This window comes from Flaviflexus sp. (assembly GCF_052087705.1).
Taxonomy (GTDB): Bacteria; Actinomycetota; Actinomycetes; order Actinomycetales; family Actinomycetaceae; genus Flaviflexus; species Flaviflexus ciconiae.
The window spans coordinates 1-57,671 of record NZ_JBQCYC010000012.1 but is presented as its reverse complement, the minus strand read 5'-3'; the positions used below and the strand labels follow the sequence as shown (position 1 = coordinate 57,671).

The following is a 57,671-nucleotide window of genomic DNA, read 5'->3' as shown; positions in this document are numbered from 1 at the left end:
CAGAGGTCAGAGCACAAAGGAGTGTGACAATTGTGGTAAAGAAGCAACTTGGCGAGCTGGTCGCCGATTTTCCCGAGCCCGTTAGCGTCTCGGCAGATGATGTTGTAGCGGCAAGAGCGCGCGAGAATGACACGGTCGTCTACGTTGTTCTCGACGATGATCCGACCGGAACGCAGTCGGTTGCGGATCTGCCCGTACTGATGACATGGGAGAAGGACGACTTCCTGTGGGCCTTCGAAACCGGCAAGCCCGCCGTCTACGTCATGATCAACTCCCGTTCGCTGGCACCCGCCGATGCTGAGCGTGTCAACCGCGAAGCGGTGACCGCCGCGCTCGCGGCAGCGAAGCAAGCCGGGATCGAGGTAGCGTTTGTGTCCCGTTCCGACTCAACCCTGCGTGGGCACTTCCCCCTAGAACCGAACACCATCGGTGACGAGATTCAGAAGGCCACAGGTAAGCCCGTCGACGGCATTGTGATCGTTCCCGCCTTCGGGGATGCTGGGCGAATCACCGTTGGTGGCATGCACTACGCCGGGTCGGAATCCGACGGCTTCATTCCCGTTGGGGAGTCGGAGTTTGCTAAGGATGCGACGTTCGGTTACGAATCCTCCTACATACCCGACTGGGTCGAAGAAAAGACCCATGGCGATATTCCGGCCAAGGATGTCCTCGTCCTTGACCTCGATATCCTTCGCGGTGACCGCCAGGCCGCCGTTGAACTTCTAGGCTCCGCCAAGAGCAGCACTCCCATTACCGTCGACATTGTCTCCGAAGAGGACCTGCGGCTCCTGGCCATGGCTCTTATTGAAGCCGAGAAGGCGGGATCCACGTTTATCTACCGGGTTGGCCCTCCATTCGTTCGCGCAAGGATCGGCCAGGCCGTCCATGCTCCGCTCACCGTTGACGAGATCAATGACTCCCGCGGGGACCGTGACATCGCCGCAGGCGGTCTCGTTGTCGTTGGCTCCCACGTTGGACTGACCACCCGGCAGTTGAATGAACTACGGGAACGCAGGGCGCCTTACGAGCTGGAACTCGACGTTGCTCGCCTCATCGATTCCGAAAGGGGGAGCGGACTACATCGCAGGTATTGCCAGCGATGCTGCGGAGGCGCTGAACTCCGGCAATGTCGTTATCCGCACCTCCCGCAAGCTTGTCACCGGAACGGATGCTGACTCCTCACTCGACATTTCCCGCCGCGTCTCCGCGGGCGTTGTCAGTGCCGTTAGCCAGATTCTTGCCAAGAATCCGCCCCGCTTCGTTGTCGCGAAGGGCGGCATCACCTCCTCCGACGTGGCATCAAAGGGACTCGAGATCGGCCGTGCCATCGTCGTTGGTTCGATGCTTCCCGGAATCGTCTCCCTCTGGTCCGGTCAAGATGGTCCGGCCGCAGGGATCCCCTACGTCGTCTTTGCCGGCAATGTCGGAAGCGACTCCTCGCTCGCCGATGTCGTCGACAAGCTATCCGCCTAAGGCCCAAATACGCTGTGTGAACCCGTGATGATGCTGGTTCACACTCCAGATCATCGTTTCTTCTGCGCCGAACGATTCGGTTGTCCTTCGCGTTTCACCCGGCACCTGCCCTGCTGGATGTCAGTGATTCGTTCCTAACCAAAGTCCTGCTTGGCCCAGCGTCCTGCTGGATGCTTAGGGGGAGCCCACCACCATTTAATTACTACCAATACTTCACCCAACTCAAAGGAGAGATTATGTCCCGCAGAATTGCCGTACTCGGTCTGGGAGCCATGGGTCTGCAGATGGCGAGCTGGCTCGCCAAGTCATTCGACGTCGTCGGATACGACATTGCCGCTGAGCGCGTTGCGCTCGCGGACAAGGAGGGAGTAGCTAGCGCTACTTCCGCAAAGGAAGCAGCTGACGGAGCGGACCTCGTTCTCGTTGCCGTCCGCAACCGAACGCAGCTCGATGAGCTTCTCTACGGGGCCGATGGTATTGCGGAGGTCATGAAGAAGGGCTCCGCCATCATCCTCACCTCCACCATCGGTATCGCACCGGTTGAAGAAGTTGCCGCACAGCTTGCAGAGCAGGGCATTGGCCTGGTCGATGCTCCCGTTTCGGGCGGTCCCGCACGTGCCGCCAAGGGTGACCTGCTCGTCACCGTTGGCGCCTACGAAACAGAGTACGAGTTCGCGAAGCCCGTGCTGGACGTGATGGCTTCCACCCTTGTCTGGGTTGGTAAGGCTCCGGGCAAGGGCCAGTCCATGAAGACCGTGAATCAGCTTCTCTGCGGTATTCACATTGCTGCCGCCGGTGAGGCTCTTGCCCTTGCTGGCAAGCTCGGACTCGATCAGACCGTTGCCCTTGAGGCCCTGATGTCTGGTGCTGCCGCTTCGTTCATGCTGGGTGACCGCGGTCCGCGTGCCATCCAGGCTGACAACGGTGAAGAAGCCGAAGTAAAGTCCCGCCTCGACATTTTTGTTAAGGACATGGGAATCGTGACTGACGCTGCGAAGAGCGTTGGTATGGCGGTGCCGGTGGCTGCGGCCGCCGAGCAGGAATACCTCCTCGGTTTTGCACGCGGCCAGGCGGCCATGGACGACTCGTCCGTCATCCGCGTCGTTTCCCCGGAAGACCGCGCCTGATAGCGCCTAGATAACCGGACAGTGATCCACTCGGTTGCTGGCCGGTATTTTAAGGAACCCAAAATGAGTGCTGCAACGCTTTTAGGCATCGCTATTGGTGCCATTATTACCCTCCTCCTACTGGTCATCAAGGTTAAGATATCGGCCTTTGTTGCCATGCTCCTCGTCGCCTTCGGAACCGCCCTAGCCACGGGAGTTCCGGTTGAAGAGGTCGTTCCCGTTATGCAAACAGGTATGGGTAACACCCTGTCCTCGGTCATGATTGTCGTTGGCCTCGGTGCCATGCTGGGCCGCCTCATTGAGGTAGCCGGTGGCGCCGATGCTCTGGCGCAAAAATTCACGCAGGTTCTCGGTGAGAAGCGAGTGATTGGTGCCGTTACGGCAGCGGCCTTTGTTCTCGGTATTCCCGTTTTCTTCGACGTTGGTTTTATCATCCTGGCCCCGATCGTCTTTGGCTTTGCTCGCGTCGCCAAGATCAATCCCCTGAAGATTGGTTTGCCGGTCGGCGGTGTTCTCCTCACCGTCCATGTTGCCGTCCCACCTCACCCTGGCCCGGTTGCTGCCGCCGGTATCACCGGTGCCGACGTCGGCATGATGCTTCTTGTTGGCCTGCCGCTCTGTGCTATCACCGGTGTTATCGGCTACTTTGCCGCGAAGATGTTCAGGACCGATGGCATCACCCTCATGGACTCTCCGGCAACCGCCGCTCCCGCGGTCGTCGAGTCTGGTGCACCCGCCGATGAGATTGTCGGGGATGGCTCCGTAATAGGTGCAGTCAAGAATCGTGTTCGGACCATCGGTGCAGGCACGGTTATTCTCCTTATCCTCCTGCCAATCCTCCAGATCATGCTCGGCACCGTGGGCAACATGGTCCTCGAGGAGGGGACCGCCGCACAACGTTGGCTAGGTATGATCGGTTCCTCCACCATCGCTCTACTCACCGGCGTTATCGTTGCCTACCTGGTTATCGGTAACAAGATGGGATGGTCGCTGGAGAAGCGCGGATCGATCCTCGACTCCGCCCTCCCCGATGTTGCTGTCATCGTTTTTATGACGGGTGCCGGTGGCGTGTTCGCTAACGTCCTCGTCCAGTCTGGCATCGGCAACGCACTATCCGAGACACTGATCGAGTTGAATATGCCGATCATCCTCGCCGCCTTCCTTATCTCGGCCGCGCTACGCGCCTCCCAAGGCTCGGCAACCGTAGCGATCCTGACGTCGGCGGGCCTCATGGTCGAACCAATTGCGGCGGCGGGGTACTCCGGCCTGGAAACAGTGCTGGTTACCCTTGCTATCGGTTTCGGTGGCCTCGGCTTCTCCCACATCAACGACTCTGGATTCTGGATTGTCACAAAGTACCTTGGCCTGTCCGTCAAGGATGGCCTCAGGACCTGGACTGTCCTGACAACGATCTTCGGTGTTACGGGCTTCCTGCTCACCTGGGGTGTGTTTCTTCTCGTCTAAGGACCGGAGTAGTGCCCTCCCGATTCCCGAAGGAACATCAAATTAAAGCCAGAAAGCATTAAGAAACTGATTGAAGCTAGAAAATGGCTTTAGCCTCAATCCGCATGAATAGGAGGGGTCGGGAACTTGTCCGCACTGGCGGAGGCTCCCGGCTCCTTCTGTCTATGGATGTGGATGACAGTTGTTATGGCCGGCTTGTTACTCGGCGAAACTTGCCTCAACGACTGCCTGCTCCTCACCGAATGAGGCGGCTTCGTTCTGCACCCTGAGTTCGAGAACTGAACCATCATCAAGATTCGTGTAGGTGACAAAGACAGAGCCAGCCCCAGCGTCACTCGCCGTACGGTCCCAGTTTGGGCCACCTTCGTCACCCAGAGCATCAATAACCTCGGCCGTGGCAAGCAGCTCCATGACCTCCGTGTTGCCGTTGCCCCACGCGACCACGAAAGCATCCGCATATTCTAGTGCGTCTGTTGGCATGGTGATCTCGCCAGCGTCCGTGGTTGCCTCATCGCCTGTCTCGGTGTCAGCAGGATCGTTGGGTTCGACGGAAGGATCCTCAGAGCCGGTGGGCTGTTCGACCGGCGGCTCAGTGCTCTCCTGGGTTGGAATGGTCCCTCCGGTTGGGATATCGGTTGATTCGGTCGTGGTTTCTGAATCGCTTGCAGTATCCGACCCGTCACTATCCGTGCTGTCGGAGCATGCAACGAGAGTAGCGATGAGTGTAGCTGATACGAAAAGACCGGTGTACTTGCTGGTTGACATCATGGGATTCCTCCCCTCGAAGTGTTTGATAGTTCAGCCCATAGCTCGGCAGTTCGGGGGACTGGAGCCCAACCGCTTAGAAGAAGCGATTGATTGGCTGTCGCGACCCCGGGCCACCGTGCTATGACTGCGGGCTCTCGTACTGCCGGGGCGGGTGATGTTAGATCCAAACGTCTCGGGGCACGAATGCCCGGGAGTGATTCTTCCACTCCCCGTGCCCAGATACGACTACGGGACGGAATGCTCCAAGGCAGTGTTCAGACTCGATGAGCGAAGATTCGTCTTCCTGACTACCGGCATGGGACGGTATTCCTTGCAGGTAGCTAGAAGTGGCGGGAGGAGCTGATTGCGCGCGCCGTTGAGCGGAGCACAATGGCAACAGCGCGTGGTGAACCGGTTCAATACCCCGGCTGGTTTGCGCAACTAGCATTCATTGTGGACATCACACGCGACACCCTGATCTTCCAGGAAGGGCTTCTGGGCCCGTGCCGACGGTCTACAAGTGCTCTGATGAAAATGAAGTTGATTCGCCTGTTAACAATTTGAACTTCGGTTTTACTGGGTATATTTCTTCTGGTGACTTTGATTGGGCTCTCCGAGTATGTGAAGAGTTCTACACCGGTCTCGTGGTTAGCAACCGGCCGTCCACCGCATCGAAAATGTTGCTCCGTGGAGAGAACCGTTCAGGTTATGGCAAGGAAGTGGGGCTCATGGAATCAGGGAATTGACGCTCGCCACGTTGCTCTGCCACCCGCCGGTGGATCCCTCCGCCAATCCGATAGCTTTCAAAAGCTATCGCGCGGAAGGTTTGGGACTAGGGGCACGCTCCGCCTCTCATCCCAAGACAGGGGCCTAGTCTCCCACCTAGGCTCGATCAGCACAGTTGCATTGGTGGGACCCGTCCCAGGTTCCTGATCCGAAAGTGACTTCTTAGCCTGCAGCGCGGCGTTGTCGTCGCATGCCGGGATACTCTGAAGCATGACAAAGATAGCGCCGATCCTCGCTGTTTCTCTGCTACTTCTTTCTGCATGCCAGGATTCTGATCCTGATTCAAGCACTGGCTCGACTGATCCAACGGGGAGCACAACAACATCGTCTGAAGGGACCGTGGCAACCTGGATCTTAGTCAGCCAAGACCTCACGTCAGAGTCAACTACTTTTGATATCGGTGTCATGAGGGTCGAATGTGCAGGGGGAGAAACCGGCACTGTGCTCGACCCAGTTATCGACTATGAGGATGGCAGAATTCTGATCGAAGCCCGCGTAGAAACACTGACAGATGGAGAATACACCTGTCAGGGGAACAGCGTTGTTCCCCTGACGATTGAGCTCGATGAGCCAATTGGGGAACGCTCTCTGGTCGATGGTGTGTGCCATGTTCCCGGTGGTGGAATAGGCGGGGACTGCGAAGGTGATGGGGTGCGCTGGCCCATTCCTTAGTTCTTTATTGACCGGGGTGTGCGAACCGTGCTCTCCGTGATCGGCTTGACCAGGCCAAGATATGAGAGAAGAAGTGGCGAACGCGATCACCGTGGGATCCAGCGCGGCGTTGGCCGACAGAGGCTGTAACCCTGAAGTCAAGCTATCCGAGCAAACGCCTTCTTCGGCTGCAGACTGCTTAGGGTGAGTGCACGTCACTTGACCGGCTAGGTCCGATATGAGTGAGGATGCGCAAATGCGCGGGATTTGCGCGCGCTGTTTCGCAGGTGCGGACGGCCTCTCTTGAGTCATACAAATCGGTCAACCGATAGATGCTTTGTCCGTTTAATTACGAATCATCCTTGTTCTCTATATTCGTTAAACCCGTTGGGACTTTGGTGTCGAATCGGGACTTTCTTCACCCTATTTTCTGGAAGTTGGTTCGTAGCCTGGCCTCAGCGACGTAATGAAAGCTTAGAAATCAAGAGGAAAGAGGATGACTATGTCGATGACGGTCACGGAGGGCTTAAGCCGCCGGTCGTTTATGAAGTGGTCTGGTGTAGCTGGCGGAACGGCTGCACTCGTTGCCACTACCACTCAGCTGGGTATGCCGGGCGCGCGAAGCGAAAGTGGCGACGGTGCTGCTGATGTTGACGCGACGATCTGGTCTGCCTGCGTGGTGAACTGTGGTTCGCGATGCCCGCTGCGGTTGCAGGTAAAGGATGGCGTAGTCACCCGGGTTCTCCCCGATAACACCGGTGATGACACTCTCTGGAACCGTCAGATTCGCGCCTGCGTGCGCGGGCGCAACATGAGGGAGAGGATCTACAACCCGGATCGCATCAAGAAGCCCCTCAAGCGAGTTGGGGCCAAGCGGTCCGATGCTGAGTTTGAAGAGATCTCGTGGGATGAGGCTTTCGACATCATCACCGAGAAGCTTAAGTACACGTACGACAAGTACGGTCCGGAATCCGTGTACAAGCAGTACGGCTCCGGTGTGTGGAACGCACATGTTGCAAACTCGGGTGGCTGGCATAGGCTCTTCAACCTGCTCGGTGGTCACCTCGGCTACTACGGCAACTACTCATACCTTCAGATCTCCCAGTGCACCCGGTACTTCTACGGTAGCCCGGACGAGCAGATTTCGAACTCGATCGAAGATGCGATCGAGAACTCAAACCTTCTCGTCCTGTGGGGCAACAACCCGCTCGAGACCCGTATGTCCGGCGGTGGCAACACGTACACCGCCACCCTGGCCAAGAAGGCCGGTCTCAAGATCATTGTTGTGGACCCGCGCTATTCTGACTCGGCCTCGGTTCTTGCCGATGACTGGATTGCTCTTCGTCCGGGCACCGACGCTGCTCTCGTTGCGGGCATGGCGCACGTGATGATCACCGAGGACCTGCACGACCAGGAGTTCCTGGACAAGTACTGCGTGGGCTTCGATGAGGAGCACATGCGGGAGGGTGCTCCGGAGAACGCCTCCTACCGCTCCTACATTGAGGGCAAGGGCGAAGACGGTATTGAAAAGACTCCCGAGTGGGCTGCGGAGATTACCGGTGTTCCCGCGAATAAGATCCGTACTTTTGCTCGCGAGGTTGCACTGGCAAAGCCAGCCAACATTGCTCAGGGTTGGGGCCCTCAGCGTCACGCCAATGGCGAGAACAACGCGAACGCTATCTACCTGCTTGCGGCCCTTACCGGAAACGTCGGTATTCCCGGCGGCGGCACCGGTGGTCGGGAAGGTTACCTGTGGCCCTACACGCCGTGGCTGGATGATGGTGTGAACCCGGTCGAGGCTAGTATCTCCTGCTACAAGTGGACGGATGCCATTGACCGTGGTCCCGAGCTCACCGCCGTTCGGGATGGTGTGCGAGGCAAGGACAAGCTCGATGTGGGTATCAAGTTCATGCTCGTTTACGGATCGAACATGCTTGCAAGCCAGCACGGTGACATCAACCGGACACGAGAGATTCTTGATGATGATTCGAAGTGTGAGTTCATTCTTGGTATCGACAACCAGATGAATGCTTCGATGGAACTCTGCGACCTGGTTCTGCCGGATACGACCACCGCGGAGCGGTGGGATCTTGTCCCGTCCGAATACACGGGCGACATGGCTTACGAGATCATGATCCACCAGGCCATCGAACCGCTCTACGAATCACGTTCCTCGATTGAGATCACGGCCGAGATCGCTAACCGCATGGGTGTGGGTGAGGAGTTCTCGCAGGGCAAGGAAACCACCGAGGACTGGGCCCGCGAGCTTCACGAGCAGGCCCGGGAGAACCACCCGGACATCTTCCCGACCTTCGATGAACTCAAGGAACAGGGTGTTGTCCGGTACACGAGCCCGGATGGTCCCACAGTTGCGCTCAAGTCCTTCCGTGACGATCCCGAAGCAAATCCCTTGGGTACGCCTTCGGGCAAGATTGAGATCTACTCGAGCCAGCTTGCTGACATGGCGAAGGAATGGGAGTTCCCCGACCCGATCCCCGGCGATGAAATTACTCCTATCCCCGGCTACGTGGTCACCCGCGAAGGCCCGGAAGAGGCCCGAACCAACGACAAGTACCCGCTGCAGTGCATCGGTCACCACTTCAAGGGCCGCACCCACTCCACCTACGGCAACCTCGAAGCGCTCCGCGCAGCACACCACCAGCGCGTATGGATCAACGAAGCTGACGCCAAGGAACGCGGGATCGAATCCGATGACAAGGTTGTGGTCTACAACGACCGCGGCAGGATCTCCCTGCCAGCCATGGTCACCCCTCGTATCGTCCCCGGCGCAATCTCCGTCCCGCAGGGTGCATGGATCCAGATTGACGAGAACGGAGTCGACCAGGGCGGTGCGGTCAACATGCTGACAAGCCTCCACCCGACACCGCTCGCCAAGGGCAACGGACAGCACACCAACCTCGTCCAGGTAGAAAAGGCGTAGGAATACTTCTCTGATCAGCCGAACCACACCGGCACACTGCGCCTCAGGCATGGGACGAACAGACTTCAAAGTCTTATGATGATAGGCAGAGCGATCAGAGAAACGGTTGAGGAATCTCAGTAAGAGAATTCTCAGCCTAAGGAAGGTCCGGCTCCATGAGCCGGACCTTCTGCCGTTGTGTTGTTGCTTCCTTGCGATCCGGCAAGTTGTGGGAAAGGAGTCAGTAAGCTTGGGACATGTGGAATGGCGAACGTGAACTGACCGAACCAGTTTCTCTTGTCGGGCCCGATGGGTTGCTTAACCCGGATGCTGTGGGATGGTCACGTAGGCCGATTCATGACACCTCGGGCATTGGGATTGGTCATGGTGGGCTACCTAAGGTGTGGGGACGCAACAAGCGCTGGGAGTACTGGCTCGTTATGACTCCCACCCATCTTTTCTCGCTCACGATCAGCGACGTGGATTACGCCTCTTCCCACAGTATCTGGGTTTATGAGATCCTCACGGGCAAGCGCCTCGATGTCGCCGCCATCGTTCCGCTTGCTCGCGGAGCGGTACTCGAACCATCTCTCGGTGATGGCGTGGCGCGCGGTGGTTCAATGAGCTTGGGTGGCAAGTTGCTGCCAACGGGACCGGGCAGGATGAGAGCATTTATTGACCCGGTGACCGAGGGAACACGGCTCCGTGCAGAAGGTCAGGCACCTCGAGTGAATCCTTCCGGTATTTCATCCGTACGGTTTGATGTGACAGCACATCGCTCTCCCGAACACGAAGCGCTTGGCGTGGTCGTGCCTTGGTCGGAGAAACGCTTCCAGTACACCGTAAAGGAAACAGCACTGCCGGCAACCGGATACCTTGAACTCGATGGTGAAGTTATTGAACTGCCAACGGGGGAGGCCTGGGCGATCCTTGATCACGGGCGTGGCCGCTGGCCGTACAAGATGGATTGGAACTGGGGTGCTGCCAGTGGATACGGGCAATCGCCTTCAGGAACTGTCGCCGTAGGATTCCAGTCCGGGGCGAAGTGGACTGATGGCACGGGTGCTCGAGAGAATGCTATTACAGTTGACGGCAGGCTCTACCCAATTCACGAAGACATCACATGGGACTATGAGTTTGGGCAGTGGGATAAGCCCTGGCATCTGCATTCTGAATCAGTGGACCTCTGGCTGGAGCCGTTCTGGAACCACGATGCCATCACCGATCTCGGAGTCATTGCCATGAAAGCGAACCAGGTGTTCGGCTACTTCAGCGGAACCGTGACAGTTGATGGACAAAAGATCACCATCGACAACATGCGTGGCTTCGCCGAGGACGTACGTAACAAGTGGTGATTGCCCGACTGTACAAGGGCGGTCTCTTGATGGGGTCGCCCTTCTACTGGAGTGGCGTAGCTGTCGGTAATGCCGACTGAAGTCGTATCAGTCGGCAACGGGGGAAAGCTGACCCGTTACCTTGTTGACAGGTTCTGATTGGAGGGTGTTGATTGACCCCGGACAAAGGTCGGGAATGGATGCCTCTCAGTGAGCAAAGCAGGCACGTTGCAGGCGAATATTGGTGCTGTGACGTCGATGACTTGGCAAGGGAAAGTCCAGCTCCTTAATCGGCTCTGTAGATGCGTATGTTACGTGAACAACATATGACCAAAGGGCAACAAACGAGTGTCTTTGTCATGCCATAATTTTCATGGCCTAACAGGCCTGATGTGATGTCGGGCCGACCTTTTAATCGAAATTGGAGTGGCATGGAGAGTCGGGCGCCAAAGCCGAATTCCGCTGAATCGTTGGCCTTCAAGGATGCAACAGGGAGAAACACGGGCTGGAATATCGCCTTCGGTCTTCTCATGGCGATGTCCTTCTTCCTGTTTGCCAGGTGGGGACTCGACTACATTGGCTCGGACGCCAACATCCCGATCTTCTTCCTGGCCACGATCTTTGGTCTGTTCATGGCCTTCAACATTGGTGGCAACGATGTCGCCAACTCGTTTGGAACATCGGTGGGTGCTGGCACTCTCACGATCAAACAGGCGCTATTAATTGCGGCGGTCTTTGAGGTTAGTGGTGCAATCATTGCCGGCGGTGAAGTGACCGATACCGTTCGCTCCGGCATCGTCGATCTCGATGCCATCAACCTGGAGCCGAACGACTTTATGCTCATCATGATGAGCTCGTTACTGGCTGCAGCGCTGTGGCTGCTATTCGCCTCCAGAATGGGGTACCCCGTTTCCACAACGCACTCCATTATCGGGGGCATTGTTGGTGCATCCCTCATGATCGGATTCGTGACCGAGCAGAGCAATCCGCTCGCCATGGTGCAGTGGGGAGAGATCGGTCAGATCGTTATCTCCTGGGTCCTCTCACCGCTACTTGGCGGCATCGTCGCCTACCTCATGTACCGCTGGATCAAGACGAACATTTTGCAGTTCAATGATCGGGCCGATGCTGCCTTGGAGGCTTTGGCTGATGAACGGAAGAAGGCCACGGTCAATCACAAGAGGGCCTTCGAAACTCTCTCGGAACTCCAGCAGGTTGCCTACACGGGGGCACTCGACCGCGATGAGAAGCGGATTAAGTCGGGCGACTTTGAGATCGATGAGCTCGAGTCCGACTATTACAAGGAACTTAAGAGACTTGATAAGAAGGCCGACGATGTGGGTGCCTTCAGGGCTCTTGAGAAGTGGATTCCTGTCCTTGCTTCCTTCGGAGCACTTGTTATTGCGTCCATGCTTCTCTTCAAGGGACTGTCGAACTTGGACCTTGATCTGAGCACCGAAGGCAAAATTGTCATGTTGGCGATGATCAGTGCAGTGGTTTGGATGGCGACCTCGATCCTCGTACGTTTGCTCAAGCGCAAGTCACTTCAGCGCTCTACGTTCCTCATTTTCTCGTGGATGCAGGTATTTACCGCATCAGCATTCGCCTTCTCTCATGGCTCTAACGACATTGCTAACGCGATTGGCCCCTTCGTGGCCATTCTCGATGTGCTCCGCAGCGGGAGCCTGGAATCCATGGCACCCGTTCCTACGGCCGCCATGGTCGCCTTCGGCATTGCTTTGGTTGCGGGCCTCTGGTTCACGGGACGCAACGTTATCCGTACTGTGGGTACGAGCCTGACGAAGATGCACCCATCATCCGGGTTCGCAGCCGAGCTCGCCGCCGCGATGGTCGTCATGGGAGCTTCCGTGCTTGGCCTTCCTGTATCCTCCACCCATATTCTTATTGGCGCGGTCCTTGGTATTGGTGTTGCCAACAGGGCTGCGAACTGGAAGCTCATGAAGAATATTGGTATCACCTGGGTTGTCACCCTTCCGATCGTCTCAGCACTTTCTGCATTCACTGTCCTTGGGCTCAGACTCTTTCTCTAGCGAGGCACGCCTCTGGAATGGAGAGCATTTCTCTTAGAGGAAGACATCTGTTCTTCGTAAGCATCCTCAGTGCCCGTCTGCAAACCTGACGGATTGGTAAGTGATCGGGCAAGGCGATGGCGCGTAGGCTAAGGGCATTGGAGCCCTTGGCGGTAATTGCGCGGGTGATTCTTGCACGTCTGGGTTAAGGATTATTCCGGCGTGAGTACCGTGACCGAGTGCATTGAAGAGTTTGCATCGGCATCGTTTCGGTGATTTCACGTGTTTCCTCCTGTGCCCTCCCACGCATTAAGATCGAGGTTATTGCTACGCATAACCCGACTTGGCTCAATTTGGAGTGGTGTGGGTCACTGCGAGCCTGTGATCTGTGGTGATGCGGGTTGGGAGACGGGTTTTTGGACACTAAATCGGGCTGGTTTTCGGGTGTGTTTATGATGAGTGTTTGTGAGCCTTTTCATTCGGACGGTGAAGACCGCGTCGGGAGCTACTGCGGTGCAGATTGTCTACTCCCACCGCCAGGGTCACCGGGAGTTCAAACAGGTTGGCTCAGCCCACACCGATGAGGAGCTAGCACTGCTGAAAGCCAAGGCTCGACTAGAGGGGAGTGCTGAAGGTTTAGGTGACATCTGATCTGGCTAGCCGGTGTGCTGGTCTGGAAAGGATGACAGTTATGCCAAGACCGTTTCCCCAAGAGTTCCGCGATGACGTCGTACGCGTTGCCAATAGTCGCGGCCCGGGAGTGACGCGCGACCAGATTGCCAAAGACTTCGGCATTCACGTAGGCACCTTGGATAAATGGATGCGCCAAGCAAAGATCGATGAAGGCGCTCAACTGGGACCGACACGTGCCGATGGTGATGAGCTGCGCGAGCTGCGTAAACGTAACCGGCTACTTGAGCAGGAAGTGGAAGTGCTGCGGCGAGCAACCGCGTATTTGTCGCAGGCACATCTGCCGGGAAAAGGCTCTACCCGTTCGTGAGCGAGCTCGCCGAGGACGGGATCCCCGTTACGGTCACGTGCCGGGTCTTCAAGCTTGCCCGTCAGCCCTACTACCGGTGGCTGGCCAATCCAATCACCGATACCGAGCTCGTGGAAGCCTACCGTGCCAACATTCTATTCGATGCCCACCTGGCTGATCTTGGGTTCGGGCACCGTCTGTTAGCCGATGTGGCACGCGAAGCAGGCCAAGACATAAGTGATCGCACCGCATGGAAAATTGCTTCCGATAACGGCTGGTGGTCAGTGTTTGGCAAAAAGCGGGCCAAGAACGCGAAGTTGCCCGGACCTGCGGTCCATGACGACCTGTGTGCCTGGATCGATGAACACGGCCGGGTCCGGCATGAATTCACTGCTGATGGGCCCAATCGGCTGTGGCTGACCGATATTACCGAGCACTGGACCGATGAAGGCTGGCTCTACCTGTGCGCGGTCAAGGATGCTTTCTCTGGCAAGATCGTCGGCTATTCCATGGACTCTCGCATGACATCTGATCTTGCCGTGGCCGCACTGGAAAACGCAGTAAGCATGCGCGGGCCAGTTGCCGGTTGTGTCGTCCACAGCGACACAGGCTCGCAGTTCCGTAGCCGAGATTTCTTGGCCGCGCTGAATCGCCACGGACTGGTCGGGTCAATGGGCCGGGTCGGGGCTGCTGGCGATAATGCAGCCATGGAGAGCTTCTTCGCTCTGCTACAGAACAACGTTCTCGATCGTCGGCGCTGGGCCACTCGTGACCAGCTGCGCGGTGCGATCATGGCCTGGATCGAAGGGACCTATCATCGTCGGTGCCGACAAGCAGGCTTGGGACGTTTGACTCCGATCGAATTCGAAACCATGATGAACACACCCGCCGCAACAGCGGCATGAAAACAAGCTGTCACCTAAACCTTCAGCAGACCCTCGCGTCCCAACAGTTTCTCGCACTCGCCCTCCAGGAAGGTTCGTTCGGCGCCTCGGACTGGCCACGGTGGTGGGGCGACTTGGCGCTTATGGCCGACGGTGCGGAGGTCCTTACCTACCTACGTGAGAAGGACTTCCTCGTCGAGGATTCGGGGCTGCTCATGATCGGCCCCCGCGCCGAGAAGGAGTTTGGACGACGGCATTTCATTGATCTGCTCTCCACATTCGTCGCTGACCTTGAGCTCCGGGTTGTCGCTGGTGTTCGAGAAATCGGATTCGTCTCGCCGCTGGCCCTTCCAGCTAAGGCGGATCGGGAATCGAGGCCGCTGGTACTCGCGGGTCGAGGATGGTTCGTCCGACATATCGATTGGGAGCGTTTCACGGTTTGGGTTGAAGAGATTCCCACAAAAGGCGATGTGAAGTGACCGTCGGAGGCTGTTGCACAATCGTTCGAGGTGAGCCAGGCAAAGCGGGAAGTACTGCTTGGAGCTTTGCCTGACGTCGAGTTGTAAAAGCGTATTCCGGCCGCGATCGACCGTCTCCGAGAAGAACGCGGTACAGAGGTCAGTGAGAGAGGCCTTGTGTTGAAGCCATCGAAGAAGGGTGGCTCGCGCTTATGGACATGGGCGGGGCTCAAGGCAAACGCAACGTTGCTTGCCGGACTGGGGCTCGAGGCGCAGGGAGTCGAAAACGACAGCATTCTGCTTCCGGATGGCGTCACCATAGACAACATCAAGGCGTCTGACCCCGACGCGGTGCCGCAGATTGGCGCAAACGCAGTTTCCGGCCTCAAGTTCTCGGCGGCATTGCCACCGGCCCTCGCTCTCAGGACGCTAGGGGAGCGCCTAACAGACCCGGCGGGAGCTTCAGCGACAGCTCAGACCGCTATCGTCAGTCTCTATTCGTGACCGTTTAACAATGCGGAGAAGCGGAAGAGAATAGGCAGACGGAGAAATGCACTTCCTCATTCCGCAGAGTTGTACTTTTCGCTGCTTCCGTAGGATTCTTCAATCGTGTACTTCTGCCGATTGGTCTCGAGCTTCTGCCTGATGATCGTCCCGGGATCAAAATCCAAGTCGTCCGCGAGCATCAGACAATAGATGAGGACGTCAGCAAGCTCCTCGGCCAACTCTTGTTGTGAGCCGCTGACCACGTCGTCCGCGCTCTTCCATTGGAATAGTTCTAGCAGCTCAGAGGCTTCAAGGCTGATCGACAGCGCAAGGTCCTTCGCATTGTGAAACTGTCTCCAGTTCCGCTCGTCTCTGAATTGATTGATTTCGTCGACAAGTTCTTGGATTTCCATCTTACAAAAGCCTTCCTGTCGAGCGGTGTAACGCGTCTCGCAACTCCTCATCGACCGCGTAAATGTAGAGTCCGTTGACTCCCCTTGTCAGCAGGACATTGAGTTCGTTTCGGATGAGGTGCTCGCCCATGTGTACCTTTGTGCCGTCCAGCAGAGTCCGCTTTTGCGTCGCCCCCTTATTGGCACTCTCGGTAGGGTCAAATACAACTCGCCCGTCACGGAACTTCACCGATGGCCCGACAATGACACCAGCGAAGTTGAGGTCGAAGCCCTGGATAGTGAAAGTCGATCCGACCTCGTCGATAGTATGGTCCATCTCCGCCCACGCCATATCCTTGAGCATCCGAGCCTCAGTTCGACTGAGCATTGGCATGGTTTCTCTATTCCATGGCATTTCCCAATCGTCGATGCGCACGGACCAGGTCCCGCCGTCCTCGGGCGATGAGCTGCTGCTGTAGGGCCAGTCGTACGTCGCCAAGAGGCGGGAGAGTCCCTTTTCCATCTCGGAATTGGAGTCTGCACGCTGCTGAATTGCAGAGTGCAGCTCGTGAGGCGAATCGAAGATCTTCAGCTCATATCCGTGATCGTCTCGTCCAAAGTCGTCCACGGGGGCTTCTGAAATCAGCTGTTCGTCGATGATTCGGCGCAGCCACCTGACCGTCTCTTCACTTGCGTCGATTCTCATCTGATTCTTTAACTCAACATGGTGGGTGGTCCGAGATCGTAGCCACTCCAGAGCGCTCGGCTCCCAATACTGATTGGTTCTGAGGATCTGGTTTTCGTCAAAGACCAGGACAACGACCTTAGCTCTGTCAAGCAGATCGGCGAGCTGATTTGAACCGCGATAGCTCTGCTTGCCCTGGGTCCAGAGAAGATGTCCCTCATCGACGAGGATCACTTCCGCCTTCTCATCGGTTGACCGAGAGTTGATGAATGACGTCGGCTTCGTGACGCGGTTGGGGTGCTTGTCTATGAGCCCCAATTTCTTTGCGACTTGCTGGTACACCGTGAGCTGCTCATCGTGATTCACCAAGAGGTATGCGTCGAGATCCTTGAACTCGAACGGATCATCGCCAGTCTCCTGCCCCTGGAAGAGCTCATAGAACAGCGAGCTGAGGAGAACTGTCTTCCCCGCTCCGGCCTCTCCTGAGACCATGATGAGCTGACCGTCTTGATGGTTCTCCAGAGCCGTCGAGATCAGCGCCAAAGCTTCACCCTTAGCATCAAGCTGCTCTTGCGTGAGTTTGTGAAAGGGTGATGCTTTGAAAAGCGCTGAATTCTTGATGAAGTCTTCAGCAGGAAAGAGCTTCTTGTTCCTCTTGCGTAAACCCCGCCATATCGACTCAAAGACTTCGTCAAATTCTGTATGCGTGTAGTACTTGTTCTGGGGGTTAGTTCGGCGGTTGTAAAGCTCCTCAATCAACTCCGATCCCGACAGGTAGAGCATGAGCCTGTTCTCGACATCGAGAGTAAGGGACTTATTGAAATACTGATGTCCTATGACGAACATTCTGCTTCCTGGCGAGGCTGCAAGGAGACGCCAGTCATCGCGGTCGCGTTCCAAATGCTGAAGAGTCCGGCTTCGAATATCGGTAGTCTCTCCGACGTAGACGCGGAACTTGGCGGATTCCTCGTGGAAGACGACGTACACCGTGGGGTAGTCGAGTAGAAAATTCGAGGCCCCGGAGCCGTTTGGTCTTGCCTTCAATTCGGAGATGAACGCGTCGAGAGACTCCCGCTTGAAGTCCAACTCTTCAATGTAGGGGGATTTCCGAACCATCAAATGCTCCTGATCATCTTCTCTCGTCCATACGACTCTAGTCGATAAGAAATGGGTTCCTTGATAAGGAGGGCTGTGGTCGTTGAGTGCCAACCAAACGAACGCCCGCCTTATGGCCCTTGGTACGTCATGGGATCGTCAGCTCCGCGGCGTTCTCGCGCTTTCAATTGTCCATCAACTGATGACGGGTCGGCTCGCCGGGGGAATGAAGGGCGTTACGAGGCATAGCGCCTCGTAACGCGGTACTGATGTGCGCAGTCGTGAATACAGGAATCAAGGTCTTGGTGCCGACGTCTCAGTGACTGTACCAGAACCTCTCCAATGCTCGGTCGACGCTCCTTTTCAGAGTCCCCTGCGTTCCAAGAGCGCCTCCGCCCTCGGCTCCCTTCCGCGCACACAAGTGAAGGACTCCATCGAATCCCTCGATGAACCCCGTGACAGCAGCTCTCGGCGCAGCTTCTCGCCTGCCTCTCGGTTGAGCCCGCCATCGCTCTCTCTGGCACCCTCGGAAGCGAACCACTGCTCGATGTCGGCGACCAGCACCTCGGCCCACATATACGAGTAGTAGCCAGCGTCGTATCCGCCGCTGAAGGTGTGCTTGAAGTAGGCGGTGCGGTAACGCGGCGGCACGAGCTCGTGGTAGACACCGAGATCCTTCAGTGCCTTCTGCTTGAACTCTCCAATTGCTGAAGAGCTCGGCACCTCCTCGGCGCTGATCTGGTGCCATGCCTGGTCGAGGAGCGCCGAGGCGACGAACTCGGTTGTGGCGAAGCCTTGGCCGAAGGTCTTCGACGCCGACAGCTTCGCCGCGAGCTCTGTCGGCAGCGGCTCGGCAGCTCGACGAAGGCCCTGGGAACTGCTGTTCCTGAGGTTGACACGTAGTACGTGTCCGACAGCAGTCCGTGAAGGGCGTGCCCGAACTCGTGGAACACAGTCTCGACCTCATCCCACGTGAGAAGCGTTTACTGCCCCGCGGGTGGCTCGTCGAAGTTCGAGTTGTTCATGATGACAGGCTTGGTGCCGGCCCGGCGCGACTGGTCGACCAGCGAGTGCATCCACGCACCGCCGGACTTGCCCTTGCGGGCGTAAAAATCGGCCTGGAACAGACCGATCGCCTCGCCGGACTCGTCGAAGACCTCCCAGGTCTGGACGGTGTCGACCTAGCCGGCGATGTCGGGGCGCGGAGTGAAGGTGAGGCCGAAGAGCTTCTCGGCCGCGTAGTAGATTCCCTTCTCCACAACATTGCTGAGAGCAAGATACGGCTTGAGGGCAGAATCACCGACCGTGACCTGGCCGCGGAGCTTCTCCTGATAGAAGGCCCAGTCACCTGCCTCGAGACCATCGTTCAAGGGGTCGTCCTCGACGAGCGCGCGAAGATTCTCCTGCTCGCGGTCGACAGCCTGGACCGCGCGTGAAGCAACGGAGGTGAGGAGATCGATGATGCTCTGAGAGTCGCCTGCCATCCCCTTCATCGCCACCACCTGGGCGTGATGCGGCTGGCCGAGGAGGGTCGCGCGTTCGGCTCGCAGCTTGGCGATATCGACGACGAGCTGACGAGTGTCAGACGATTTGAAGTCGCCGAGGCCGCGCCTAATGGACGCATCGAGAAGTGCCCGCCGGGTGGCGGGATTTGGGAGATCCGCCTGGAGTGGCTGGTTGGTGAAATTGAGGAGCGGAATGCGGAATGTGCCGGCCTCCTGCTCGAAGCTCGCGATCTGCTCGTCGCTCAGCCCTGCCAGTCCGTCGCGCGAATGGACGATGAGCGCGTTGTCGTCCATGGCCTTCGTGGCGCGTTGGCTGAAGAGAATCTCAAGGCAGGACAGCTGCGAGTCGATCTCCTTCAGCTTCGCCTGTTCCTCCTCGGACATGTCGATGCCCTTGAGTCGGAACTTCTTGAAGGTGTCCTCGACGAAGTGATGCGTCTCCTCATCAGCCTCGCTCAGGTCGACCGCCTCGAAGCGCTCGAACATGCGACGGTCGAGCCAGAACGCATTCGTGTGTACAGTGAGCGCCGGACCGAGTGTGGCCTGGATCTTCTCGAGTTCGGGACCGCCCATTGACGAGAAGAGCGTGAATGCCGGGGCGAGTGCGTGATTGGTGACGTCATTTGACTCATCGAAAGCCACCACGGTGTTCCAGACGGTGGCGGGTTCCGTGTTGGTCGCGATCCCCTCCGACTGCGTCCGCTGATCTTCCATGGCCGCGCGGGCTACCGGAATCATGTGCTCGAGCTTGATAAGGCCCCAGTCGGGCGATCCGTGCGGCAGGGTAGATAGGTGCGGAGAGGGTTGTGCACTGGACGGATTTACTCCTCATCAAGCCCAAATGCAGTTGATACCTGTTCGATGGTGAACTGTTGACGGAGTCGGGTAGCGCTGTTCTGGTTGGCGAACATTCCGGTTCTCCAGAAACCCTGACCGCTGGGGACTGTGTGGGTCCAGTGGACAGGGGCGGCCCATTCAGCAACGTTGTCGTCTTCATCTCCGTTGTGTCTGTAGTTGCCATCAAGTGCGAGTGACGCCAATAGAGTCTCGACTCCCTTGTATTCAACTTTGAGCTCATCGAAGCGTTCAGCTTCGCCAAGTACGGTACCGACTCCCACATACCCATCTTTGGGAATGCATGTGAAGACACGTGCGCCCGGCTTAAGGTTCTTCAGAGTTCTGCTGAACCACTCGCCACCGCCTGCGGACACGAATCCATACTTCCTCCCATCGGACCACTGTCGACCGCCTTCATACTCGCCGAAGGACACATACCAGTCGGTACCGTTCCAGGGCTCGCGGGTCTTCGATCGGCGCGAAGATGCTGATGCAGGCGCGGCTTGGCTCGTCGCCTCAACAAGCCAAGAGCGTGCGAAGTATGAGTTTCCGCCATCGACAAAGTGTCGGAAGAACACCACGTTGATGGGAAGCGCATACTCCTCATGGAGGAAGAGAACAATACGTTCAGTTGCGGGATCCACGCTCGATGCCACGATAGTGAGGACCTGAGAGGCGTTCACCTCGAGCGGCAGCGTTTCGTTGAACATCTCCGCGAAAGCTTCTTCAAGTGCAACGCCCGGCTGGTAATCTTCGAAGATTGCTTGAATATCAGCTCGACCAAGAGTCGCCACCCACGAGCCATAGTCAATGACCTGGGCTGTGGTCTCCCGCGGAGTCTTATCTCTCTTCAATTCGATGACATAGACAGCAGCGGTTCCATCAAGAGCAAGGAGGTCAATGAAACCACCGTGCGCCGTCGGCACCTGGCGGCCAATAATAAGGAGTGCCTCGCCGAGCATTGAAGCGTCCGACTCAATGTACGACTCGAGCTGAGATTCGAGGCTGACAGCCGTCGGGACGACTCGTGTTAGCTTCTCGCCATCTACTCGCCAAAGCCCCATTTCAACAGGCATGACATCTCCACTCGCATTAGGATTTCAGGTTTCTTCTCCTAGCCTACTTTGATCTCCACAAGGTGGATGCACCAACAGCTCATGAGCTGCACTCGGAGCGACTGGCCGGACTTCGTCGGCGCGGTTGAGACCTTGCTCTGACTATGCGAAGTGCGTAGATGCTTGAATCACCCCTGAAGGCGTAGAGGGGAGAATTGTCCAACTCCTGAGCGAAACAATTCATGAATAGTTCGCTGGAATCGTGTCGCAGCGCCTTGGGGTTTCGGTGAGAGTGACCGGCGGATTGCTCTTCTGTAGGGTGGATCCCCTAACAGGCACGTCAGGGGGTTACGGCATGAAGGTGAAGAAGATGATTGCTGTGATAGCTGCCGGATCAGCGGTCCTTGTTGCCTGCTCATCTGCAGATAACAGCACTGCTGATGGTAGCGAGCGCTCTTCGGATGACGGCGCTCAAGAGTCTGTTGATGAGAGAGAGCGGGGCGACGGGGCCGGTGAAGAAGCGGAGCCTGCAGAAGAGGCAGTTGCGGTGGTTGTCGAACCCACGTCGCTTCTTGTCATCGGTGCTGAAGCGAGCGAAATATCGATTGCGATGAGTGAGCAGTTCTTTGAGTCCTCACCCGGAGCTGTTGTGACTGATGAAAAGCTTGAGCTGGAGGCGTCTTCGCTCGGCATGGCCTATGCCGTGCCTGTCCTTGTCGAAGGAGACGGGATTGTTGACGAGCTGGAGCGGCTTGATGCAACCTGGGTGATCACCGTCGGCGTCGAGCTCGAGGACATGGAAGACGTAGAAGCCATCCCCGCAGTCCTTCCTGCAGAAGCGGAAGAGGAGTCTGGCTCTGAGGATAGCGCCGAGGATAGCGCCGAGAGTGCTGAGGATAGGGCTGACCCCGGTGTGACTGGTGAGGAGTCAAGCGTGCCGGATGAAGGGGAGGAGGCTGAGGCCGATCCTTCCCTTACGGTCGTGACGCCCGAGGGAGAAGACCTTGATGCTCTGCTTTCTTTGGCTGAAGGGGAAGCCTTTATTGCTCCGCAGTTGACTGATGTTGAGCTGGAGCATGGCATTGATCTGCTCGATGGGGTTGTTGTGCTGACCGATGGCAGCTCGATTGCGGCGGTGGGCACGGCCCGTGCGGCTGGTGCGGCCATTGTCCTGTCCCCGGCTGACCCCCGCGGGTCGAGTGAAGCTATTCAGGTAGCCGAGTCTGCCGACATTGTTCTCGGGCTGTTCGAGGAGGAACTTGAGGACTTTGAGTGGCAGCTGGCTGCCGCATCAACCGGTGTTGAACTGCCGGGTGGGACCCAGCATGTGTTCGGGGGGAAGCGCTACATTGCCCTGTACGGCTCACCCATCACACCAGCACTTGGGATCCTCGGCGAACAGGATGTTCCCTCCACTGTTGCTCGTGCTGAAGAGATGACGGAGCCATACCGAGCTCTGACTGATGACACGGTTGTGCCGGCCCAGGAGATCATCGTGACCGTGGCAGCCGGCGCACCGGGTGATGACGGAAACTACTCCAACGAAGGCCCGATCGAATGGTTTATTCCCCTCATCGAAGCCGCGGGAGATGCGGGCCAATATGTCATCCTCGACTTCCAGCCCGGCAGAACTGACTTCCTTACACAGGTCCAACAATACGAGGAGCTGCTCGCCTACCCGCACGTGGGAATAGCTCTCGACCCGGAGTGGCGGCTTGGTCCCGATGAAGAGCCACTGACACGGATCGGCCATGTAGAGATCGATGAAGTGAATGAGGTGATTGCCTACCTCAGCGACTACGTCCGGGAGAGCAATCTTCCCCAGAAGATGGTCGTCCTCCACCAGTTTCAGCTTCAGATGATCCGCGATAGGGACCAGCTCGATCTATCTCGCTCTGAAGTTGCTCTGCTGATCCATGCAGATGGTCAGGGGAGCCAGGGGGCAAAAGCGGGCACCTGGCATGCCCTCCACCAGGATGCTCCAGAAGGAATAGCGTGGGGATGGAAGAACTTCATCGATGAAGACTTTCCCATGCTCACCCCGGAAGAGACCTATGCGGTGGAGCCGCTGCCGGAGTTTGTGTCCTATCAGTAGGTGATGTCAAAGCCCCGCGTGCTTCGGTGAAACCCGCTGGAGCGTCGTGAGTTGCTGGTAACGGCATCTAATTTTTGACGGGCTGGTGTTCGCAATGATGAGTAAGTGGGAGCATTCGTCCCTATTAGTCCGCCTCGACGGGCGGGTTTTATGGGCCGAATAAACCTTGTCAATTGTTAATCGGATTAACAGTTGACAAGGTTCCTAGAGGTATATATTCTGGAGCGTAGATCGAGAAGTTCGACGCTAAGCCCCTCGGCTAGTCGACTAGCAACCGCGTTACGTGCACGGTGCTCCTGAGGGAAGATCGGCCCCCGCGCAAAAGCTCGGGCGGAAGAACGAAATTTAAAGGAATGTTCCATGATGGATCACGGTCCTTCTTTCGGGAGCAATGCTCCCAGCTCTGAAGATATTCTAGAGCGTGAATTGGTGGCTCTTAGTTTCACCTCCCCGTCAGGTCGAGCCGTTGGTATCGCGCCGGCGGCCCCGCTGTGTCCCATGTATGTGGCCGGCCACAGCATCCACGCTATTCATGCGCGTCATGCGGTGGAAAGCACGGATTGGGTACCTGCCCGCATCGTCGAAGTCGACGGTCATTATATTGAATGTGAAACCGTGAAGGGTCGGTTCCGGCGGTGGAGCCATAACCCGGTGCACCTGCGTAGGGGTGCTGAAGTCCCTGCGTTGCTGCCCAATGTAGAAGTCCTGTGGTGCGAGCGGTACTACATTCTGAAAGTTGAAAGTGACGGAATCGGCCAGCTGTTCTCCTTGGGGGAGGGAGAGGTTTCCTCGTGCAAGGGCTCCTGAGGGGCTGATGTCGGATAGTTCCCCTAGCCGACTGTATTAGCTCTGCTGATGGCTTCCGGCACGCGGTGTGCCTGCCGGAAGCCATAACGGGGGCCTGAGTGCCGGTTCTGGAATGCATTGGGTTGAAAGAGTTCAATCATCGTCGATGCGAGGCCGGTCTTGAAATCATTCGTTTTGTAACAGGAGAAAGTAATGCTTAACGAGCATGACTTATCCCTAAGCGGCAGGGATTCTGTAGGTCGCAATAAAGAATTCGACATTCCTTTCAATTCTCACTATGTCGCGGGACTCTCTCATCAGCGGGATGGCGGCGTTAGCCGGCCAGTGCTTTCATCGACAGTGGAGAATGTTCACTCCGTGCCCCATTCTGAGAGAGACGAGAGCCGAGCGATAGTCGGCCAGGTTTTGGAACTTCTTTCCCCCCATCTCCAGAGGCTTCTGGATGAGCGGTTCGCTGAGGCAGTCGAAAAGCGTCGCGGAGAAGTTAACCTGACTATGTCGTGGGTTGAATGCCTTGAAGGTGTCGATAGGGCGCGAGGCAGGACGCCTCTGCCACTGTCGTCGGGGGACCCCCAGTCCCAGCTGCGGGCACTGACCGAATCGATGGGTAGCTTCGGCTTTGTCTTCGATGTGCCTCGCCGCCGTGATGTGTCCTGTAACGGGCAGGTCTTGCGGGTCGCCCGCAATGACTTTGTGCATCAGCGAGACTTCTTAATTCCAGAGGTCTATCGAATCTGCGATGCCGCGACGGTCGTTCTTTCGATACTCGGGAAAGGCTTGCGAGATGACGCTCTTGAAACTTTGAAACATAGCGCTCTCAAGAGGCTTTGGCAGCAAGCGGTGGCGATGCGAGAAAGTAGGGCATCAGAGACTAGTCAGCGTGACACGCGGGCCAGCTCCAGTCGCGCCGAGCCTTCGACCGTACGGTCTGTGAATCTGGAATCACCGACGAAGGACTTGGAAACCCTTTCCCACGAGCGTGCGAACGATAATGGACCCCTGCCATTTGCTTCGTGGAACGAGCGTCATGTGGGTACCGCCGAGGAGTTGGATTCCATTCGATCGGGAGCGACCAAGAAAAAGATCCAGGCTCTTATTCGCGAAGTTGTTGCGTGTGAAGGACCGATTCACATTGACCGACTTAAAACCCTCGTTGGAAAAGGCTTTGGCCTTAGCCGAGTGAGGGGGTCGCGTGTTGACCAGTTGATATGGCAGATCAAATCTAGTGCTCTACATATCGACCAGCACCGCTTCGTGTGGCCAGATGGTCTTGATCCGTCGACTTGGCGCGGTTTTCGCACGCGCGAGTCCGGCCCAAATCTTGAAGAGGTTTCACCTCGTGAAATCGCAAATGCCTACGCATACGCTCGTGCACTAGATGAGCTTTACTCTGAGGAAACGCTTGAGAGGTTGACTCTCAGGATGCTCGGCGGAAAGGTGATGAGCACGAGGTCGAGGAATGCGATACGTCGAGCGCTTGCGTTGTATTTCACTCTGCCGGAGATGCGTGAATACGAGGCTGCCTGATTCACCTGATGTGGGAACGAGTCGGTCCAGCGCTGCCCTCATTCCCGCACAGGCGGGCTAGGGAGGGTGCCGGCCTCAACTTTGTTGTGCAGTGCGCGAGCTGACTCTCTTTCTACAGAGGTCCAGGGCAAAAGGTGGGTCTTCAGGGATCTCGTCTAAGAAGCGAGGGCTGACGTAGACGGCAACGACTGCCCCAACAATCCACCAGCGACGCTTCACGCTATGTCCTCATCTATCCACAGGTGAAAGTTTTCACCAACGTAACCGTCAGTGAGGGCGAAAACCTGGGGTGAAAGCCCCATGGGAATTAAGTCGTTTGTGACGGACTGTTCGGCTGAAAGAGGGGGTCCAATTGAACGGGACGCAGAAGGGGTCGACTCATTAGAGCCGACCCCTTCTGCGATGAAGGACTTAGAGGCCCCTACGCTCCAGCAGTGCCTCCGCACGAGGCTCCCTGCCGCGCACAGCCTTGAAGGTCTCCATGGGGTCGCGCGATGAGCCGCGTGAGAGGAGCTCGGAGCGGAGAATATCGCCGGCTTCTCTGTTCAATCCGCCATCGCCATTCTTCGCAGCTTCGGACCCGAACCACTGCTCAATGTCGGCCACGAGGACTTCGGCCCACATGTACGAGTAGTAGCCGGCATCGTAGCCGCCGCCGAACGTGTGCTTGAAGTAAGCACTCCGGTAGCGGGGCGGGACCAGGTCGTGGTGAACTCCGAGATCCTTGAGAGCCTTCTTTTCAAAGGCCTCGATCTCATCGGAGGTCGGCACCTCGTCGGCACTGATCCGGTGCCAGGCCTGGTCGACAAGAGCAGATGCGATGAACTCGGTTGTTGCGAAGCCCCGGCCGAATGTCTTCGAGGCTGAGAGCTTAGCTACGAGATCCTCGGGGAGGGGCTCCCCGGTCTCGTGGTGCACGGCGTACTGGGAAAGGACCTCGGGGTGGTATGCCCACATCTCAAACAGCTGGCTCGGCAGTTCAACAAAGTCCCTCGGCACTGCTGTGCCCGATGTTGATGCGTAATACGTGTCCGAGAGGAGACCGTGCAGAGCATGCCCGAACTCGTGGAAAACAGTCTCAACCTGATCCCAGGTGAGGAGCAGATCCTGGCCGGCGGCCGGCTCATCGAAGTTCGAGTTATTCATGATGACGGGCTTCGTGCCCGCTCTGCGTGATTGGGTGACGAGGGAGTGCATCCAAGCACCGCCCTGCTTGCCCTTGCGGGCATAGAAGTCGGCCTGGAACAGTCCGACTGCCTCACCAGACTCATCGAACACTTCCCATGTCTCAATCGTGTCGACGTAGCCCTTGATGTCAGGGCGCGGGGTGAAGGTGATGCCGAACAGCTTCTCGGCCGCGTAGAAGATGCCCTTCTCGACAACGTTCGTGAGTGACAGGTAGGGCTTAAGAGCAGCATCATCGACAGCGACCTGGCCGCGGAGCTTCTCCTGGTAGTAAGACCAGTCGCCAGCCTGAACACCATCGCCGGTGCTGTCTGCGTCGATCAGACCCTTCATGTCCTCAAGTTCGCGGTCCACTGCTTCCACTGCCCGTGTGGCAACAGAGGAGAGGAGGTCGATGATGTTCTGCGAGTCTCCTGCCATGCCCTGCTGTGCGACAACCTGGGCGTGATGCGGCTGGCCGAGAAGCGCTGCGCGCTGGGCGCGGAGAGTCGCGATCGCGGTGACGATCTCACGAGTATCTGAGGACTCATGCTCACCAAGACCACGGCTCATCGATGCATCGAGCAGAGCCCGGCGCGTTGCCGGGTTCGTCAGATCAACCTGGAGGGGCTGGTTCGTGAAGTTGAGGAGCGGCAGGCGATACGTGCCGTCGTCCTGCTTGTAGGACTCGATCTGTTCATCGCTGAGCCCAGCCAGCTCCTCGCGTGAGGATACGGTCAGGGAGTAATCATCCATGGCCTTCGTGGCACGCTGGCTGAACAGGATCTCAAGGCGGGACAGCTCGGAATCGAGTCCCTTCAGTGTCTCCTGCTCCTCGGCTGGCAGATCAATGCCCTTGAGGCGGAACTTCTTGAGAGTGTCCGTGACGAAGTATGTTGTCTCCTCATCAGCATCGTTCAGGTCGATCGAGTTGAAGCGGTCGAATAGGCGGCGGTCGAGCCAGAAAGCGCTCTGATGTGCGGAGAGCTCAGGGCCAAGAGCTGCCTGGATCTCATCTAGTTCATCCCCGCCCATCGAGGAGAACAGGGTGAATGCGGGTGCGAGAGCACTGTCAATAACATCGTTCGACTTATCGAAAGCAACAACTGTGTTCTCTACCGTTGCAGGCTCCGGGTTCGATGCGATGGTCTCCCACTGCTGCCTCTGAGCCTTTAACGCTTTATGAGCGGCTGGAAGGATATGCTCCGGCTTGATTGCCTCCCAGTCAGGGACTCCGTAGGGCAGGACAGATGGTGTCAAAAGAGGATTCGTCATACAACGATGCTAAACGAGATTGATGGCGCAGTTCTCCCGCCAGTATTCCCTGCCGCCCCTGAAATCATTGTGCTGGTTGAGGTATCTCAACTGAGAGGAGTTCAAACCAGCCGGATGCTCCATTGGAGCTGAGGCTCTACAACTAACTTCCAACCTAACTTCACACTTAACTTCACACCCTGTGAAGTTAAGTGTGAAGTTAGGTGTGAAGCTGACTCTCTGCTCGTGCCTGCGGATGCTCAAATCTCTTGCAAGCCCAATGTTTGTCGCGTGCCGCAGGCGGTTGAATCGTCATCCTCTGCAGGTGTGAAGCTCCGGCAGGATTCACTTCTGCCCGTGAGGTTAGGTGGGGGTGGACAGTGTGGTGAGTACGCCGCGTCGTAATGGATGATGGCTGACTGCGCTATTCGCAGGCGATACCGTCCCTGTCCCCGTCCATCTGAACCCGGTAGCCGGGCTCGCCTTCGAGGATAGGAGCGGCGCCGGCCTCTCGTGCTTCCGTGCAGTTGGTGTAGTACACGTCCTCGGGTGATACGGGGCTTGGTGCGGGGGTGGGTGCCTCAGTTGTTGGCGCTGCTGGCTGAGGGTTGCTCTGATGGATGTTGCCCGATGGGATGACAGGGACGGAGTCATCGGCCTCGGGGATTGTCTGATCAGGGCACGATGACAGGATCTGGATGATTGCGTCCTTCTCCGCAGCGGTAACCCACAGGCTGTACTTTGCTTTAACGCCGACCTGGTGGGCGACATAGTCGCAACGGTAGGACTTATTGCTCGGCAGCCATGTTGCCGCATCGCCCGCTCCCTTCTGCGAGTTGCTGCGACCGTCAACAGCGAGAAGATTGAGAGGATCGTTGGCGAAGAGCTCGCGATCATCGGCAGACATCTGCTGTGCACCCTTCTGCCATGCATCGGACAGTGCGACCACGTGGTCTATCTGAACCTCTGAGGATGTCGACTGGCCGCGTTCGAACAGAATGGTGTCACCCGTGTATGGGCTGATGATGGTCCCGGTCAGGACAACGCAGTCCCTTGTCCCGGGCTTGAATGTTTTATCCGTGAGGTCGCGGCTCAATATGTCATTGCGAGTATCGCAGCCGTTTCGGTCGATGTCTGCCCATCTTTGACCAAAGAGCTCCCGGTCATAGCCGGTCTTCGGTGCACGTCCTTTTACTTCAAGAGTCTCGACCACCTCGGTAGCGAGGAGCCCGTCAGTATCAGCTGTGGTGACGCTCTGTTCGGGAGTTGTTGATTCCTCAGTAGCGGTCGGTGTTTCAGTCGGTTCAGGCTCCACCGTCGCATCGACGGTGATCAGCTCTTCTTGTTCGTCTTCCTCTGACGGGACTATCGAAGCAGGCTCTTTAGTTTCTTCATGAACTTCGACAAGCTCTGTGCCCTCGGTGGTCTCTTCTGAGAAATACGTGCCGGCACCAACAACAGCAACAGCTCCGAATACCCACCAGCGAAGCTTCATTCTCAGTCCCCAATTTTTAAGTCTTGTGAGTTCTCAACAGTCCGAGTGTAATCGGGGTCGGAGGCGGAAATGTGGGCCCTATAGTTGGCAGGCTATGCATTCAAGCACATGTTGACGGCCACTGTTCTGGGTACGTCCCCTCTCCAAATAATTCGGCTCCGCCATGACGATCAGCTCAGAGCGAGCCCGGATCTCTTCGTTGCTGATACAAGACAGGTGGAGAGAGGGGCGGGAAGAAAATCAACAAATTTCTGTCCGACCCCCGTGTGCATAATAGAAACATCGATCAAGAAGTTCGACGCTAAGCCCCTCGGCTAGTCGACTAGCAACCGCGTCTCGCACACGGTGCTCCCGAAGGAAGATCGGCCCCCGAGCAAAAGCTCGGGCGGAAGTATGCGATATAGGAAAATTCTTATGAACCCCATGGACGATGCGCCGGATGCGCACGAATACATTTTCATCGAAGGCCCAGACGTCACTGTGGAAGACTGCAGTAAATACAAGTCTGGTCACCGTGTCCATTTCATCCAGGTCCGGCTTGCCTCTGAGGAGCGGAGAGTCGCGGCCGAAGTGACCGCGGTAGATGGTCATTACATCGACTTCAGAACAGAAGCAGGCACCCAGCGCCGCTGGAACCACGACCCCCAGCGCCTGCTCAAAGTGCAGGAGATAGCTGCCCGGGACCCCGAGGCGAGGACTGTCTGGTCGGAAAGATACCACCTCCTGACCGTGTACTCGAAAGAGCCCAGCGGGTCTGTTGTCGGAACTCCAGTCACGCTTGCGCCGAGCCCAACGGACTGCGGCTACAGCCTGTAAGCCGCTGCCGAGGGCAGCCGAATCGCAGTGTGTTCTGACCATTGAAATCAGCTGTTTCAGCTGAGCTCTCGAGGTCGAAACACGGGTCGGGTAGAAAAGCAGAATATTTCTGTCCGACCCGTGGGCCCATAATAGAAGTATCGATCGAGAAGTTCGACGTGAAGCCCCTTGGCTTGTCGACTGGCAACCGCGTATCGCACACGGTGCCTCCAAGGGAAGATCGGCCCCTGGGTAAAAGCCCAGGTGGAAGCGAGCGAAAAAGGACATCATGAACGACGACAACCACCATGAGGCGCATCCTCCGGCGGACGATAAGAACAGATTCACCGAGGTCTACTCCGGCAGCACATGCCGGTCCGGCGAGAACGGCCACTATCTTTCCGCCGAAGACTACGAAGCAGCGGACCAGGACACCTGGGAAACCGTCATCCTCACCGGTACCCATGGGAAGTTCATCCACATCATCTCGGGCGAAGGCTCAACGCGGGTATGGACTCACTCCCGTTTCCTGGTGACATCGATCCGCCTTCTGCACTCTGAGGGCGGAAACGTTGAACTGCACAAGTCGAAGGGAATCCTACGAGCGACGAATGGCCTGATAAGAGCGATCACCAGAGTGGCAGCGGAGGTCACTCCATGCGAGTACTCGAGGCCTGAGCTGCCAAAACCTCTACCCCGAAGCATCTAACCTTCATCAACCTCGAATCAGTGCGGGAAGCATATAGCTCCCCGCACTGATTCATCTCTTTCACCGCGATAGCGGTGTCTTCTCAGCGGTGCAGCCACGAGGCTGCGCCGCGTCTTCGCACTCAGTGCCACAGGATTTGACAGATATTCAATCACCCATGGTGGGGCACTGCCTGGCTCAGGTCGTGCCCCACTCGATTGCCCTGGCGGGGCTAGATACGGATAGGACAGATATGTTCGAGCACGAACACCAGGCCATGCGCTTTTCCAAGAAGACTTTCGAATGGAGCGAAATCCTTGTTTTTGACAGTGTCGAGAAGGCCTTCTGTCAGCATCGCCGCCCTCATGTCACCAAAGTTGAAGATGCTAAAGCGGCTCTTCACGGCAGGTGGGATGAGGTGATCGTTGCCGGAGTCGATGCTCCCTACGTCAATTTTGTGACGAGTGAAGGCCTGATGCGGATGTGGGCGCATGAGCCTAACAAGATTGAAGCTCTCCGTATCCGGGTCGAGGACGGTGACGACGTGTGGTGGTCTGAAGAAGCTCAGATGATCGCAGTGACGTTTGAAGAGTTGACTGTCATGATCGGCCTTGAAGAAGGAGAGGCCACGGAATGTGTTGCTCTCGAATGTGAGTAGCTAGCCAAGGCTGTGGAAACGACACTAGCCTTGCGGTTAGGCCCGGGGTCTGCTGAAGGTTTAGGTGACAGCTTGTTTTCATGCCGCTGTTGCGGCGGGTGTGTTCATCATGGTTTCGAATTCGATCGGAGTCAAACGTCCCAAGCCTGCTTGTCGGCACCGACGATGATAGGTCCCTTCGATCCAGGCCATGATCGCACCGCGCAGCTGGTCACGAGTGGCCCAGCGCCGACGATCGAGAACGTTGTTCTGTAGCAGAGCGAAGAAGCTCTCCATGGCTGCATTATCGCCAGCAGCCCCGACCCGGCCCATTGACCCGACCAGTCCGTGGCGATTCAGCGCGGCCAAGAAATCTCGGCTACGGAACTGGGCGGGAAACCCTCAAACGCAACCACTGATTCAGTTGCGGAAAAGAGTCAGTGGCGCACGCGTGGAAAGGCTCGAGGATATCGTTTTCTGGCGAGATTCTCTTATTAAACTTGAGAGGATCTCATAACGCCTGAGAGAGCCCCCCTAGGCCTGAGAGAGTCTGGTTAGATCTGAGAGCGTCTCTTTAGGCTTCTGAATTTTCGGGCCGAATGGTGTCGGGACCTTCTGTCTTGCCTTCCCAGATTTCCTGCGCGTGCTTAACGGCGGACTGGAAGTGGTCAGCGGCAGCTATCTCGAGGTCATCGAGCATGTCCTCCATGAGCTTCGGAACAAGGGCAGAGTCGGTTCCGTAGTAGTGGATCTCTGCCACCACTTCGTGGAGCATCTCAGAGATTGATTGGGGTTTGTGAACTACCCGTACGTTCCCATCATCGTCAGCCATGTAAGGACTCGGCTCAATAACTGTGACAAGGTGCCGGAAGATCCGGTGGATCTCGTGAATCGACTGTGCTGCCGTGGCCGGGTCGTTGACGCTGGCCGAGAGTGCCCGCTCGGTGATGTCAACTAGCTGGCGTAGTCCAAAGGCAACATCCTGGTGGAGTTCCCGCTCGGTATGTACTTCGAAGGACGAATGGATGAGCCTGATGTCAGCGTCGCTGAGCTCGCCATCCCACCACACTCGTAGGAGTGGCTGGCCGGCAAGAACGAACTCGCCAACCGATCGGTCGATCGTAATGATGGCGTCATTGCGTTCAGCCCACGTCATGAGCCTGCGGTAGTTGATCCACACGAGAGCACCGTGACTATTTGCTTCCACGCTCTCTCGTGGATCGCCGGGATTGGGGGACCAGCCCGGCCCCATGCTCGGACCAACCTCTGTGTCTTCGATTGGGTAGAGACGCTTAGCCAGTGCGACTGTCTCATCGCCTATCTCAGAAATAGCATTGGCCACTCGCATGGAACCCATGATGATGCGAATAAAGGCGAGGAAGAATCCGAGACAGCCAAGAACAAGGATAAAAGCAAGGGAGACTGATGCTCGGGGAACGAATCCCGTGAGCTCCTCATCATCGGTCCACACGTTACGGATCACCGTCAGCGAGTAAATGAAAGTACCGAGGAAAATTCCCATGGTGGCTTGAACAACCCGGTTCCGGAGAAAACCGGACAGCATGCGGGGACTGAACTGGCTGGCCACCAGCTGGAGAACAACAAGAGTGATCGAGAACGTCAAGCCAGCAACGGAAATAGTAGCTGAGGCAATCGTTCCAAGAACCTCACGAGCAGCATCCGGGCCGCCAGCAAACACGAAATCAAGCGTTGACTCCGGCAGGTTCTTCTCCAAAGAGGGAAGGAACATTCCAAGTAGCAGAGAGACAAGAACGCAGGCTGCCGGCACCGACCAGAACGGACTCCACATCCGCACCCACCAGGTGCGCTTAGGGATATCGGGGATCGCACCTCGGAACCGGTAAACATCTGCCGCGCTACTGGAATTCTGATCGTTGTTGCCCACACCAGCATTGTCACACTAACGGGAGTCAAGCGGTGCTGCTATGTGGGGAATGCTGGTAGTGCTGGGTAAAGGAGCTCTCGGTGTTGTAAGTGGCTTTGTATGGAGGCTACTCGGAATGAGAGTGGTTGGAATACAAAGCCCAGGATGTTTGGTGGGGGCTGAGCGAAGCACAGGGGGTACCAACATCGAACGGGTCTTGTCCACTACGGTTCTCGACAACAATGCAAACATTCTCGTGGCCTCGTACTCGCACCGTACCGGGTGAGTACATGCGATGCTCGCCACGCGCAATCTTCAGATCGGTGCCGCAGATACCGGCGGCAGCGACCTCAACTACGAGTTCGCCCTCGCCCGCAGTAGGGGTGTCTTTCTCGACAATCTTCAGGCTTCCGTCGCTCTGATACTCGTATGCCAACATGTCAGCTCTACATCGATAGACATGGCTCACGCAGAAAAGTGTGGCCACCTCCAACACTACGCCGAGATGAAAGGAAGTGAGCTGATAGGAATGTGGAACTGATAGTGAAAACGTGCGCGGTTTTTGTCCAGATGGGGTTGGAGCCCACCCAGCGGTGACCGCAATACCAAGAATTGGTATTGTAGGTGCATGGCTCGTAATACATCGATCAGTCTTGATGATCATTTTGCTGACTTTCTTGCGAAGGAAGTCGCCTCCGGTCGTTACGGATCCGTGAGTGAGGTTGTCCGGGCAGGCCTTCGTCTGCTCGAGGGTCAAGAGCTTCATTTGGCGGCCCTGCGTTCAGCTCTTGTTGAAGGAGAGGAAAGTGGCGCGCCGGAGGAGTTTGATTTCGATGAATTTCTTGCGGCAAGGCGGCCGTGAAACCTTATCTCCTTGTTCCCGCTGCACAACGGGATCTCTCTGCGATCTGGGACTACACGCTTGAGGTGTGGGGCGCGGCTCAAGCCGAGCTATATATAGATGACTTGCGGGATGGGATCGAGAAAATTGCGGCAGACCCGTCCCGAGGGCACCGATGCGACGACATTCGAGAAGGATACCGTCGTTATTCAGTGCGGAGTCATATTGTTTTCTACCGGGAGCGAAGCGACGCCGTTATCGTGGTTAGAGTGCTGCACAAACGAATGGATGTATGGCAACACGTAGGGGCTGTTGAATGAATGGGAGACCGCTTTGTTGCTTCTAGGTCGATTCGATAGAGGCTCCCATGATGATTACCCAGCTCATATCAGGCCCGGCAGTACTGTAGGAATCTAGCTCACGCTGAGGGGCACGGCCCTCACGCAAATTGTTGCTCTGAGTAAGTGAGAATTCTGGTTACTAATCACAGATAAACGCTGAGGTTTCGACATTTAAGAATTGCGAAATGGGGAATAAAAGTCTTGCTTTACGGGGAGTGAATCCATTGCAGAATGGGGAGTAAAACCGTTGCGGAGTGGGGTATGGTGGCGTCATGGCCTATTATCCTCGAGTTGCGGACAGTGTGCTCAGTGAGCTTCTGGGTGGGATGGGTGCCGTCCTCATTGAGGGGCCGAGAGCCTCTGGAAAGACCTCTACTGCACTCCAGCAATCTGCCAGCTCGATCCGACTGGACCGGTCGCCTGAGCTAGTGCAACTTGCTGAGCTCAGCCCTGGTGAGCTCTTGCGTGGATATACGCCTCGTTTAGTTGATGAATGGCAGCTTGCTCCCACCCTGTGGAATGCCATACGCCAGGAAATTGATGAGCGTCAGAAACGCGGACAGTTCATCTTGTCGGGTTCTGCGATGCCACACGACGACGTAACCAGGCATTCCGGTGCGGGACGTTTTGGAAGACTGCGAATGCGCACAATGTCCCTGGCCGAAAGTAGGGCTTCGTCAGGTGAAGTGTCGCTGTCCGGATTGGCGCCAGGCGTGAGAGTACAGGCCACGTCTTCACTTACGTACCGAGATCTCGCCGAGCAGGCAGTGCGAGGTGGGTGGCCCGGGCTGCTGGATGCTACAACCAGACAAGCAATCGTATTCAATCGTTTCTATGTGGACGATCTGTGTGAAACCGAGATCGTAGAGGTGACCGGAATCCGGCATAATTCGGAGCATTTGCGTCGCCTTATCGAATCGGTCTCTCGAAATATCTCGGCGGAAGCAACGTTGAAGAGCCTTTCTGCTGATATTTCAGGTAATAGCGACCACCTTGATCGAAAGACGGTCTCGAATTACATGGACGGCCTCAGGCAGGTCTTTGGGCTCGATGAACTACCAGCCTGGAGTGTTTCCCTACGCTCTCGTTCACGTCTGCGGACCTCTCCGAAGCTACACCTTGCTGATCCCGCTCTAGCATGCGCCGCCCTAGGCGTTGGAGTCGATCGGTTGGCTCGTGATCCCGAGTACTTCGGCCAAATTTTTGAATCAATGGTTGTGAGAGACCTTCGTGCCCTCGCCAGTGTCGAGTTCGGCCGAGTTTGTCACTACCGTGACAATACTGGCCTGGAAATCGACGCCATCATTGAATACCCAGAAGACGGCAAATGGGGTGCCTGTGAGGTCAAGCTTGGATCCTCCAAGATCCCCGATGCTGAACGCAATCTCCTGAAATTGAGGGATGAACGGGTCGACTTGGACAAGCTCGGAGAGCCATCCTTCCTTGCTGTCATTACCGGTACCGAGTATGCATACACGCTTCCAAGCGGTGTTCATGTCATCCCGTTAGGGGTGCTGGGGCAGTAAGGTAGACGTTGCCATTTACTCCGGTGAGAGAACGGACTTGACTAGGTTGCCCGGATCTTGGTGGGTAATCAGGAAGCTGTTGCAATGCGTAGATCGTTCATCGGGCTGGGAGTCGCTGGTCCCCAATGCGGACCCCGCGAGCACGCTGTTTTAGGCTAAGCCTTGCTCTCCAGTAGTTCCGAGACCTCTCTGATAACTAGGCTTCGATGGCACTGCGAATGGTCGGACTCGTAGCAAAGGACAATCACAGTTCCACCCGATGCGAATTCGGCCAAGCTATGGATCGCAAGCTGCCCCTCCGGGGCACCTAGAATCTCGGTCGCAAATCGTGCGTGAGCTTCCTGCTCCAATAACGTATTGCGTTGACGTAGCTCTCTCAGCTCAGCATTCTCAGTCTTTGACGGGGCGGGCTCGTGACTGTCGTGGGCGCGGGCTTCACGTAAGCACTTATCGAGCGTGCCGACATGGATGCCGAAGTCTTTCGCGATGTCATCACGGGTGACTCCAGGATCGCGGTTCAACACGATATGGACAACGTCCTCGCGGAACTCTTGAGGAAATGGAGTAGGCATAATCATCGTCCTTCCAGACCAGCCCACAGGCTAGCCAGCACAGATGTCACCTACTCGTTCAGCAGTCCCGACTGCGGTTTTAGACTCGAGGTAGTTCACATTGCGGCGAGTTTGTGCGCCATGTGAGAGGATTCGAAAATGCCACTTCTCCCCATTGCGCTTCTGTTGCTCCTCGTAACCAGTTTGGGTACCTGCGTGGTGTTGATTCGCAAGATCAAGAAACTGGAATACGAGGTTGAGGAACTCCGGGATGAGGCTGAGGAGAGAGAACGAAGACCAGCCATCATCGCTCATGAAATTAGAACTCCGTTGGCACTCGTTCGTGGTGCTGCGGAACTTCTTGCAGAGCAAACTCCCGGACCGCTAAACGATCGACAGCTCGAATTTGTCGAGACAATTACCGAAAATTTATCGCAGGTCATCGACATCTCGGAGAATTTCATTTCGCAGGTGCACTTGGCGGAGAACCCTGAAATCCAGAATTGGGAAACCGTAAATGTGCGGGATGTCGTATACGAGACTGCGCGGAACTTGCGGAAGGTGACCAGCGTACCGATACATGTGGATGCCCGTGGTGGCCCAATGCCAATCGCTTCGGATCCGAAACTCATCCGACAGCTCGTTTGGAATCTCGTGAATAATGCGGCAAGGCACGCGGGTGAGGGAGTGCCAGTATCGGTCCGTATCTCCCCATCTGAGAGCGGTGGAGTACTCCTGTCGGTGAACGATTCGGGCTCGGGTATGGGGGAGGAGGATCTCAAGAAGCTGTTTACGCCGTTTGCTACGGGTTCTTCCCGAAGGTCAGGTAGTGGCATTGGCATGATGGTAACGAAACAGATTGTTGAAGCACATGGAGGGAAAATAATGATCGACTCTGAGAAAGGGTATGGAACCGCTGTTCTCGTCGCGTTGCCGGCAGGTGGTGGGCGCCTGTGACTAAGCCGGTTGCCCTCATCGTCGATGACGAAAAGCAGATGACATCAATTGTCTCCTTTGCACTGGAAGTGCAGGGTTTTGATTTTCATACCGCCCACAATGTGGCCGATGCCTGGCGAATTCTCAATACCTATTCGATCGATATTGTTGTCCTGGATGTTATGATGCCTTCCGGCTCAGGTATCGACCTTACGCATCGGATCCGCACGTTGTCGTCCAGCATCCCCATCATCCTGCTGACCGCCCTTGGCGCGGAGAAGGACAGGATTGCTGGCCTGGAGGCGGGGGCGGATGACTACGTGACAAAACCATTCAGTCCGCGAGAACTTGCGTTGAGAGCACACGCCATTGTGCGTCGGTCCAATTCGCGATCTGATCACGACTTTGTGGAGTACGGTTCACTTCTAATTGACCGCACGAGATTGGTGGCTTCTTGGAAGGGCCGCCACCTGGATCTGTCGGACACGGAAGTCCGTTTGTTACTGGCTTTGTCCGGAGGTGACATCGTGAGCCAAAGGGAAATCCTCAATAGGGCGTGGGCAACGACCGAGATCGTTGGTGGGCGTGAAATGGTCAAGACGACCATCTATAGGTTGAGGCGGCAGCTGGCCAATCTGGAGGTTGAGGGCCTCGAAATCGAATCTCACAGGGGTCTGGGCTATTCCCTGAACGTTGAGGAATAGCTATTTCTTTGGCTGACCTCGTTCTTGGTGACAGCGTTGTTACCGAGTGTTACCTGGGGCTGTGGTGGTGTTACCCGGGTATAGCCAGGATATTCAGTGAACGGTGCCGTTGACATTGGAGTGATGGCGCCCCACTGAGTAAGGGATATTTCATGGCTGAAAAATCTAGAGGAAACTTGGGTGTGCTAGCGGCCCCGCGCGTCGCACCGCGTCTCCCGGAAGAAGAGCAAGCGCCTCTCTACAAGCGCCTCCGAGCGCAAGCATTCCTAGGAATTTTCCTAGGCTACGCAGGCTACTATCTGATTCGAAACAACGTATCGATTGTTTCTGCAGTACTTGAAGAACACGACGTGCTTGACGCACTGGGATTGGGCATTGTTGCGAATGCTGTTCTCTTCTCCTACGGTCTCTCCAAGTTCTTCATGGCGATGCTGTCCGACCGTGCGAACGCTCGCTACTTCCTCCCGCTCGGACTCGCATTGTCCGCGATCGTTAACCTGCTCCTTGCCTTCGTTCCGATTCTGACGGCGTCGGTCGGCATCTTTGCCACCATGATGTTCATCAACGGTTGGTTCCAAGGAATGGGTTGGCCGCCTTCAGGGCGTGTGCTCGTGCACTGGTTCTCGACCAATGAACGTGGCTGGATGACCTCGATTTGGAATTGTGCCCACAACGTTGGCGGTGCCGGCGTCGGTATTCTGTCAGCTTGGGCCCTGTCTCAATTTGCGAGCAATGAAGCTGACTGGACTCCGGCGTTCTGGGTTCCTGCAATTGTCGCTCTCGTTGTCGCAGTCATTGCCTTTATTCTTGTTCGTGACAGGCCGGAGGCCGTCGGTCTTCCCCCGATTGAAGAATGGCGAGAAGACCCGGCGAAGGTTGACGAGACCGCCGAAGAGCTGGAAATGCCGTGGAAGGATAAGCTGTTTAAGCATGTCCTCACCAACCGAGTGATCGTACTGCTGGCATTGACCAACGTGTTTGTTTACACCCTCCGTTACGGTGTCTTGAACTGGATTCCGATCTACTTGACGAATCAAATCCACGCCGCAAACATTACGGATGGCATCATCGGCTTCGCTATCTACGAGCTTGCTGGAATTGTCGGCACCCTGCTGTGCGGTTGGATGTCTGACAAGGTGTTCAAGGGATGGCGTTCCGGTGCGGGACTAGTCTTCATCCTGGGAGTTGGAATCGCGCTAGTTTTCTACTGGCAGATTCCTGCCTCAGCTCCGCTGTGGATCTTCTACGTTCTGATTGCAATCATTGGTGGCCTGATTTACGGCCCAGTCATGCTCATTGGCCTGATGGCAATTGACATGTCTCCGACAAAAATTGCTGGAACAGCAGCTGGTTTCACCGGAATGTTTGGATACCTGCTCGGAGCTTCGCTCGCCTCCACAGGTGTTGGCCTGCTGGTCAAGCACTTTGGCTGGGACGTAACTTTCGCCTGCCTGGTAGGAATTGTTCTTCTGGCTCTCGTCTTTATGTGGGTGCTGGGACGAGATGAGCGGAAGATGATGATCGAGCGGGAAGAGAAACTCCGCGACATGGAGGAAGACACCAAGTAGACGCTCAATCATGACGTGTATCCGCCAGCACCAGATGCTGGCGGATACACTGACAATTATGCTCGTACGGTCTCGCTGGTGGCGGGCAAAGCTGCCTGAAATTGCCACACTCGTTATCCTCTCCACCGTCGCACTCGGATTGATCGTTGTGCCCCGGATTGGTGCTTCCGAACTTGTGGTTCTGTGCTCGAACAATGTCTCAGCTTGTGAGGCCGTCAGTGCAGCTTATGAAGAGCAGAGTGGGCAACAGGTCACCGTCGTTCGTATGCCCACATCTCAAGCCTTGACTCGAGTGCGCGTTCCCAAGGAATCTGGAGAGTTCGATGTTTGGATGGGTGGACCGGCAGATGCGTATGCCATTGCTGCCCGTGAGGAGCATCTTGCACGTATTGAACTTGATGCTCAATCGGTACCGGACAGATTGCAGGACCCAGAAGGGCGATGGTACGGAATCTACGGAGGTATTCTTGCTTTTTGCGTTACCAACTCGATTGAGCCACCAACCACCTGGGCGGAACTCAACAGCGACTCTTCTTACCGAATTGTACTTCCCAACCCGGTGAGTTCTGGAACTGCGGCCACGATCCTCTCTGTCCAGGTACAACGGCTGGGAGGTGAGAGTGCGATGGTGGACTACATGAAAAGCCTCGATGAAGCGGTGCTCTCATATACGGATTCGGGAACGGTCCCCGCCCATCTCGTAGCATCGGGTCGAGCCGATATTGGCGTTTCCTTCGCCCCTTACTGTGAAACTGAGAAGCTCCTTGGAGCGGACATTTCTGCAATCTATCCTTCCGACGGTACGGGTTTCGAAGTTGGGGCAATTGCAGTCTTGGAGGAAAGTAGGAGACAGGACGCCGCAATCCAATTTCTTAACTACGTAGTCTCGGATGAAGGGCAGCAAATTGGCGCCCAGGTTGAGAATCAGCTACCGGTAAGTGAGTCGCTCGAACCGAACTTAATCGGGCAGTTGGAGAAACTGGAGACCGCAATTTATGGCTGGAATATTCAGGAAATTGGAGCAAGCCGAGCCGGCCTGATTAATCTCTGGTTGAACGAGGTTCGCAACGGTGCGTACTAGCCCGCCGTCGGTCCAGGTCAAGAGAAACCGAGTCAGTGTTCGGACTGGTCTCATCGCGGTCCTCGCTTTCGCTTCGTTCTCTGCATATTGGGTTGCTATTGGAGAGCAGGGGACCCATCTTTTGCCGGTGGTGCGAAGAACGTGGGTTATGGGACTCGCCTCAGGCTACTTGGCTGCCTTGGCGGCAGTACCGTTAGCGTTCTACTATCGCACTGCGCCCCGGGCAGCTAGGTTCCTAATCGGATTTGGTGCCTGTACTCCCATTGCCTTCGCTCCACTGACACTAGCGACCGCACTGGTCCAAGAACCTTTTAACCTTGACCCGTACGGCTCGGCAGTTATTGTGCTGTCGCAGGCGCTAGCCAACCTGCCGATTGCATTCCTGCTACAGGTGGGAACACTCGTACTGGTTCATGACAATCTTATTTTTGCGAGTGCGACATTGGGACTCGAGCCTCGTAGCACTGCTAGGCGCCTCTTTGGAAACCGCAGAAGATGGTCTTTTGTTGTTAGTGGAATGGTTGCATCGCTCTTTGCGGCATCGGATCCTTCGGTAACCCTGGTTTATGGTGGAACTCAGAGCTATCTCGCATCTCATATTTATCGGGGACTGAATGCAGGGATGCAGCCTGGTGCCGCTATCGGTGCGACTCTCGCACTTCTATTGCCTGCCGTTTTTCTGGCAATTTACCTCACCAGGACGATCATGTCCTCATGGTCTGCCGGTGGCCTGCTCGCATTCGGTCAAGCTGATGTCAGTACTTACTTTGGGAGGCAGAGGTTATACCAATTCATGAGTTTTGCTCTGCTGGCTCTGATTGGACTTGTCCTGGTGGTGATTATAGCAGGGGCACTTGGTGTAAATATTGGGGAAGTTCTCAACGTCAGTACGGTACTGACAACACTGGTGACGGTCATCGCCATAGTTGTCGGTGCTTCTTTGGTTGGGCTGTGGACAGCGCGACTCTCGAAGCGGGGATCAAGCTCGGCGTTCGTCGTTTCCTTTGTCCTGATCCTGAGCTTTCTTGTTTCTCAAACTGTCATGGGCATGGTTCTCTCTTCCCTGCTTCGCAATGCCGTCATCATCGGGCAAACTCCTGTGCTTCCGTCACTCGTTGGTGGTGGAGCATTCGCGGGAGGATACATTGCGGTCGGAATTGCCTATCTTTCCATCGCAGCCCCAATAGCACACCTGACAATGAGTGGGATCTTGCGGAGCACCACAGATCTTTACGATGCTGCACTCGATAAGGGGGCCGACCGATTTCGTGCCGTATTTACAGTACTTCCCGCTGTGGCGCCCCGTCTGGTTGTCATGATGGCGATCCTGTCAGGGATTATTTTGACGAGGCTTTCACCGATCCTGTTTGTGCAACCTCCCGGCTATGCCGCCCCGTCCACGAATCTTCTGACAATGGCATCGGCAGGGTGGGATGAGCATGTTTTTGCTCTTGGGGTCGTATCAGCGATTATCCCGGTGCTAGCTTTTGCCTACGCTGCAACTCATGAATTTCGAGGAAAGGGACGTAAGAACGCGTGACCGAACTGGAATGGCAGAATCACCGTGAGCACGGCAATACCGAAACGGGACTGGTGGTGCAAAACCTGAGGGTCTCCTTTGACAAGCCAGTAATTCGGGGCGTCAACCTTCGCGTTGATGAAGGCGAAATACTGAGTCTGGTGGGCCCTTCGGGATCAGGAAAAACAACTCTGTTACGAACCATTGCTGGCCTACATGCTCATGCAGGTGGGAGGATCTTGATCAACGGACGCGATATCAGTGACGAACAACCACAGCATCGCAAAACCGGCTCAGTGTTTCAAACGCCGGCACTGTTTCCCGACTTAACAGTCCGAGAAAATATCGCTTTCGGATTAGATGACGCGATGATGAGTGACAGCCGCCGTGATGATCTGGTCGAGATTGGCATGACCATGATGAATATCGCGCAGCTTGCTGATTTACGACCGGATGTCCTCTCCGGAGGGCAGGGTCAGCGAGTTTCGTTTGCTCGCACTATTGTCCGTAGGCCGCGCGTACTTTTACTTGATGAGCCTGTCGCTCATGTGGAGGTGGCCCTAAAACACGCAATTCACAAGGACATCACCACTCAAGTGCGCAGGATGGGGATGAGCGCAATCTACGTCACCCATGACATTAGCGAGGCCTGTGCGCTGGGTGATCGGATCGCGATCATGAACAACGGTCAGATTGTTCAAGAAGGCACACCGCGGTGGGTGTACCAGCATCCAAACAGTGCTTTCGTTGCGGAGCTCATGGGAGTGGTCAACGGGTTTGCTGCGAGAGTGATCAATAGGACAGGCGATCTAGCGCATGTGAGACTTGGCAAGGTGACATTGTCATTGCCGTGCCAAGACAGCGTGGTAAATGGCCCCGTCACGGTGTTTGTTCCTCCCGAATCTGTGGACCTTTCCGATGCTCCCCAGAGGGAGGGATTCATGCTTGGACAAGTTATCGAAGCAGGATTCGCCCGAACCCATATGGTTTACGACATTGAGACGGATTTCGGGACGCTTGTCGCCCACGACTCCACGCAGAAGGCTCCACGCCAGATTGGAGAACGAGTCTGGTTTCGGGTCCGTGACGGCTGGGTTATTCCACCTGAAGACTAGTCACACCACAGGCATGACAAGATAGCCACGTGGTAGAGATTTCTGAAGAAGAGTTTGAGGAAGCCGTCGGTGACGCTCTCGGCCTGGTACCGCCTGAGCTAATGAATGCTGTCGACAACGTCGTGTTCCTCATTGAGGAGGAACCGACCGAGGAGCAGATGGTCGGCACCGAGCTGGTTGATGGTCAGCCGGGCCTACTGGGACTCTACGAGGGGACGGCACTGACCGATCGAGACGATGGCTGGTCTGGAGCCCTGCCCGATACGATCTTCATTTTCCGTGGCCCCCTGTCGAGGCTGTGCGAGAGCAGAGAAGAATTGATCGAGGAAATAGCCGTCACAGTTATTCACGAAATTGCTCATCACTTCGGGATCGATGATGATCGCCTCCACGATCTTGGATGGGCATAGTGACGGGGGAGTAGGCGCAACTTCAAGAGAGCAAGTACGTCCTGTGTTTAGTGCAGGGAAAACGCCTTCTCATTTAGACAACGTCTGATCCTCTTCGCCTCGGATGCTATATCTCCTGGTAGGGGTCCAGTTGTGCCATATACAAATTTGTCGGGATCCTGTTATTCACCAATCGTTCAGCTGGTGCATAACAATCGGGGTGAACCAGTGGCGGTTTCGTGCGAAAGTGAGTGGTATGGAACTACGCCACATCATCGCTAACGGCCAGCCCCGCAGCACGATCCTGCTCCTGCATGGCTACGCCGAACACTCCGGTCGCTACCCGCGCGTCATCGAGCGTTTCGCTGCGGCTGGATTCGATGTGTTCTCGTACGACCAGCAAGGGCACGGTAAGTCCGAAGGGAAGCGGGCCAGGGTTGATGTAGCAGACCTGATCGCCGATCACCGGGTAGCGAGGATGATGGTGGGGGAGCGAAAGCGTACAGAGAATCTCATGCTCTTCGGTCACTCCATGGGAGGCCTGGTCACCGCGGCCTCCGCACTGATTGATCCAAGTGGGGTGGATGCTGTTGTGCTCTCGGGACCGGCCTTCCGCCAATTCCCCGAGACGGCACACGTGGTCTCCCGCATGGGCTATCGCCTAGCCAGGCTTCTGCCGGGTGTGCCGATGGTGAAGCTCGATGCTGGGCTGGTCAGCCGCGATCCGCTCGCTGTACGCAAATACGAGCGTGATCCGTTGAACTACCACGGCAGGGTACCCCTGCTGACAGGGGCTTCCATGGCGGTCCAGGGCTGCAGGGTTTTGGATCATGCTCGCCTGTGGGATAGCAAGTTGCCTCTCCTTGTCATGCACGGGGAGGATGACGGGCTGGCAAACGTTGATGGTTCGAGGGAGTTTGTGGCCTCTGCCAGACTGGCGGGAGCACCAGCCCGGCTCGTGACAATCCCGGGTGCCTACCATGAGCTTCTGCAGGAGCTCGAGCGTGATGACCTGCAGGATCAGATGGTGGAGTGGATGATCGACCAGCTTGCTGAAAGCGGCCCTGCCTAGCAGACTCGGAGCCCTTCACTACGTACGGTAAAAGGGGTGAGTCCCATATCGTTCTTCCGTAAGAAAAATTCCGAGCCACAGGAGTCGGCACCCTCTGCTAATCCACCGGTTGAGGTATAGGGAGCCGAAGTTGTGCGGTACATCTACCACCGCTTCCTCGAAGACGCCACTTACGCTGACATCATCCGCGAATGCGAAGCCCTCGGCTATGAAGCCTACTGGGGCGGTCGTTTTACCAATGCAACGTTGAAGTTGATTCTGCGCCAGGAACGCTACACCGGCAATACGCTTCTTTGAAAGTCATTCAACCCGTACCCCGGACACCACGGCATCAAGTACACCGGGCAAGCACCGATGTACTTCGCCGAGGGCACCAATCCAGTCATCATCGACCGAACCACCTTCGACAAAGTCCAGCCCTTGTTGGAAGCCCGAACCGCACGAAACCGTCGCGCTGCTCACAACCAGACCATCACCGTGTTCTCTGGAAACGTGTGGTGTGGTCCTTGTTGTGCAAAGGCGCACCGGTGCCTGGCCTTGATGCGCCCTGGGTTTAGTGGAGACTCAGGGCGCATCATGCGACGAGGTCGGCGAAGAAGGAGTTCCACGCGGCCCCGGTCTCACTGGTTGCAACCCGCAGGCCGAGGACTTCTCGGCGTCCGTCGGCATTGACACCGGTCGCCACGAGCACGACCGCGTTGATCACGCGCCCACCCTCGCGCACTTTCATGGTCAGTGCGTCAGCAGCGACGAAGGTGAACGGGCCGGCCTCATCGAGGGGCCGGTGGCGGAACTGGTCCACGTGCTCGTCGAGCTCGGTGGCCATGCGCGAGACCTGAGACTTCGACAGGGAGTGAATGCCGAGCGTTTTCACGAGCTTATCCATCCGCCGCGTGGACACTCCGGCGAGGTAGCAGTCAGCCACGACCGTGATCAGTGCGGTCTCGGCCCGTTTCCTGCGCTCGATCAGCCAAGCAGGGAAATACGTGCCCGACCTGAGCTTCGGGATAGCGACGTCGACGGTGCCGACCCGGGTGTCTAAGGGGCGGTGGCGGTAGCCATTGCGCTGGGTGATCCGGTCGGGGTTGGGCTTGCCCCATTCGGCGCCGACCACGGCATCAGCGTCGGCGGAGAGCAGGGCGTTGATCATGGTCTGGAGCAGGTCTCGCATCAGATCCGGGGATGCTTCAGCGAGGGCTTCGCGGAGCAGGCCTGCAGGGTCGATAATATGAGGAGCGGTCATCGTGGTGATGTCCTTTCGAGTGGGAAGTAGAGAGCTTTCTCGAAGGATCCCACGGTGACCGCGTCCACGTCAGCAACGACGCTCACGACCACCCCGGGGGCTACACCACTCTAAGGGGCACTACTCCGCTCGGGATTTTACTGGCTCCGAGAGGGGCCACCCTGTGGCTCCTAAAGGCACGATTGCTAGGTTCTGAAAGACACCACTGGGTGGCTCTCAAACGTATGGTTGGCGCCTATGAGAGCCGCCTCGAGCAAGTGTAACTATCGCTGCCTGTTCTTGATCAGATCCTCACGTGCCTTGGTTAGCGTGGGGTAGGTGCCCCCGGGGCCGTAGGCAATGTAGCCAGGAGCGAGGTGGTCGCGTCCGTTTTCTTCTGAATAGCGAATGTCCTGGTACGTTCCGCCGGCCTGGCGGATGACGAGCATTGCGGCCGAAACGTCCCACGGGTTCACCGAAGATCCAAAGGCAGAGTCGGTCCATCCTGTCGCTACGTGGCAAAGGCTGAGTGCTCCCGAGCCAGTTCGGCGAACCGAGGAGAAATCAGTGACCAAGGAATTGAATACCCCGAGTGCGAACTCGTCGCCATCAATTTCTAGATCTTTGGCTGTGGGGTAGCCGGTGATAACAGTGGCGGCACCTGCTGGGAGGGCTGGATTGGTTTTGAGTGTCTCACCATTGAGATAGGCGCCGTTTTCATCCGCCGAGAACATGTTGTTAGCCATCGGGTCATAAACAGCGCCGGCAACGATCTCACCGTCAACCTCGACTCCGATGGAGCAGCAGAAGAAGGCGAGGCCCTGAACGAAGTTTGAGGTGCCATCGATCGGGTCGATGTACCAGGTGGCCGGACCTTCAGCGTCAATGCGACCGGCTTCTTCTCCGAAGAGAATGGCGCCGGGATTGTGCTCGCGGATATAGGTGGAAATCATCTCTTCGCAGGCGCGGTCGTGTTCGGTAACGAGGTCGTGCTGGTCCCGCTTTTGATCAACGATCATGACGCCGCGGAAGGCTTTGCGAAGGTAGTCGCCAACCGAGCGTGCGGCGCCTTCGGCAATGGACCGGAGTTCAACGGAGTTAATGGCTGTTGTCATGAGGAGAGTCCTTGGAGGTGGTTGAGGAGACCAGCGGGATTGTCAAAGGTATAGGTGGGTTCAGCCAGAACGGTGAAGGGCCTCGTGGAGGCGCCGGGCACTGGAGTGAGAACCGTGGCGCCAACCCCGGCGCGAACGCCACACAGAACATCCCTGTCGATTCGATCGCCAACGTACCAGCACTGATCCACGGGAATGCCAATGGCTTCTGCCGCCTGCAAGATCAGCTGTGGATTGGGTTTCCTTACTCCCGCCTCATCGGAGTAGATTTCGGCAAAAAAGTAATCGGATAGGCCGTGCTCGGCGAGGAAATCGCGGTGCACCTGCCCGGAGAGGGCGTTCGATGCGATCGAAACGGGAATGCCGGTTTTCTTGCACCAGGCAAGGAGTTCAAGGATGCCGGTGCGGAGGGTGCGGATCTCCTGATTGATACCAACGGAGTAGCAAATCTCTGAGGCGTGCGGCTGAAGGAGTTCCCGCGCTTCATCAGGCCAGTCGGCTGCAATGAAGTCGAGAACGTATGATTCGTGGCTGACTTCTTTGGGGAAGCGAGGGCGGGACATCGCGTTGCGCAGAAGCTTCACTGCCGTTTCGCCAGCAACGACATCGGCAACAATTGTTTCGCGAGTAACGAGCGGTGACCTGGTCGCATTCACGTCCGCGTCAGTCGGTGAAACAGTATCGGTGTCTGTACCGTGCAGAATGCCCCCGATGAGATCGGTGACTTTCTCCTCCCATCCTTCTCCCTTGGCGGATTGAACAATCACGCCTCCAAAGTCGAGGATCAGGCCAGATAAGCTCATCGGTGCATTCTTTCGTAGGTTGAGTAGATAGTTCTTGGGACAGCGGGGCTGTTTGAAAGCGGTGCTTACAGTCTTCTACGTGGTTCTTGCCGTCCGGTTCAAACCACGCCGTTATCCGGGTCCGGTGCCCCGCGTTGTTCGTTGACCGGCCCAGCTGGGCCGGTCTCGGCATTCCCGGTGGTGCCGGGTCCATTACTCATCGTAGGCAAAGGGCCCGGCATTTGGGTTAGTTAGCGGAGGTGCGCCAGAGATCCTGCCAGTCCTGGCGGGTCTGCCAGTCCGTGGCGATGTCCTTTCGAGTGAGAATTAGTGAGCTTTCTCGAAGGATCCCACGGTGACCGCGCTCGTGTCAGCAATAACGCACACGACCACCATGCGGCTACACCACTCTAAGGGGCACTACTTAATGGAAATCATCATTAAAGCAGTTATTGCCTTCTTTGTTCTCTGGCTCCTCACAAAAGCAACCGGCAGAGCGACCCTTGGCGAACTGTCATCCTTTGACCTACTGCTGTTTATTTGCATGGGGGATTTGATCCAGCAGGCAATCACTGGTGAGGACCGCACACTCACGGGCGGCCTTGTTGCCGTCGGTACTTTTGCTCTTCTCGCAGTGGGATTCACCTTCGTTGTATCCCACTGGCCAAAGACCAGCAAGGCCCTAGAAGGGCCACCCGTCGTTCTCGTTTCCGACGGTGTGGCACATACTCGGGCGATGAGACACCAGCGAGTATCGGCTGCCGAACTGCTCAGTGCTGGCCGGCAATCAGGGTTTGAGAAGATGAGCGATATTCGACTTGCCGTACTCGAGCAGGACGGGAAAATCTCCTTCTTCGCAACCGAGGCGAAGGAAGCAGATAGGGCCTAGATGATCCTCCTGAGCTTGTGCCCCTCCTGAAACTCCGACCCTCCTGAGGCTCCGCACCTCGGGCAGAATCTAAGAGTTGAGGATCGCTAGAGCTTGGCGGGTGTGCCCATAGAAGGTGCGTGCTGTCGTGGGTGCGTTCTGTAGCAGGTGCTGGTTATCGCTGAAGGGTGGATAGAGATAACCGGTGGGTCCAGGTCTTTCGACGTGAACCCACCGGTTACTCATTCTTCGCGGGGCAATGTCCCAGACTGAACATTCGGGATTAACGCCCCGCACTGTTTCGTTTGGAGTGCCCTGTCGTGGTGGCACCCGTTACTCAGTTCTGTCTCGTTGATCGTGTTCAATCAGTGATTGAAAGTGCCCTATCAGGCGTTGATTGTTTCCAATCAGTTGCTGGTGGGGGTGTCGGCCTGGCCGAGCTCGGTGGGCGTTCCACTGTCCATTGCTGAGGTGCCGGAGAATCCGATCGGGGTTGCGCTTCCCGCTTCCCGGGAGAGCAGGTCGGCTTCCTGGTCTGCGTTGTCTGCGAGGGCATGGGCGACCTGACCGTCGATGCTGGTAGCCAGCGGCTCTTCCTTGATGAAGAACAGGATGATCGTGGCGAACAGCATGAGGGGGAGGAGGTACAGGAACACGGGTGCCAGGGAGTCGTTGTAGGACGAGACAATGACATCCTTGATCGGAGCGGGAAGCTCCGCGACTGCCGCCGGGGTAAGCGAGTTCTGGCTGAAGCCACCCTGCATGGCCTCCACCGGCATACGCTCCGTGAGGAGGGCGGTGAGCCTTGAGGTGAACAGGGCGCCGACGATTGCGGCACCGAGAGAAGCACCGATCTCACGGAAGAAGTTGTTTGCGGCTGTTGCTGTACCAACGATGGCGTTCGGGAACGTGTTCTGGACGATCAGGACAAGGATCTGCGCGCCAAGTCCCAGGCCGAAACCAAAGATGAACAGGTAGATACTGAACACGAGAGTTGAGGTGTCGGGCTGCATGGTGGACAGGAGAACCATGGCTCCGGCAACAACGAGAGTCGAAGCGATCGGCATCCACTTATAGCGACCGGTCTTCGACGCGAGGAAACCGGTGGCGATCGAGGTAAGGAGAACCCCCGCCATCATCGGCAGCATAAGAAGACCAGCATTCGTTGCCGATAGGCCGTTAACCATCTGAAGGTAGGTGGGTAGGTAGGCGACTGCACCGAACATAGCGACGGCAATGAACAGACCGGCGGCGGTTGCCAGGTTGAAGTTCTTGTTCTTGAACAGGTGGAGCGGGATGATCGGCTCTACCGCGCGGCGCTCGACCTCGATGAAAGCTAGTGAGGCAACGATTGCGAGAGCGATAAGACCGAGGATCGTCGGGGAGCTCCAGTCGTACTCGGTGCCACCCCACGAGGTGACGAGAACAATCGAGGTGACGGCGATGGCCATGGTGACCATGCCAGCAACGTCAAGCCTAGTACCTTCCGGCATCTCCCTCTTGGGGATCTTGAGGAACGCCCAGGCTGCGGCGATGGAGATGATGGCGAGCGGGATGTTGATCCAGAAGGCCCAACGCCATCCAATACCTTCGGTGAACCAGCCGCCGAGGATCGGTCCGAGAACGGAAGAGATGGCGAAAACGCCACCCATGATTCCCATGTAGCGACCGCGGTCGCGGGCCGGGATTACGTCGGCGATGATTGCCTGCGACAGGATCATGAGCCCGCCGCCACCAAGGCCTTGAACGGCGCGGCCAGCAATCAGCCAGTTCATGGTGGGGGAAAGCCCGCCAATGATCGAGCCGACAAGGAAAAGTCCGAGGGCGAAGATGAAGAGCGACTTGCGACCAATGAGGTCGCCGAGCTTGCCGTAGATCGGCATCGTAATAGTCGCGGCAAGAATGTAGGCGGTGGTCACCCACAGCATGTGGTTAACTCCGTTGAGTTCGCCAACGATCGTGGGCAGGGCCGTGCCAAGAATCGTCTGATCGAGCGATGAGGCAAACATTGCCGTCAAAAGCCCCAAGAAAACGAGGTGGACAGCCCGCTTATCTGTTTCAGGTGTGGTGTTCATGAGTTCCGTCGAAGAATGAGAGACATAAAGTCGAGAGCCTGCTTCAGGTCATCCGACCAGGCATGAGGATCAGTGGGAGGCTGGTCGACCCAGCAACGAATGGTGTATCGGAGGGCAGTGCCAACGAGCTCCACGGTCAGGTGGGCTTCGTTCTCAACAGCAAGCCCGCTGTTGATGCTTCTTTCCTCCGGGTGACTGGTAAGCCGATCGGTCAGGAGGGCCGATAGTTCAGAGATGTATGCGCTGATCCCGGCCAGATGGAATTCGTGCAACTGCGGGTATTTCTTAAGAAGCTGGCCCCTGCGGCGAGTCAGGTCATCGTGAAGAAGTTCTGGTGTGAGTGCGAGTTCGACAATGCTTGCGAGGCGAATAACGATCGGCTGCGACGTGTCGGCGAGAATCTCGTCGACACCGTCCGTTCCAGCAACGGTTAGCGGCAGGCCGGCAATAGCGGCGTCCTTGGAGGGGAAGTAGTTAAAGAACGTCCTCGGGGAGATGTCGGCGCGGCGACAGATCTCATCCACCGTGGTGTCGTCGTATCCGAGTTCCTCAACAGCATCCACTGCGCCATGTTCAATCGCCGCAGTTGTCGCCTCGCGTTTTCTTTCCCGGAGTCCGGGCTCTGACTTTTGCACGAGATTCATAATTGCACTGACTGCAAGAATGCACAAGGTGAAAGTTTATACAGTGCGTCACCGCAATGGTTTAGCTTTGGTAAACGCTGCCAATTAGCTAGTTTCTCCCGGTGGAAAAATCCTGGTGTTGCGGCCCCGGAATAACTAAACCGATATGTTTCTATCTGATCGCCGGCGGGTGAAAGAGTCTCTTGCAGATTTTGCACACGGTGGAGGGGCCGTGTTCCTGCTTTGGTTGGGCAGTGATGGACAAGATTGAAAAAGTCCGTAGTCGAACTGCCAAGAACCGTGGAAATCCCGGAGTGGCACAATAGATGGGGTCAGTATTCCAACGGGAGAGTGGTGTCATGGAGTTTCCGACAGCAAACACGGTCGAAGCGTTCCGCGAAAATCTTGCCGCGGTGCGGGCAAAGATTGAACGGGCGGCGGAGCGAGCAGGTCGCAATGCTTCGGAAGTTAGGCTCCTCCCGGTTTCTAAAACGGTTCCTGAGGAGCGCATTCGCCTGGCTATTGCTGCTGGTGCTCACCAGCTGGGGGAGAACAAGGTCCAGGAGGCAAAGCGTAAGCACGCCAACCTGATCGATGAGGATGTGAAGTGGTCAATCATTGGCCACCTTCAAACCAACAAGGCCAAGGACGTTGCGGCTTTCGCTAGCGAGTTTCATGCACTCGATTCCCTCCGTGTTGCCGAAGCTCTTGACCGTAGGTTGGAAATGGAAGGGCGGAGCCTCGACGTATACGTCCAGGTCAACACCTCGGGTGAGGAGTCAAAGTACGGACTCGAGCCCGATGCTGTTCCGGGAATGCTGGAGGCGCTCAGGGGTTTTGAAACATTGAACGTCAAGGGGATGATGACACTCGCAATCTTCTCCGACGACAAGGAAGCGGTGCGAACGTGCTTCCAGCTACTCCGCAGATTGCGGGACGCGGCGCGGGATCGAGATCCGGCCCTTATTGGTCCAGGTGAACTGTCCATGGGAATGTCGGGCGATTACGAGATCGCTATCGAAGAAGGCGCGAACGTTGTTCGCGTTGGTCAGGCGATCTTCGGCGCGCGACCAACAACCGATGCGTACTACTGGCCGAGCGCAACGGCCAAGCAATAACCCTTACCTGCTCGTGCGGGAAGGCTGACAATCTCGGCTCTCTCGGTAGTTCCGACATTGCTTCCTTTCGAAGCGTCCTTCGAAGCTGGGCCTTCCCGGTCCGTCGTTCATTTCATGTAGTTCACTGACCGTTTTGGAATTTTGGTCGGCTGAGCAATTGCCCTCGTTGGAGTCTGCATTCCTCCGTTGGTTGGCTTGAGTACGAGGGAAGTGACTCTTGCCTTCGTGTTTGCTCTCCGATGTTGAAAGTGGCCTGCACGAATTAGTTGAACTATTGACTTGAGTAGTGACCGCTACCACACTTGCACGTACCGCGTGTCAATGCAGACACAGAAAACTGGAGCGTGCAATGAAAGCCGTAAGAATTCACGAATACGAGAAAATGCCGTCCCTTGATGAAGTCGACAATCCAAAGGTCACAGGGCCTTGGGATGTCATCGTCAAAGTCGGCGCAGCCGGTCTCTGTCGTACAGACCTCCACGTCATCGAAGGCCAGTGGGCCCCGATCCAGAACCCCGACCTCCCCTACATCCTCGGCCACGAAAACGCTGGCTGGGTAGAAGAAGTCGGAAGCGCCGTCTCCAACGTCAGTGTTGGCGACACCGTTATCATGCACCCCCTCGTCACGTGCGGGCTGTGTCCAGCCTGCCGTGCGGGACAGGACTCGCACTGCTCGAACTCAAGCTTCCCTGGCCTCAACTCAGACGGTGGAATGGCAGAGTTCCTCAAAACCAATGCTCGAGCCGTCGTTAAGCTCGATGCTTCTCTCCAGCCCAAGGACATCGCTGCGCTCGCGGACGCTGGCCTTACTGCGTACCACGCGGTAAGGAAGGCCGTGAAGTGGCTCTTTCCTGGAAGCCATGCCGTTGTCATTGGTTCGGGCGGACTCGGCCATATTGGTATTCAGTCCCTCGTTGCACTCACCTCGGCACACATCACCGTTGTTGATCGTTCCGAGAAGGCCCTCGAGCTTGCCAAGAGCCTCGGTGCCCATGAAACCGTTCTCTCGGGTGACGATGAAGCCACACTGGATAAGGTTAAGGAGATCACCGGCGGCGGAGCCGACGTTGTCTTCGACTTTGTTGGTGAACAAGGAATGGAGAAGGTTGGCCCCAGAATGCTTAAGGGCAGGGGAGACTACTACGTCATCGGCTACGGCGGTAACGTCGACCTGCTAACTATCGACATCATCTCCCAGGAGATTAACGTTATTGGCAACCTGGTGGGAACCTACCAGGACCTCGTTGAACTCATGACACTCACGGCAGAAGGCAAGATTTCCCTGACCACCGCCGTCTATCCGCTTGATGCATTCGACGATGCCATCAACGATCTTGACCAGGGCAGGCTTATCGGACGAGGCATCCTCGTTCCCTAGTTCCCCTCCCGTAACTACCAGCTTCGTAATCTGACCATTACTCCTTCCATCTAGTTGGGCCTCCCCTTGCAGTCAGGGGAGGCCCACTTTTGTTTGGTGTCAGGAGCCGTTATGAATAAGCAGGCCAGAATTCTCTGTTATTCATCTGTGGGTTGGTAGCGTCTCACGGTGCTATGAGATCCCACTCCGACCACCCCTTGCCGTAGAGGAAAGTTGCGAGTTCCTTTGCGTTGGTGACTTCCTTCGGGATATCGCGGAAGTAGCGTTTTGATCCGAACATGCCACCAGGGCTATCTTTATGGAATTCGGTTGACTCCACTGGTGCGAGAATGAAAACTTGTAGATCGTAGTGTTGTAGTTCTGCACGTCGCTCGCTATTCGCGCTGACGAACTCTAAAGCCCGTTGCTCGAGCTGTGCAATTGCGGCGGGAGTAATCGATGGCAGTGAATGTTTGACGCTCGTGCTGAGCTTCTGTTTTTGTCAAGGCTGACAATAACAACGCCTTCGATCTCCGCCACCAGCGAGACCATCTTGTCTTTGTAGGCGCCTAAGTATTTTGCTCGTTTATGCGAGTATGCTCCAGGTGTATCCGGGCAGCAGTAGACGTTGTAATTTTCGATTTCGTGGAACAGTCGACCACTATTGACGACGTCGAGGATCCTTTGCCACTTGGGAATGAGGCCCTCTTCGTTGAGGAAATCCTCAAACTCAGATATTAGTGAGTTGAGGGAACCGGTTGATGATGCTGGGTTGCGTTATATCGATTCCAGAAGCTTTTGGAAAGTCGTGGAAACGACTTGAATGCCGCGCTTGGCCGCCTGCTCAGCCTCTTCGGTAAATCTTTCTTCAGGCTTAATTTCCTCCGGGGATAGCAGAACGAGAACTGAAATGTCATCTTCGACAACGTCCGGCATTCCGTTAACGTGGGCGGATATCTGAGGCCTGGTGAACCAATCTGAGAGCTTAATTTCAAACCGGACCGTGAAGCGTTTCTGCTCAATTGTTAGGTCTGGAACTGAGCTTGCGATGTGGGTCTGTTGGCGGAACACGGGGCCAACTTCAACCCAACTGTCGTTTAGCAGAATGTTGACAGCCTTCCGGAAGGCGATTGCGTCTTCTTCGTAAAGGAGCTTCAGCATGAGACCGATGTAGTTCGTAACCCGATTCTCTTTCTGGTGATAGGTGTTAAAGAGAGAGATTTCTCGAGCCATTTAAATTCCTCAAGTATTGAATGGTGGAGGTATAGAGCCGTTGCTATGACTCTATCGACTGTGCGATCGGAATGGTTCGAAAAATCTTTCTATGTCTTGGAGGTCGGAGAAGTCTAGCGGCCGCTATTGGGCATGCAAGAGATGAGCATCTAAATCGCTCAAAGGTCGGCTGATCTAGCCGTTTCGTGATGCTTGGTAAAGGGTGATATTTCGCGGAATTGAGACCTGAAGTGGGCGAGTGTGCGGGCGCTCGCCTAGACGTGTAACCCGTTGTAGTGTGAAGGACAGCACGTCGTTAACGTGTCGGGTGGCCGTGCCCTGGCTACTCGGAAACCTGACAACAATGAGGTAGTCATGCCCAAGGCAAAAAAGATTATGAATAGTCCCGACAACATCGTGGATGAGACTCTTGACGGACTCGTCGCGATCTCCAACGGTCTGCTTGCTCGCGACCCTGGATCTCGGGTTATCCGCAGCACCAAGATCGAACAGGGCAAGGTCGGCCTGGTCGTTGGCGGTGGCTCCGGACACGAGCCCATGTACGGTGCCTTCGTTGGCCCCGGCCTCGCAAACGCCTCCGTTTCTGGTGATATCTTCGCAGCCCCTGCACCCCAGCACGTTCAGGAAGCCATCGAGGCCGCCGATGCTGGCGAAGGTGTTCTGATTGTCTACGGCAACTACGCCGGCGACGTCATGAACTTTGACATGGGAGCCGAGCTCGCTGAAGACGACTCCGACATTGAGTCGAAGACCGTCCTCGTACGCGACGATGTCGCAACCGATGACTACGAGGGCCGCCGCGGAATCGGTGGTGCCTTCTACGTTGTGAAGGCTGCTGGCGCAGCCTGCGCCAAGGGACTCTCCCTCGAAGAGGCCGCTGCCGTAACCGAGCGGGTTCAGTACAACACCCGCACGATCGGCGTTGCCGTGCGTGCAGGCGTTCTCCCCGACACCGGTAAGCGCACCTTCGAACTCGGTGATGACGAGATCGAGATCGGTCTTGGTATGCACGGCGAGGTGGGTGTTGAGCGCTCGGCGATGATGTCGGCCGATGACCTCGCAGTCAAGATGGTCAACATGATCACCGAGGACCTCCCGTTTGAGTCAGGCGACAAGGTTGCTGTGATGATTAACAACCTGGGTGCGACGACTCAGATGGAGTTGCTTGTTGTCTACCGCAAGGTGGCAGAACTTCTCGAGGAGAAGGGCATCACCGTTGGTCGTACCGATATCGGTGCGCACTTCACCTCGCAGGACATGGCAGGCTTCTCGCTCACGCTCCTCAAGCTCACCGACGAAATCGAAGAGCTCCTCGAAGCTCCCTGTGAGTCCGTCCCCTACACGCAGGGCTGATACATGGCAGATACAGTAAACGCAGAACAACTCCGCACAATCCTGACCCAGGCCTGCCAGGCCATTGTCGACGCAAAGGAACTGCTTGGTGAAGCAGACCGTGCCACCGGCGACGGTGACCACGGCACCGGCATGTCCAGAGGCTTCGGAGCAGGCCTTGAGGCGCTCAAGGATGCCGAACTTTCAACTGTCGGTGATGCCTTCAAGGCAGTCGGAATGGCGGTTCTGAGCACCTCCGGCGGAGCCTCCGGAGCCGTCTTCGGCACCATGTTCCGTGCCCCAGCCAAGGCGCTCGGTGGTGAAGAGATGGATGCTGAGGGATATGCTGCGGGTCTTGAAGCGGCGGTTGAGAAAGTCATGGCCCGCGGCAAGGCAGAGCCCGGTCAGAAGACCATGCTTGATGCTCTTATTCCTGCAGCCGAAGCGGCCCGTGCTTCTATCTCGGAGGGTCTCGCTACCTCATCCCGTGCCGCAGCGAACGCTGCAGAGCAGGGGTCCGAAGCTACCAAGGACATGATCGCCAAGGTCGGCAAGGCCAAGTCCCTGGGCGAACGGAGCCTCGGCCACAAGGACCCGGGATCAATCTCGGTTTCGATCCTGCTCACAACAATCGCTGACGGTATCGCCGGTGCCTAAATCAATCAACTGCTGAGCAACTAGCTCAACTAATGCGTGGGGCGGCAGATCTTCGGGTCTGCCGCCCGCCACGTGCTCTCCAAAGAGGTAAGTGAGAGTTAGGCACAATAAACACAAGTGGCCAGGCGAATTGTGGCCCGGCGTCTCTTACCGTTCTCATGCGAAAAGAGATCCAGCCCGCTCCCAAGACGGGGCGGGCTGAACGATTGTCATAAGAATAGCAAACGCGAGTCCATTGGTGTGGCACCAGCCACCGAGCAACCCGTGGGAACGACGCGTTGACTCGTTACAGTCGCTCCGCTCATGGCTAATTCATGCAGGAAGTTGTGAGGGTCCGGGGCTACACTCGGTCGAGAACAATGACCGTATACATAGGGAGCAGAACCATGTC

50 protein-coding genes, 3 pseudogenes and 3 riboswitches are annotated in these 57,671 nt (G+C 56.6%); of the genes and pseudogenes, 36 read left to right on the top strand and 17 right to left on the bottom strand.

Annotated elements, in window-relative coordinates:
- Nucleotides 1-23 precede the first annotated feature (23 nt).
- The 4 genes from ACTHUY_RS07820 (at nt 24) to ACTHUY_RS07805 (ending at nt 4,064) form a co-directional block, all read left to right on the top strand.
- A complete protein-coding gene (locus ACTHUY_RS07820) occupies nt 24-1,175 on the top strand; it encodes a four-carbon acid sugar kinase family protein (protein WP_441678370.1) in 1,152 nt (383 codons plus the stop codon).
- Nucleotides 1,057-1,473, top strand: coding sequence for a nucleotide-binding domain containing protein (locus ACTHUY_RS07815; RefSeq protein WP_441678383.1), 417 nt, complete (start codon nt 1,057-1,059; stop codon nt 1,471-1,473). Before ACTHUY_RS07820 ends, ACTHUY_RS07815 begins: the two co-directional genes overlap by 119 nt.
- A gap of 236 nt (nt 1,474-1,709) precedes the next feature.
- Nucleotides 1,710-2,600, top strand: coding sequence for an NAD(P)-dependent oxidoreductase (locus ACTHUY_RS07810; RefSeq protein ID WP_441678368.1), 891 nt, complete (start codon nt 1,710-1,712; stop codon nt 2,598-2,600).
- A 63-nt stretch (nt 2,601-2,663) separates the two neighbouring features.
- Nucleotides 2,664-4,064, top strand: a complete 1,401-nt coding sequence (locus ACTHUY_RS07805) for a GntP family transporter (RefSeq protein WP_441678366.1) — start codon at nt 2,664-2,666, stop codon at nt 4,062-4,064.
- A gap of 198 nt (nt 4,065-4,262) precedes the next feature.
- Here the strand turns inward: ACTHUY_RS07805 and ACTHUY_RS07800 are convergent, their stop codons facing one another.
- Nucleotides 4,263-4,832 (bottom strand): hypothetical protein, encoded by a 570-nt coding sequence (locus ACTHUY_RS07800; RefSeq protein WP_441678364.1) that lies wholly within the window; start codon nt 4,830-4,832, stop codon nt 4,263-4,265.
- A 482-nt stretch (nt 4,833-5,314) separates the two neighbouring features.
- Here ACTHUY_RS07800 and ACTHUY_RS07795 point away from each other — a divergent pair, with 482 nt between their 5' ends.
- The 9 genes from ACTHUY_RS07795 (at nt 5,315) to ACTHUY_RS07755 (ending at nt 15,357) form a co-directional block, all read left to right on the top strand.
- Entirely contained in the window at nt 5,315-5,557 is a 243-nt protein-coding gene (locus tag ACTHUY_RS07795) for an aldehyde dehydrogenase family protein (RefSeq protein WP_441654348.1), read from the top strand.
- A gap of 250 nt (nt 5,558-5,807) precedes the next feature.
- Nucleotides 5,808-6,269, top strand: coding sequence for a hypothetical protein (locus ACTHUY_RS07790; RefSeq protein ID WP_441678362.1), 462 nt, complete (start codon nt 5,808-5,810; stop codon nt 6,267-6,269).
- 475 nt (nt 6,270-6,744) lie between these two features.
- Nucleotides 6,745-9,189, top strand: a complete 2,445-nt coding sequence (locus tag ACTHUY_RS07785) for a DMSO/selenate family reductase complex A subunit (RefSeq protein ID WP_441678360.1) — start codon at nt 6,745-6,747, stop codon at nt 9,187-9,189.
- A 236-nt stretch (nt 9,190-9,425) separates the two neighbouring features.
- A complete protein-coding gene (locus ACTHUY_RS07780; protein ID WP_441678358.1) occupies nt 9,426-10,523 on the top strand; it encodes a DUF2804 domain-containing protein in 1,098 nt (365 codons plus the stop codon).
- A gap of 449 nt (nt 10,524-10,972) precedes the next feature.
- Nucleotides 10,973-12,553, top strand: a complete 1,581-nt coding sequence (locus ACTHUY_RS07775; protein WP_441678356.1) for an inorganic phosphate transporter — start codon at nt 10,973-10,975, stop codon at nt 12,551-12,553.
- Between the two features lie 444 nt (nt 12,554-12,997).
- Nucleotides 12,998-13,183 (top strand): hypothetical protein, encoded by a 186-nt coding sequence (locus tag ACTHUY_RS07770; RefSeq protein WP_441675168.1) that lies wholly within the window; start codon nt 12,998-13,000, stop codon nt 13,181-13,183.
- A gap of 40 nt (nt 13,184-13,223) precedes the next feature.
- Nucleotides 13,224-14,416, top strand: a protein-coding gene (locus ACTHUY_RS07765) for an IS3 family transposase (protein WP_441678354.1) whose coding sequence is annotated in 2 segments (ribosomal slippage) — nt 13,224-13,508 and nt 13,511-14,416 — 1,191 coding nt in all. Because the reading frame shifts where the segments join, the coding sequence is not laid out codon by codon here.
- Nucleotides 14,413-14,874, top strand: a complete 462-nt coding sequence (locus tag ACTHUY_RS07760) for a hypothetical protein (protein WP_441678352.1) — start codon at nt 14,413-14,415, stop codon at nt 14,872-14,874. The genes ACTHUY_RS07765 and ACTHUY_RS07760 overlap by 4 nt, the downstream gene beginning before the upstream one ends.
- A 156-nt stretch (nt 14,875-15,030) precedes the next feature.
- Nucleotides 15,031-15,357, top strand: a complete 327-nt coding sequence (locus tag ACTHUY_RS07755) for a hypothetical protein (protein ID WP_441678350.1) — start codon at nt 15,031-15,033, stop codon at nt 15,355-15,357.
- Between the two features lie 56 nt (nt 15,358-15,413).
- Here ACTHUY_RS07755 and ACTHUY_RS07750 read toward each other — a convergent pair whose 3' ends face one another.
- From ACTHUY_RS07750 to ACTHUY_RS07735, 4 genes and pseudogenes are all read right to left on the bottom strand, one after another.
- Nucleotides 15,414-15,752 (bottom strand): nucleotide pyrophosphohydrolase, encoded by a 339-nt coding sequence (locus ACTHUY_RS07750; protein WP_441678348.1) that lies wholly within the window; start codon nt 15,750-15,752, stop codon nt 15,414-15,416.
- A gap of 1 nt (nt 15,753) precedes the next feature.
- Entirely contained in the window at nt 15,754-17,532 is a 1,779-nt protein-coding gene (locus tag ACTHUY_RS07745) for a DUF2075 domain-containing protein (protein ID WP_441654339.1), read from the bottom strand.
- 342 nt (nt 17,533-17,874) lie between these two features.
- Nucleotides 17,875-19,310 (bottom strand): annotated as a pseudogene (locus tag ACTHUY_RS07740) (M3 family metallopeptidase).
- Nucleotides 19,311-19,837: 527 nt separating this feature from the next.
- Nucleotides 19,838-20,929 carry a hypothetical protein gene (locus ACTHUY_RS07735; protein WP_441678346.1) on the bottom strand — a complete coding sequence of 364 codons (1,092 nt, stop codon included), beginning with the start codon at nt 20,927-20,929 and terminating at the stop codon, nt 19,838-19,840.
- A gap of 334 nt (nt 20,930-21,263) precedes the next feature.
- On the opposite strand from ACTHUY_RS07735, the gene ACTHUY_RS07730 reads away from it, so the two are divergent.
- From ACTHUY_RS07730 to ACTHUY_RS07720, 3 genes are all read left to right on the top strand, one after another.
- Entirely contained in the window at nt 21,264-23,003 is a 1,740-nt protein-coding gene (locus ACTHUY_RS07730; RefSeq protein WP_441678344.1) for a hypothetical protein, read from the top strand.
- A 229-nt stretch (nt 23,004-23,232) separates the two neighbouring features.
- Nucleotides 23,233-23,348: riboswitch (SAM riboswitch) on the top strand.
- A 15-nt stretch (nt 23,349-23,363) separates the two neighbouring features.
- Nucleotides 23,364-23,810 carry a hypothetical protein gene (locus ACTHUY_RS07725; RefSeq protein WP_441675886.1) on the top strand — a complete coding sequence of 149 codons (447 nt, stop codon included), beginning with the start codon at nt 23,364-23,366 and terminating at the stop codon, nt 23,808-23,810.
- Nucleotides 23,811-24,002: 192 nt separating this feature from the next.
- On the top strand, nt 24,003-25,337 hold the full coding sequence (locus ACTHUY_RS07720) for a DUF3320 domain-containing protein (protein WP_441675884.1): 1,335 nt from the start codon (nt 24,003-24,005) through the stop codon (nt 25,335-25,337).
- A gap of 411 nt (nt 25,338-25,748) precedes the next feature.
- On the opposite strand, the gene ACTHUY_RS07715 is transcribed toward ACTHUY_RS07720, so the two are convergent.
- Nucleotides 25,749-27,776 carry a M3 family metallopeptidase gene (locus ACTHUY_RS07715; RefSeq protein WP_441675882.1) on the bottom strand — a complete coding sequence of 676 codons (2,028 nt, stop codon included), beginning with the start codon at nt 27,774-27,776 and terminating at the stop codon, nt 25,749-25,751.
- Between the two features lie 403 nt (nt 27,777-28,179).
- Nucleotides 28,180-29,250 carry a GmrSD restriction endonuclease domain-containing protein gene (locus ACTHUY_RS07710; RefSeq protein ID WP_441675881.1) on the bottom strand — a complete coding sequence of 357 codons (1,071 nt, stop codon included), beginning with the start codon at nt 29,248-29,250 and terminating at the stop codon, nt 28,180-28,182.
- A 284-nt stretch (nt 29,251-29,534) separates the two neighbouring features.
- A riboswitch (SAM riboswitch) is annotated at nt 29,535-29,650 on the top strand.
- 14 nt (nt 29,651-29,664) lie between these two features.
- Here ACTHUY_RS07710 and ACTHUY_RS07705 point away from each other — a divergent pair.
- The 3 genes from ACTHUY_RS07705 (at nt 29,665) to ACTHUY_RS07695 (ending at nt 31,391) form a co-directional block, all read left to right on the top strand.
- Nucleotides 29,665-30,066 carry a hypothetical protein gene (locus tag ACTHUY_RS07705; RefSeq protein ID WP_441675880.1) on the top strand — a complete coding sequence of 134 codons (402 nt, stop codon included), beginning with the start codon at nt 29,665-29,667 and terminating at the stop codon, nt 30,064-30,066.
- A 142-nt stretch (nt 30,067-30,208) separates the two neighbouring features.
- Nucleotides 30,209-30,324: riboswitch (SAM riboswitch) on the top strand.
- Nucleotides 30,325-30,334: 10 nt separating this feature from the next.
- Nucleotides 30,335-30,754, top strand: a complete 420-nt coding sequence (locus tag ACTHUY_RS07700) for a hypothetical protein (RefSeq protein WP_441675878.1) — start codon at nt 30,335-30,337, stop codon at nt 30,752-30,754.
- Nucleotides 30,755-30,986: 232 nt separating this feature from the next.
- Nucleotides 30,987-31,391 (top strand): hypothetical protein, encoded by a 405-nt coding sequence (locus tag ACTHUY_RS07695; RefSeq protein WP_441675876.1) that lies wholly within the window; start codon nt 30,987-30,989, stop codon nt 31,389-31,391.
- Nucleotides 31,392-31,469: 78 nt separating this feature from the next.
- Here the strand turns inward: ACTHUY_RS07695 and ACTHUY_RS07690 are convergent.
- The 3 genes and pseudogenes from ACTHUY_RS07690 to ACTHUY_RS07680 all read right to left on the bottom strand — a co-directional run.
- Nucleotides 31,470-31,763, bottom strand: a pseudogene (locus tag ACTHUY_RS07690) (integrase core domain-containing protein); the annotation flags it as partial.
- Nucleotides 31,764-31,944: 181 nt separating this feature from the next.
- Nucleotides 31,945-33,276 (bottom strand): DUF2254 domain-containing protein, encoded by a 1,332-nt coding sequence (locus ACTHUY_RS07685; protein ID WP_441675874.1) that lies wholly within the window; start codon nt 33,274-33,276, stop codon nt 31,945-31,947.
- A 106-nt stretch (nt 33,277-33,382) separates the two neighbouring features.
- The gene (locus tag ACTHUY_RS07680) at nt 33,383-33,724 is read right to left on the bottom strand and encodes an alcohol dehydrogenase catalytic domain-containing protein (RefSeq protein ID WP_441678342.1); all 342 of its coding nucleotides are present in this window, start codon (nt 33,722-33,724) and stop codon (nt 33,383-33,385) included.
- Between the two features lie 159 nt (nt 33,725-33,883).
- Between ACTHUY_RS07680 and ACTHUY_RS07675 the strand changes: the two genes are divergently transcribed.
- The 3 genes from ACTHUY_RS07675 (at nt 33,884) to ACTHUY_RS07665 (ending at nt 35,963) form a co-directional block, all read left to right on the top strand.
- Nucleotides 33,884-34,117, top strand: coding sequence for a type II toxin-antitoxin system ParD family antitoxin (locus ACTHUY_RS07675; protein ID WP_441678340.1), 234 nt, complete (start codon nt 33,884-33,886; stop codon nt 34,115-34,117).
- The gene (locus tag ACTHUY_RS07670; RefSeq protein WP_441675872.1) at nt 34,114-34,416 is read left to right on the top strand and encodes a type II toxin-antitoxin system RelE/ParE family toxin; all 303 of its coding nucleotides are present in this window, start codon (nt 34,114-34,116) and stop codon (nt 34,414-34,416) included. The genes ACTHUY_RS07675 and ACTHUY_RS07670 overlap by 4 nt, the downstream gene beginning before the upstream one ends.
- A gap of 293 nt (nt 34,417-34,709) precedes the next feature.
- A complete protein-coding gene (locus ACTHUY_RS07665; RefSeq protein WP_441675870.1) occupies nt 34,710-35,963 on the top strand; it encodes an ATP-binding protein in 1,254 nt (417 codons plus the stop codon).
- Between the two features lie 155 nt (nt 35,964-36,118).
- Here ACTHUY_RS07665 and ACTHUY_RS07660 read toward each other — a convergent pair whose 3' ends face one another.
- A complete protein-coding gene (locus tag ACTHUY_RS07660) occupies nt 36,119-36,535 on the bottom strand; it encodes a DUF488 domain-containing protein (protein WP_441675869.1) in 417 nt (138 codons plus the stop codon).
- 138 nt (nt 36,536-36,673) lie between these two features.
- On the opposite strand from ACTHUY_RS07660, the gene ACTHUY_RS07655 reads away from it, so the two are divergent.
- The 9 genes from ACTHUY_RS07655 to ACTHUY_RS07615 all read left to right on the top strand — a co-directional run bounded on the left by ACTHUY_RS07655 (nt 36,674) and on the right by ACTHUY_RS07615 (nt 45,195).
- Nucleotides 36,674-37,471, top strand: a complete 798-nt coding sequence (locus ACTHUY_RS07655; protein ID WP_441655414.1) for a sensor histidine kinase — start codon at nt 36,674-36,676, stop codon at nt 37,469-37,471.
- Entirely contained in the window at nt 37,468-38,154 is a 687-nt protein-coding gene (locus tag ACTHUY_RS07650; protein WP_441675868.1) for a response regulator transcription factor, read from the top strand. Before ACTHUY_RS07655 ends, ACTHUY_RS07650 begins: the two co-directional genes overlap by 4 nt.
- Nucleotides 38,155-38,306: 152 nt before the next feature.
- Complete coding sequence (locus tag ACTHUY_RS07645; RefSeq protein WP_441388642.1) at nt 38,307-39,722, top strand: MFS transporter; 1,416 nt, start codon at nt 38,307-38,309, stop codon at nt 39,720-39,722.
- 10 nt (nt 39,723-39,732) lie between these two features.
- Nucleotides 39,733-40,803, top strand: a complete 1,071-nt coding sequence (locus tag ACTHUY_RS07640; protein ID WP_441675867.1) for an extracellular solute-binding protein — start codon at nt 39,733-39,735, stop codon at nt 40,801-40,803.
- Between the two features lie 391 nt (nt 40,804-41,194).
- A complete protein-coding gene (locus tag ACTHUY_RS07635; protein ID WP_441678338.1) occupies nt 41,195-42,343 on the top strand; it encodes a hypothetical protein in 1,149 nt (382 codons plus the stop codon).
- A complete protein-coding gene (locus tag ACTHUY_RS07630) occupies nt 42,340-43,437 on the top strand; it encodes an ABC transporter ATP-binding protein (RefSeq protein ID WP_441678336.1) in 1,098 nt (365 codons plus the stop codon). Before ACTHUY_RS07635 ends, ACTHUY_RS07630 begins: the two co-directional genes overlap by 4 nt.
- Nucleotides 43,438-43,475: 38 nt before the next feature.
- A complete protein-coding gene (locus ACTHUY_RS07625) occupies nt 43,476-43,847 on the top strand; it encodes a metallopeptidase family protein (RefSeq protein WP_441388645.1) in 372 nt (123 codons plus the stop codon).
- A gap of 235 nt (nt 43,848-44,082) precedes the next feature.
- Complete coding sequence (locus ACTHUY_RS07620) at nt 44,083-44,898, top strand: alpha/beta hydrolase (protein ID WP_441655433.1); 816 nt, start codon at nt 44,083-44,085, stop codon at nt 44,896-44,898.
- Between the two features lie 132 nt (nt 44,899-45,030).
- A complete protein-coding gene (locus ACTHUY_RS07615) occupies nt 45,031-45,195 on the top strand; it encodes a recombinase family protein (RefSeq protein ID WP_441655416.1) in 165 nt (54 codons plus the stop codon).
- Between the two features lie 280 nt (nt 45,196-45,475).
- Here the strand turns inward: ACTHUY_RS07615 and ACTHUY_RS07610 are convergent.
- The 3 genes and pseudogenes from ACTHUY_RS07610 to ACTHUY_RS07600 all read right to left on the bottom strand — a co-directional run.
- A pseudogene (locus tag ACTHUY_RS07610) lies at nt 45,476-46,141 on the bottom strand (IS256 family transposase); the annotation flags it as partial.
- 263 nt (nt 46,142-46,404) lie between these two features.
- Nucleotides 46,405-47,235 carry an inositol monophosphatase family protein gene (locus ACTHUY_RS07605; RefSeq protein WP_441655417.1) on the bottom strand — a complete coding sequence of 277 codons (831 nt, stop codon included), beginning with the start codon at nt 47,233-47,235 and terminating at the stop codon, nt 46,405-46,407.
- Nucleotides 47,232-48,038, bottom strand: a complete 807-nt coding sequence (locus tag ACTHUY_RS07600) for an HAD family hydrolase (protein WP_441655418.1) — start codon at nt 48,036-48,038, stop codon at nt 47,232-47,234. Before ACTHUY_RS07600 ends, ACTHUY_RS07605 begins: the two co-directional genes overlap by 4 nt.
- A 406-nt stretch (nt 48,039-48,444) precedes the next feature.
- Here ACTHUY_RS07600 and ACTHUY_RS07595 point away from each other — a divergent pair, with 406 nt between their 5' ends.
- Entirely contained in the window at nt 48,445-48,906 is a 462-nt protein-coding gene (locus ACTHUY_RS07595; protein WP_441655419.1) for a DUF421 domain-containing protein, read from the top strand.
- Between the two features lie 386 nt (nt 48,907-49,292).
- Here ACTHUY_RS07595 and ACTHUY_RS07590 read toward each other — a convergent pair whose 3' ends face one another.
- A complete protein-coding gene (locus tag ACTHUY_RS07590; protein ID WP_441678334.1) occupies nt 49,293-50,960 on the bottom strand; it encodes an MDR family MFS transporter in 1,668 nt (555 codons plus the stop codon).
- The gene (locus ACTHUY_RS07585) at nt 50,957-51,604 is read right to left on the bottom strand and encodes a TetR/AcrR family transcriptional regulator (RefSeq protein WP_441678332.1); all 648 of its coding nucleotides are present in this window, start codon (nt 51,602-51,604) and stop codon (nt 50,957-50,959) included. The genes ACTHUY_RS07590 and ACTHUY_RS07585 overlap by 4 nt, the downstream gene beginning before the upstream one ends.
- Nucleotides 51,605-51,942: 338 nt before the next feature.
- Between ACTHUY_RS07585 and ACTHUY_RS07580 the strand changes: the two genes are divergently transcribed.
- Both ACTHUY_RS07580 and ACTHUY_RS07575 read left to right on the top strand, forming a co-directional pair.
- Nucleotides 51,943-52,701: a YggS family pyridoxal phosphate-dependent enzyme gene (locus ACTHUY_RS07580; RefSeq protein ID WP_441678330.1), complete on the top strand. Its 759-nt coding sequence runs from the start codon at nt 51,943-51,945 to the stop codon at nt 52,699-52,701.
- Between the two features lie 349 nt (nt 52,702-53,050).
- On the top strand, nt 53,051-54,079 hold the full coding sequence (locus ACTHUY_RS07575) for an NAD(P)-dependent alcohol dehydrogenase (RefSeq protein WP_441655422.1): 1,029 nt from the start codon (nt 53,051-53,053) through the stop codon (nt 54,077-54,079).
- A gap of 756 nt (nt 54,080-54,835) precedes the next feature.
- Here ACTHUY_RS07575 and ACTHUY_RS07570 read toward each other — a convergent pair.
- Nucleotides 54,836-55,219, bottom strand: a complete 384-nt coding sequence (locus ACTHUY_RS07570; protein WP_441678328.1) for a hypothetical protein — start codon at nt 55,217-55,219, stop codon at nt 54,836-54,838.
- A gap of 426 nt (nt 55,220-55,645) precedes the next feature.
- On the opposite strand from ACTHUY_RS07570, the gene ACTHUY_RS07565 reads away from it, so the two are divergent.
- Both ACTHUY_RS07565 and dhaL read left to right on the top strand, forming a co-directional pair.
- Nucleotides 55,646-56,644, top strand: coding sequence for a dihydroxyacetone kinase subunit DhaK (locus ACTHUY_RS07565; RefSeq protein WP_441655424.1), 999 nt, complete (start codon nt 55,646-55,648; stop codon nt 56,642-56,644).
- Between the two features lie 3 nt (nt 56,645-56,647).
- Nucleotides 56,648-57,280, top strand: coding sequence for a dihydroxyacetone kinase subunit DhaL (dhaL, locus tag ACTHUY_RS07560; protein ID WP_441655425.1), 633 nt, complete (start codon nt 56,648-56,650; stop codon nt 57,278-57,280).
- Nucleotides 57,281-57,671: the final 391 nt, after the last annotated feature.

Coding starts and splice junctions, on each gene's coding strand:
- ACTHUY_RS07785 (WP_441678360.1), top strand. CDS start 6,745: ATGACTATGTCGATGACGGTCACGGAGGGCTTAAGCCGCCGGTCGTTT.
- ACTHUY_RS07575 (WP_441655422.1), top strand. CDS start 53,051: ATGAAAGCCGTAAGAATTCACGAATACGAGAAAATGCCGTCCCTTGAT.
- ACTHUY_RS07760 (WP_441678352.1), top strand. CDS start 14,413: ATGAAAACAAGCTGTCACCTAAACCTTCAGCAGACCCTCGCGTCCCAA.
- ACTHUY_RS07805 (WP_441678366.1), top strand. CDS start 2,664: ATGAGTGCTGCAACGCTTTTAGGCATCGCTATTGGTGCCATTATTACC.
- ACTHUY_RS07605 (WP_441655417.1), bottom strand. CDS start 47,235: ATGACAACAGCCATTAACTCCGTTGAACTCCGGTCCATTGCCGAAGGC.
- ACTHUY_RS07745 (WP_441654339.1), bottom strand. CDS start 17,532: ATGGTTCGGAAATCCCCCTACATTGAAGAGTTGGACTTCAAGCGGGAG.
- ACTHUY_RS07660 (WP_441675869.1), bottom strand. CDS start 36,535: ATGCCTACTCCATTTCCTCAAGAGTTCCGCGAGGACGTTGTCCATATC.
- ACTHUY_RS07735 (WP_441678346.1), bottom strand. CDS start 20,929: ATGCCTGTTGAAATGGGGCTTTGGCGAGTAGATGGCGAGAAGCTAACA.
- ACTHUY_RS07640 (WP_441675867.1), top strand. CDS start 39,733: ATGACGTGTATCCGCCAGCACCAGATGCTGGCGGATACACTGACAATT.
- ACTHUY_RS07585 (WP_441678332.1), bottom strand. CDS start 51,604: ATGAATCTCGTGCAAAAGTCAGAGCCCGGACTCCGGGAAAGAAAACGC.
- ACTHUY_RS07595 (WP_441655419.1), top strand. CDS start 48,445: ATGGAAATCATCATTAAAGCAGTTATTGCCTTCTTTGTTCTCTGGCTC.
- ACTHUY_RS07675 (WP_441678340.1), top strand. CDS start 33,884: ATGGCTCGTAATACATCGATCAGTCTTGATGATCATTTTGCTGACTTT.
- ACTHUY_RS07565 (WP_441655424.1), top strand. CDS start 55,646: ATGCCCAAGGCAAAAAAGATTATGAATAGTCCCGACAACATCGTGGAT.
- ACTHUY_RS07645 (WP_441388642.1), top strand. CDS start 38,307: ATGGCTGAAAAATCTAGAGGAAACTTGGGTGTGCTAGCGGCCCCGCGC.
- ACTHUY_RS07800 (WP_441678364.1), bottom strand. CDS start 4,832: ATGATGTCAACCAGCAAGTACACCGGTCTTTTCGTATCAGCTACACTC.
- ACTHUY_RS07780 (WP_441678358.1), top strand. CDS start 9,426: ATGTGGAATGGCGAACGTGAACTGACCGAACCAGTTTCTCTTGTCGGG.
- ACTHUY_RS07590 (WP_441678334.1), bottom strand. CDS start 50,960: ATGAACACCACACCTGAAACAGATAAGCGGGCTGTCCACCTCGTTTTC.
- ACTHUY_RS07710 (WP_441675881.1), bottom strand. CDS start 29,250: ATGAAGCTTCGCTGGTGGGTATTCGGAGCTGTTGCTGTTGTTGGTGCC.
- ACTHUY_RS07730 (WP_441678344.1), top strand. CDS start 21,264: ATGAAGGTGAAGAAGATGATTGCTGTGATAGCTGCCGGATCAGCGGTC.
- ACTHUY_RS07725 (WP_441675886.1), top strand. CDS start 23,364: ATGATGGATCACGGTCCTTCTTTCGGGAGCAATGCTCCCAGCTCTGAA.
- ACTHUY_RS07620 (WP_441655433.1), top strand. CDS start 44,083: ATGGAACTACGCCACATCATCGCTAACGGCCAGCCCCGCAGCACGATC.
- ACTHUY_RS07790 (WP_441678362.1), top strand. CDS start 5,808: ATGACAAAGATAGCGCCGATCCTCGCTGTTTCTCTGCTACTTCTTTCT.
- ACTHUY_RS07750 (WP_441678348.1), bottom strand. CDS start 15,752: ATGGAAATCCAAGAACTTGTCGACGAAATCAATCAATTCAGAGACGAG.
- ACTHUY_RS07705 (WP_441675880.1), top strand. CDS start 29,665: ATGAACCCCATGGACGATGCGCCGGATGCGCACGAATACATTTTCATC.
- ACTHUY_RS07715 (WP_441675882.1), bottom strand. CDS start 27,776: ATGACGAATCCTCTTTTGACACCATCTGTCCTGCCCTACGGAGTCCCT.
- ACTHUY_RS07810 (WP_441678368.1), top strand. CDS start 1,710: ATGTCCCGCAGAATTGCCGTACTCGGTCTGGGAGCCATGGGTCTGCAG.
- ACTHUY_RS07600 (WP_441655418.1), bottom strand. CDS start 48,038: ATGAGCTTATCTGGCCTGATCCTCGACTTTGGAGGCGTGATTGTTCAA.
- ACTHUY_RS07580 (WP_441678330.1), top strand. CDS start 51,943: ATGGAGTTTCCGACAGCAAACACGGTCGAAGCGTTCCGCGAAAATCTT.
- ACTHUY_RS07570 (WP_441678328.1), bottom strand. CDS start 55,219: ATGCTGAAGCTCCTTTACGAAGAAGACGCAATCGCCTTCCGGAAGGCT.
- ACTHUY_RS07695 (WP_441675876.1), top strand. CDS start 30,987: ATGTTCGAGCACGAACACCAGGCCATGCGCTTTTCCAAGAAGACTTTC.
- ACTHUY_RS07700 (WP_441675878.1), top strand. CDS start 30,335: ATGAACGACGACAACCACCATGAGGCGCATCCTCCGGCGGACGATAAG.
- ACTHUY_RS07720 (WP_441675884.1), top strand. CDS start 24,003: ATGCTTAACGAGCATGACTTATCCCTAAGCGGCAGGGATTCTGTAGGT.
- ACTHUY_RS07655 (WP_441655414.1), top strand. CDS start 36,674: ATGCCACTTCTCCCCATTGCGCTTCTGTTGCTCCTCGTAACCAGTTTG.
- ACTHUY_RS07665 (WP_441675870.1), top strand. CDS start 34,710: ATGGCCTATTATCCTCGAGTTGCGGACAGTGTGCTCAGTGAGCTTCTG.
- dhaL (WP_441655425.1), top strand. CDS start 56,648: ATGGCAGATACAGTAAACGCAGAACAACTCCGCACAATCCTGACCCAG.